This is a genomic window from Endobacterium cereale, from assembly GCF_009617585.1.
In the GTDB taxonomy this organism is placed as follows: domain Bacteria; phylum Pseudomonadota; class Alphaproteobacteria; order Rhizobiales; family Rhizobiaceae; genus Neorhizobium; species Neorhizobium cereale.
Genome location: NZ_WIXI01000046.1, coordinates 1 through 57,310, shown reverse-complemented (window position 1 = coordinate 57,310; position 57,310 = coordinate 1). Strand labels below are relative to the sequence as shown.

Below are 57,310 nucleotides of genomic sequence, written 5' to 3'. Positions count from 1 at the left end.
GCAGCCGATGGTGATGGTAGAGCGGCTGCGGCAGGTTCAGCAATGTCTGCAGGAGCCGATGCACGGATGTGGCGTGAAACAGGTCGAGACCGCGCACGACATGGGTGATGCCCTGCAGCGCATCATCGACCACTACCGACAGATGATAGCTTGACGGCGCATCCGAGCGCGACAGGATCACATCACCCCATGCGGCCGGATCGGCTGAAATGATGCCGCGCTCTCCGTCGCCGGTTTCCTGCCAATTCAACGGTTTCGCGACGAGGTGCAGGGCCTTGTTCATATCCAGCCGCCATGCGTGGCGAATGCCCTGTTGCATCAGTGATTGCCGCTCTTCGGCGGATCTCAGCCTGTCCCTGTCGGGATAAAGCGGAGAACCGTCGGGATCGCGAGGCCATGTTTTGCCTTTCGCCTCGTGTTCGGCAACGATCGCCTTCACTTCGCCGCGTGTCAGGAAAGCCGGATAGATCAGGCCCATGGCATCGAGCTGCGCCAGCGCTTCGACATAGGCATCAAAATGATGCGATTGTTTGCGAACCGGCGTTTCCCATGTCAGGCCGAGCCATGCGAGATCGTCGTAGATCGCCTGTTCGTATTGCGGCGTGCAGCGGGTGAGATCGATATCCTCGATCCGCAGCAGAAAACGGCCGCTGGTTTCCGTCGCCATATCTTGGTTGAGGATCGCGGATAAAGCATGCCCGAGATGCAAAAGACCATTGGGGCTTGGTGCGAAACGATAAACGGGTTTTGGGTGGACATTGGCAGGCATGCGCGATTTGCTGGTGTTTGGGGTTTAGGGTCAAGCCCCTGCGACAACCACCGGCGAAATTCGATGAAGGCAAATGACAATAATCCGAGACATGACCGATATAGACGCCGGCCTGCTGCAACTCGTTGAACTCGACCCGCGACTTGAAATCGTCGTTGCCGCATCTGGCACCGTGCCGCTGCGCCTGAGCCAACCCGGTTTTGCAAGCCTTGCCTCCATCATCGTTTCGCAGATGGTGTCGAAGGCCAGTGCCGCTGCGATCTGGAACCGCATTCTGGCGCAAGGCACGGTGACGCCTGCCGGTTATCTGGCAATTACGCCAGAAATTTCCGCGACGTTTGGTCTGTCGCGGACGAAGGCCAAAACACTCGCTGGTCTGGCGCAAGCCATCGTGGAAGACCGTGTCGATCTCGATGCCTTGCTGCGCCTGCCGCCGGATGAGGCGATCGCCACGCTGACGGCTCTGCCGGGCATCGGCCCATGGACGGCGGAAGTCTATCTGATGTTCTGCGGCGGCCACGCGGATGTTTTTCCGAGCGGTGACGTCGCCTTGCAGGCGGCGGTCGCGCATGCCTTCGCTCTGGAGGTGCGCCCGTCATCAAAGCAATTGCGACAGTTGGCCACAATTTGGTCGCCCTGGCGTTCGGTCGCAGCGCGGCTGTTCTGGGCTTATTATGCCACACATATGCGCCGGGATGCCCTGCCGACGCTCTGATTCGGCACAGGTTTTCAACATTGCCTGTGACTGATTCGCCTATCCGCCAAGCCCCTGCATTTCTTGGCTTCACATTCCTGTAACAACGGACCTAATATAGAGGAGATAGATGCCGAATCGGGTAGGAGCGTCATTTGACGATTGCAGTCTCCCCGCAGGCCTTGCCGGCGCTCGTCTTGAACGCTGACTATCGGCCGCTGAGTTATTATCCCTTGTCGTTATGGTCCTGGCAGGACGCGATCAAGGCGGTCTTCCTTGACCGTGTGAATATCATCGCCGAATACGATCACGCGGTGTCTTCTCCCAGTTTTTCCATGCGTCTGCCGAGTGTCGTCAGCCTGAAAACCTATGTGCAGCCGACCCGCAACCCGGCCTTCACACGCTTCAACGTGTTTCTGCGCGACAAGTTCGAATGCCAGTATTGCGGCGATCACCACGACCTGACCTTCGACCACGTCATTCCGCGCGCCCATGGCGGCGAGACGACCTGGCAGAATGTCGTTGCGGCCTGCTCGCCCTGCAATCTGAAAAAGGGCAGCAAGCTGCCAAAGCAGGCCGGCATGTTCCCGCACCAAAAACCTTATGCGCCGAGCGTGCAGGACCTGCACAACAATGGCCGGCTGTTTCCGCCCAACTATCTGCACGAAAGCTGGGTCGACTATCTCTACTGGGATACCGAACTGCAGCCGTGAGGCGGAAGCAAAGCTTTCTTTTCGTCCTGATGCAAAAGACCGCCGGCGATCAGCGCTTCGGCGGTCTTTCCATTCGCGCCGACCGAACGGGTCACGGCGCCTTGGATTGTTATGTCCTCAGGCCGATTTGCGGAAGGCGCCGACAAAAGCGATCGCTGCGAGGGCGGCGCTCGTCAGCACGTTCCAACCTGCCATAGAAAGGCCGAGGACGCGCAGGGCTGCGGCGTCGCAGGAAGGGCCGCGCACGGTGTTGAGATCATCCAGCAGGCTGGCGGCATTGGTGCTCACCGCGCCGGCCGGGTTGGTGCAACTGGAAGGGCCTGCCCAGAAGCCCCATTCGACGCCGGAGTGATAAACGGCGATGGCGCCACCCACCAGCATCATCAGGCCGATCAGCGCCATCAGAACGCGCCCTGTCCATGACGGCAGCTTGAAAGCGACCGTACCGATGGCAAGAATGCCGACCGGAATGCCGTAATAATAGGGGTCACGCTGGATCAGGCAGAGATGGCAGGGCATATATCCGCCGATATGCTGGAAGGCGAGCGCGCTCAGGATGACGGCTGCCATGCCGAATGTCAGGAGGAGAGGAAATGCGATCTGCGGGATGCCGCGGCTGTGATCGCTGGATGCTGCATGCGCCATGGAAGTCTCCTGCTGCCTGTCGTGCGCCATCGAACCCGTAGTGCACATGGATGTTGGATGTTGCTTTAGTCCGACGCGTTGCCGCTGTAAATCGACATGCCGTCGCGGATTGGCGAAGCGCATGGAACAGTTTCGTGAGGTATACTGGCGAGACTGATGAAAGGGATCGGAGTTTTTTTCGCCAGTGGTGCCAAGACATGGCGAACGCGTCTTGCCGCTTCTGTGCACTCATGCTAGAGGCCGATCACTCGCTTGCAATGCCCCGTTGGCGGAATTGGTAGACGCGCCTGACTCAAAATCAGGTTCCGAGAGGAGTGCTGGTTCGATTCCGGCACGGGGCACCACACCTTATTAAGGCGTGTTTCTGCAAGGTTTCCCCTGTATAGCTGCGATCAATTGCCGTCGTTTTCCTTGATTCGTGGATTGATCATGCACCGTATTGCCGTCGTTGCTCTCGTGTCGGCCAGCCTCTTTTCCGGGCCGATTGCGGCTGCGGAAGATGCGGTCAAGTCTCTGGCATCGGCCCTGTTCATCAACATGGCAGTGACGCATTATTGTCGCGCGCTTGATGGCGAGAAGGATTATCAGGCCGCCCGAACACTCACGAAAGACGTGCTGACGCCTCTGATCGGTGCCGATGATGTCGTTCAGCATATGGACGGTGTGGAGCGGGCGTTGAAGGAAGACCCTTCCAGCAATGGTGCAAGCGCTTCCGCCGCCATGTGCCAGCAGGAAAAGGCCGAGGCGATGAAACGCGTCGAGGAACGGCGGGCGAAAATCGCAAAACCGCAGTAATGATTTTCGACACGGCCCGGTGACGGAAATGCTGCGGCAATATTTGTGGTGCGTGACGATATGCGAACGGAAAGAGCCTCGTTTGGTGCGGAGGCTCCTCCTGGCTCGTTTTTATTGTCAGATGATGCCGCCGCTGCCGCCCACGACCGCCGGGCGCTCTTCCGCCACCTTCGCGCGGTAACCGCTGGCACGATAGGCGCCGATAGGATCGATCGCACCTCCCGCGCGGCGGCGGGCTTCGGCGAGGATCGGTTCCACGTCGGTGCGATAAGCGCGTTTCAGTGTGTCGGTTGCCATCAGCGCGTCATTGTCCTGCTGGTAGCCATCGAGCGCCGTGCGGTCGACGATCAGCGCCTGCGCATAGGCGCGGCGGATTTCGTTGGCGCTCGCAATCAGGCTTTCGATCGGATCGGTGACATTGTGCGACTGGTCGATCATGTGCGCCGGGTGAAAACCTTTGACCCCACGGTTTTCCGCATCCACCAATTCGTTGAAGACAAGGAAGAGGCGGTAGGGTTCGATCGAGCCGGCATCAAGATCGTCGTCGCCGTATTTCGAATCGTTGAAATGGAAACCGCCGAGTTTCTTGAACTGGATGAGGCGGGCGACGATCATCTCGATATTGGTGTTCGGTGCGTGGTGGCCGAGATCGACAAGGCAGAAGGCCTTTTCGCCGAGCGTCTGGGCGATCAGCAGGTTGCTGCCCCAGTCCTGCACGACGGTCGAATAAAAGGCCGGTTCGTACATCTTGTGTTCGGAAAACAGCCGCCAGTCATCCGGCAGCGCCTTATAGATATCCGCCATCGACGACAGGTAACGTTCGAACTGGCGGGTGAAATTGCTTTGGCCGGGAAAGTTTGAGCCGTCGCCGATCCACACCGTCAGCGCCTTGGAGCCGATGGCATTGCCGATTTCGATACATTCGATGTTGTGTTCGACTGCCTGCGCGCGGGTGGCGGCGTCCGTGTGGCTGAGTGAGCCGTATTTGTAGGAATGCGCCTGACCCGGCGCGTCGGAAAAGGTGTTGGAGTTCATGGCGTCGAAGCCGAGACCCAATTCCTCGCCCTTGGTGTTCAGGTCTTTCGGGTCGGTCTTGTCCCATGGAATGTGCAGCGACACGGTTGGCGTGGCGCGGGTCAGCTGGTTGATGACGGCGCAGTCGTCGAGCTTGTCAAAGATGCCGCGGGGCTCGCCCTTGCCGGGGAAACGGGCAAAACGTGTGCCGCCGGTGCCGACACCCCAGGAGGGGACGGCCACGAAAAACTCCGAGACTTTTTGGGTGATGGCTTCGATATCGATGCCGCGGCGGGACAGGTTGTCGCCGAGTGCAGCGTAGTCGAATTTCAGGGCGGCGAGGCGCGCTTCATTGTCCTTGTCGACGGTGTCGGCGGCGATGTTGAGTTTGGTCATGTCAAAAAATCCTCCCGAAATGCTGTGAACTGCGGCTGCCCCTCATCCGGCTACCGCCAACTTCTCCCCCGCAGGCGTCAAAGCCGTCGCGTATAAAGCAAGTCCCCCTCTGGCCTGCCGGCCATCTCCCCCACAAGGGGGGGAGAAAACCAGCCACAAACGCCTGCCTCGATTGTGTCACGGCGGATCGGCTGGATTAAGCCCTCCCCCTTGTGGGGAGGGTTGGGAGGAGTGTTTTCCCATATGCGATAGTGCGGCATCTGCGCAAAGAAGGTGTATGTCGTGCCAGTCCTTACCGCGTAAAACTCTGGGCATTACCGGCATCGACATTGATGATGTTGCCGGTGGATTTGGCCGAAAGATCAGATGCGAGGAAATAGATTGCCTCGGCAATGTCCTCCGGGAAGACGTTCAGCTTCAGCATCGAACGCTTGCGGTAATGTTCCTCCAGCTCGCTCACGTCGATCTTGGAGGAAGTGGCGCGTTGTTCACGCCACTCGCCGCTCCAGATTTTTGAGCCGCGCAGGACCGCATCCGGGTTGACCGTGTTGACGCGGATGCCGGCGTCTGCCCCTTCCAGCGCCAGGCAACGGGCAAGGTGGATTTCGGCGGCCTTGGCCGTGCAATAGGCCGAAGCGTTGGGCGAAGAGGCGAGGCCGTTCTTGGAGGCGACGAAAACCACGTTGCCGCCCAGTTTCTGGCGACGGAACAGGCGAAATGCCTCGCGTGAGACGAGGAAATAACCGGTGGCCAGAATGTCGATATTCTTGTTCCACATGGCCAATGTCGTCTCTTCCACCGGAGCGGAAGAGGCGATGCCGGCATTGGAGACGAGAATGTCGATGCCGCCGAATTCGACGGTCGCTTCTATGAACGCCTTTTCGACGGCGTTTTCCGACGTCACGTCCAGCTGTACGGCGCGCACCGCGTCAGCGCCGAAACGCTTGGCGAAATCGGTGTGCGCGTCATCGAGCGCCGTCTGGTCGATATCGGCCAGAACCACACAGGCGCCTTCGGCGATCAGACGAGCGGCGGTGGCGCGGCCGATGCCGCCAGCACCGCCGGTGACGAAGGCCACTTGGCCGGCAAGGCTTTTTGGCTTGGGCATGCGCTGAAGCTTTGCCTCTTCCAGCAGCCAGTATTCTATATCGAACGCTTCCTGTTCCGGCAGGCCTTGATATTCGGAGACGGTGGAGGCGCCGCGCATGACATTGATGGCGTTGACGTAGAACTCACCGGCAATGCGGGCCGTTGCCTTGTCCTTGGCAAAGGACAGCATTCCGACGCCCGGAACCAGAAAAATGACCGGGTTCGGATCGCGCATATTCGGCGAATTGTCGTGTTTGCAGGTCTCGTAATAACGCGCGTAATCGGCGCGGTAATCTTCCAGCGCCTTGTCGAGACCGGTGACCACGGCATCGGCATCCGGCTTCGATGGGTCGAAATCGACGATCAGCGGACGGATCTTTGTGCGCAAAAAGTGGTCGGGGCAGGAGGTGCCCAAGGCGCCGAGCGGTGCGAGGTTTTTCGAATTGACGAATTCCAGCACGGCGTCCTGATCGTCGAAATGACCGAGCTTGCGTTCCGCCTTGCCGATGCGGCCACGGATTTCCGGCATCAGTTTTGCGGCGATGGCGCGGCGTTCTTCAGTCCCGAGGCTTTTGGTGACGGCACCGCCGAAGATGGACTTGCCTTCGGTCTCCTTGGCAAACCACTCGATTGCCTTGTTGATGATCTCGAGCGTCAGCAGATAGCAATCCTTGGCATCATCGGCCCAGGTGAACAGGCCGTGGCTTTCCAGAACAACGCCCTTGGCGGTGGGGTTGGCCTTCACGAAGGCTTCGAGATCCAGCCCGAGCTGGAAACCGGGACGGCGCCAGGGCAGCCAGCCGATGTCGCTCCCGAAAATTTTATGGGTGAGTTCTTTCGAGTTTTTGGAGGCAGCAATGGCGATGATCGCATCCGGATGCATGTGATCGACATGCGTAAACGGCACAAAACCGTGCAGCGGCGTATCGATGGAGGCGGCGCGCGGGTTGAGGTTGAAGGTGCAATGCGGCAGGAAACCGACCATGCGGTCTTCGTCTTCCACGCCCTTGTAAATGCCCTTCAGGGCTTCGAGTTTGTCCATGTAGAGGGTGGAAAAACCGTCAAGCTTGATGGTGCCGACATCGCCGCCGGAGCCCTTGACCCACATGACCTTGACCTGTTGCCCGGTCAGCGGATCGGTTTCCATCACCTTTGCCGAGGTGTTGCCGCCACCGTAATTGGTGATGCGCTTGTCGCTGCCCAGAAGGTTGGAGCGATAGAGCAGCTTGCCGGGCTCATCGAGCTTTGCGGCGTAAGCATCATCCCAGCGGTTATCGAGTAGGCGGATCTGGCCCGACATGTCGTCCTCCCTGACGTTGTCTTAGGTAGCGACACTCATCCTCCGGCGCCGCTCGTGGGACAAGGATATCGCGCACTCGCTCGACGCTTGTCAATCGCAATCAATCAAAATCAATCATGTTGCGTCGCAACAGGAATATTCGTGATCGATGATGATTGACAAGTTTTAGAAACTGACAATAGTTGGCATCAGGAGGACCCCATGCACGAACGCGAACGCCATCGCATTATCTTAAGCGCGATCCAGGAAAAGCCTGTGATCACGGTGCAGGATATTGCCGATCTGACGGATGCGTCCGAGGCGACGATCCGCCGTGACATCGCCTCTCTGCATGTGCAGGGCAAGCTGCGCCGGGTGCGGGGTGGAGCGGAAGCGATGCATCCGCCGCAGATCGGTCAGCTGGCGGCGCGATCGTTCCGGGTGTCGGAATCGGTCAATATCGACAAAAAACGCTCAATCGCGCGTCAGGCTGTCGAACTGTGCGAGGAAGGCGACTCGATCATCATCAATGGTGGCACGACGACCTTTCAGATGGTGCATTACATGGCGCTGCGCCGCATGCAGGTGATGACCAATTCGTTTGCGATCGCCGAACATCTGGTCAAGCACTCCAAGAACAATGTCACGGTGCCGGGCGGTACGATCTATCGCGAGCAGAGCCTGATCCTGTCGCCGTTCGACAATGACGCGATCCGCAATTTTTACGCCCGCCGCATCTTTATCGGCGCGCAGGGCATCGGTCCGCTCGGCATTATGGAACCGGATGCACTGGTGATCCAGAGCGAACAGAAGCTGATGCAACAGGCGGAAGAGCTGATCGTGATGGTCGACTCGTCGAAGTTTCAGCGGCGGTCGAGCATGATCCTGTGTCCGCTGGAGCGTGTTACCGCGATCATCACGGATGACGGAATCAGCGAGGAATCGATGCGCATGGTGGAGGATGCCGGCGTGCGACTGATCATTGCGGGGGCGGGCAATGCCGCTCAGGCAAATGAGGAGGATACCACGTCGGTGGCATGACGCGCCGGCGGGGGGACGGACTTTAGTTCAATCTTTGGGAGGAGAATTGACATGAAACTTGCTAAAAAATTGGCGATTGGCGCGGCATTGGCCGTGGTGATGATGTCGTCTGCGGCTTCCGCTGCCGACATGAAGATCGCGCTCGTCGTAAAATCGCTCGGCAACGGCTTCTTCGAAGCCGCCAACAAGGGTGCGCAGGAGGCCGCCAAGGAGCTCGGCGGTGTCGAGATCATCTATACCGGCCCGACCTCGACCACGGCGGAAGGCCAGATAGAGGTGATCAATTCGCTGATCGCTCAAGGTGTCGATGCCATCGCCATTTCGGCGAACGACCCAGATGCCGTCGTGCCGGCTCTGAAGAAGGCGGCGCAGCGCGGTATCAAGGTGATTTCGTGGGATAGTGGTGTGGCACCGGAAGGCCGTATCCTGCAGCTCAACCCGTCGTCCAACGAGTTGATCGGCAAGATGTGCCTGCAGCTGGCAGCCAGCCACCTCGAAGGCGGCAAGGGTGATTTCGCCATTCTTTCGGCCACCACCACCTCGACCAACCAGAACATCTGGATCGGCGAGATGAAAAAGCAGCTGAAGGATTTTGCCGGCCTCAACCTCGCCACCACGGTTTATGGCGATGACCTTGCCGACAAGTCCTATCGCGAAGCGCAGGGTCTGTTGACCTCGCAGCCGAACGTCAAGGTTATCGTTGCGCCGACGACTGTCGGTGTTCTGGCCGCATCGCAGGCGGTGAAGGATGCCGGCAAGATCGGTCAGGTTTATGTCACCGGTCTCGGTCTTCCGTCGGAAATGGCGGGCGCCATCAAGTCGGGCGCTACCAAGGAATTCGCCATCTGGAACCCGATCGACCTTGGCTATTCCGCAACACAGATCGCCTATCACCTCGTGAAGGGTGATGCCGATGGCAAGCCGGGTTCGGAAATCGAGGCCGGCCGCATGGGCAAGATCAAGATCGACGACAAGGGCGAGGCCGCCATGGCCGATCCGTTCATCTACGACGCCAAGAATATCGACGAGTTCTCGAAGATTTTCTGATCCCTCCTGGGACTTAAAGGTCCGGCGTCCTTGATGACGCCGGACCGATCATGATTTTCAAATGGCAGATGTGATGATGACCGCAGTCGGAAAGACGAGCACGGAGACTTTTCCTGTTGGCGACACAGCGCCCGTCAGGCGAATGCCTGTCCTGGAAATGCGCAGCATTTCCCAGATCTTTCCGGGCGTAAAGGCACTGGATGGCGTCAGCATTGCGCTGCATGCCGGCGAAGTGACGGCGCTAATCGGTGAAAACGGTGCCGGTAAATCAACGCTGGTGAAGATTCTCACCGGTATCTATCGCCCCAGTGAAGGCGAGATTGTTATTGATGGACAACCGGTCTCCTTCACGAGCGCGCAGGATGCGATCGATGCTGGTGTCACTGCCATCCATCAGGAAACAGTGCTGTTCGATGAACTGACCGTCGCCGAAAACATCTTTCTCGGCCATGCGCCGCGCAGCCGGTTCGGTCTGATCGACTGGAAAACCATGAACGCCCGCGCCGGCGAGCTTTTGCATGCGCTGGAAAGCGAGATTGATCCGACCATTCGGCTGAAAGATCTGTCGATTGCGCAGCGGCATCTCGTGGCGATTGCCCGAGCTTTGTCGGTCGAGGCGCGTATCGTCATCATGGACGAACCGACGGCGGCGCTGTCGCGCAAGGAAATCGATGATCTCTTTCGCATCGTCGAGGGGCTGAAGAAGCAGGGCAAGGCGATCCTGTTCATCAGCCACAAGTTCGATGAGGTTTATGAAATCGCCGAAAATTTCGTGGTGTTCCGTGATGGCCGCGCTGTCGGTAACGGAAAGCTGGCGGAAACGCCGCAGGATACCATCGTGCGGATGATGGTGGGCCGTGATGTCGCCAACATCTTTCCCAAGGTCGAGGTGTCGATCGGCGCGACGGTGCTGTCGGTTGAGAATTATTGCCACCCGACCGAATATCGCGACATTTCCTTCGAGTTGAAGCGCGGTGAAATTCTTGGCGTTTATGGCCTGATCGGCGCCGGCCGGTCGGAACTTTGCCAGTCGCTTTTCGGTGTGTCGCAACCGTCATCCGGCCGGCTCCGTGTTGAAGGCCAGGATCTGAAGATCCGCTCGTCCCGTGATGCGATTGCGGCCGGTATCGTTTATGTGCCGGAAGAGCGCGGCCGGCATGGTCTGGCGCTGCCCATGCCGATCTTTCAGAACATGTCTTTGCCGTCGCTTGCCCGCACATCTCGTTCGGGTTTCCTGAAGGCCGCCAATGAACTGGCGCTGGCGCGCAAATATGCCGAGCGTCTGGATCTTCGCGCTGCCGCGCTGTCGGTGCCGGTCGGCACGCTGTCGGGCGGTAACCAGCAGAAGGTGGTGATCGGCAAGTGGCTCGCCACTCAGCCGAAGGTGATCATTCTCGATGAACCGACAAAGGGCATCGATATCGGCTCGAAGGCGGCAGTGCACGGGTTCATCAGCGAACTCGCCTCGGAAGGCCTGTCGATCATCATGGTTTCGTCCGAACTGCCGGAAATTCTCGGCATGTCCGATCGGGTTCTGGTCATGCGCGAGGGCCTGATGGCCGGCATGTTTGATCGGTCTGAACTGAGCGCCGAGACTTTGGTGCGTGCCGCAACCGGCAATGCGTGAGGAAGCGCTGATGAAAAAACTTCTGAAACACCGCGAACTGCTTCTGGTCGGCATCATTGCCATCATGGTGGCCGGTTTTGCCACCCGCGCGCCGGGCTTTGCCACGCCCGGCAATCTCGCCAACATCTTCAACGATACCTCGATCCTGATCATTCTGGCGCTTGGCCAGATGACGGTGATCCTGACGAAATCGATCGATCTGTCGGTCGCGGCCAACCTTGCCTTTACCGGCATGGCTGTGGCGATGCTGGATGCCGCCTATCCCGGCCTTCCGCTAGCGCTGCTGGTGGTTCTGGCGATCGGCATCGGTGCGGTGCTCGGCGCTATCAACGGTTATCTCGTCTGGGCGCTACAGATCCCGCCGATCGTCGTGACACTCGGCACACTCACGATCTATCGCGGCATGGCCTTTGTTCTGTCCGGCGGCGCCTGGGTGAATTCGCACCAGATGACGCCCGGTTTTCTCAATTTTCCGCGTGTTTCGGTGCTCGGCATGCCGCTCCTCTCGTGGATCGCCATCGTTATCGTATTGCTGATGTGGGGGCTTTTGACCCGTACCGCCTTTGGTCGTGCGGCCTATGCCTCCGGCGGCAATCCGACGGCTGCCGTTTATGCCGGCATCGATATCGGCAAGACGCGGTTTTTTGCCTTCGTGTTGTCGGGCGCGCTGTCGGGGCTTGCCGGTTATCTCTGGGTGTCGCGATATGCCGTTGCCTATGTCGATGTCGCGGCCGGTTTCGAGCTGGATACGGTGGCGGCCAGCGTCATCGGCGGCATTTCCATTGCCGGCGGTATCGGTTCGGTGGGCGGTGCCGTACTTGGCGCACTGTTCCTCGGCGTCATCAAGAATGCCCTTCCTGTCATCGGTATCTCGCCGTTTGCGCAAATGGCCATTTCGGGCATCGTCATCGTGCTGGCCGTCGTCTTCAATGCCCGTGCCGAACGCCGGGCCGGGCGCATCATCCTGCGTGATCGCGGCGCCAAGGAGGTTTCCGCATGAGCGAGATAGCCGAAACCAGAACCCGGCAGGCCATTCCCGATCGTCTCGGCACACCGGTCAGCCGCTTGCTCGGCAGTTGGGAAGTGCTGTTGTTCGGTGTGGCGGTGGTAATTTTTGTCGCCAACTCGTTTGCCTCGCCATACTTCCTTAATGCCTGGAACCTCTCGGACGCCACGTTCAACTTCACCGAAAAGGCGATGATCGCCTTTGCCATGGCGATGTTGGTCATTGCCGGTGAAATCGACCTGTCGGTCGCCGCCATCATCGCGCTGGCCTCCACCGCCATGGGGGCGGCGGCGCAGATGGGTATCGGCACGCCCGGTCTGGTGGCGATCGGTATCGGTGTCGGGCTTGCCTGCGGTGCCATCAACGGCACGCTCGTCTCGGTACTGAAACTGCCGTCCATCGTCGTCACCATCGGCACGATGAGCCTGTTTCGCGGCATTTCCTATATCGTGCTGGGTGATCAGGCCTATGGCAAATATCCGGCCGATTTTGCCTTCTTCGGGCAGGGGTATGTCTTCTGGGTGTTTTCGTTCGAATTCGTGCTCTTCGCCGTGCTCGCCGTCATCTTCGGCATCGTTCTGCACGCCACCAATTTCGGCCGCCAGATCTTTGTCATCGGCAACAATGAGTTTGCCGCGCGCTTTTCCGGCATCCCGGTGGAGCGCATCAAGTTCAAGCTCTTTCTGCTGACCGGATTGATGTCCGGCATCGCTGCCGTTTGTCTTACATCACGGCTGGGATCGACCAGACCGTCTATTGCTCAAGGCTGGGAGCTGGAGGTTGTCACCATGGTCGTTCTCGGCGGTGTTTCCATTCTTGGCGGCGCAGGCACTATTGCCGGTGTCGTGATCGCCGCCTTCGTCATGGGCCTCGTGACGTTTGGCCTCGGCCTTTTGAACGTGCCCGGCATCGTCATGTCGATCTTTGTCGGCCTTCTTTTGATCATCACCATCGCGCTGCCCATCGTGGCCCGGCGCATCAGGCATATGAGAACCAAATGATTTTGGAAAAACACGCATTCAAGATGAAGCTTCATCCGGGCATGGAGGACGAATATCGCAAGCGTCATGACGAGATCTGGCCCGAACTAAGCGCGCTTCTGCGCGAGGCGGGCGTGCGTGATTATTCCATCCATCTCGACCGTGAAACCAACATTCTCTTTGGCGTGCTTTCCCGCCCGGTCGATCATTCCATGGCAAGCCTGCCCGACCATCCGGTGATGAAACGCTGGTGGGCGCATATGGCCGATATCATGGAAAGCAATCCCGACAATTCGCCGGTGGAGAGCGATCTTGTGACAGTCTTCCATCTGCCATGAGCGACTTAGGACAGAGTGATTTTCGGCGCATCGCCGTTCTTGATATCGGCAAGACCAATGCCAAGGTCGTGGTGGTGGATGCCATCTCCGGTGGCGAGGTTGCGGCTGTGAAAATGGCGAATGCCGTGCTGCAGGGACCGCCATATCCTCATTACGACATTGATCGTATCTGGTCATTCGCCCTTGATGCGCTGGCGCGCTTTGCGGTTGAGCCGGGTTACGATGCGATCTCGATCACCACGCATGGCGCATGTGCGGCCCTTCTGGATGCCGATGGCGAACTGGCAATGCCGGTGCTGGATTATGAGCACAGTTACCCGCAGCACATTCGTGATGCCTATGCGGACCTGCGCCCGTCCTTTACCGAAACGGCTTCGCCTCAGCTGTCGGCCGGGCTCAATCTGGGTGCGCAGCTGCATTACCTGAAAGAGAGCTTTCCGGCTGAGTTTTCGCGTGTCGCCACCATTCTGACCTATCCGCAATACTGGGCTTGCCGCCTGACCGGAACTGCCACCAACGAGGTGACCTCCCTTGGTTGCCACACGGATCTCTGGCAGCCAGGCAGGGGAGAGTATTCGCGCCTTGTCGACACGCTCGGCATCCGCCCGTTGATGGCGCCGGTTCAATCCGCCTTCGACAGGTTAGGGCATGTACTGCCTTCCGTTGCGGAGCGAATTGGGCTGGCTCAGCCGGTTCCTGTTTTTTGCGGCATTCACGATTCCAATGCGTCGTTGCTGCCGCATCTGCTTGCTCGCCGGAGTCCATTTTCCGTTGTTTCCACCGGAACCTGGGTCGTCAGCTTTGCTGTCGGCGGCAATCTTGCCGGTCTCGATGCTTCGCGCGACACACTCGCCAATGTCGATGCGCTAGGTCGTGCCGTTCCGTCTTCGCGATTCATGGGCGGGCGTGAATATGAGATGTTGACGTTGGGCTGGAAAAGGCCTGCGGATGACGAAATCCCGGCCAGTATCGAGGAAATACTTTTACAGGGGCGGATGTTGTTGCCCACGGTGGTTCACGGCTCGGGACCATTTCCGGGTCGCGTGCATGCTGCGGTGGGGGCTGAGGCGCGGGACGCGGCAGAAGCGCATGCTCTGGCTTCGATCTATGTCGCCCTGATGACCGATGTCTGCCTTTCTCTCGTTGGCGCGGCAGGTGAAACGATCGTGGAAGGGCCGCTCGCCGACAACATGCCCTATCTCCAATTGCTTGCCGCATTGACCGGACGGGATGTCCTTGCCGTGTCCGGCTCCACGGGAACCAGCGCAGGTGCGGCGCTGCTTACTGGTGTAGGCCTGCCTCCCCCAGTATTTCGCCGTATCGAGCCATGGCCGATGGCGGCGGTCTCGTACTATCAAAAGCAGTGGTTACAGAATATCGCTGCAACAGTGCCGGCATGAGCCATCCGTTTCTGACAGCCATTGGCTGATCCTCTCGCCGCAGTTAAATACCGTTATCCAGTTGTTGCTTGGGGTCGGCCGCAATAACTGTTGATGTGTCATCAAAGATCGAAAGCGGTGCATGGATACCATTTACATGGATGTTTTGTGCTGAAACGATACATTCCTGCTGGGTGCGTCGCACAAATTAATTCTTGCTTCGGTTGTTTTATGCAATGCTAATGTACTAACAACTAAAATGGTGCTCTATTATCCTCACAACCTCGCAGACGCTGAGGGTAATGAGAGGAGAATGACATGCGCAAGTCGAGTAAAGTTCTGGTTCTTTCTGTATGCCTTGCACTGCCGGTTGCTTCTGGCGTTTTTGCACAGTCTCTCGGTGGTCTCGGCGGTGGCGGTGGTAATCGTGGCGGTGGGATCGGGCTTGGCGGTCTCGGCGGCGTGGGTGTCGGCAGCAGCAATGGCGGCCTCGGTATCGGCGCATCGGTTGGCGGCATCAATGCAGGTGTCGGCGTCGGCGGCGGTGGCCTTGGTGTCGGCGCATCGGTTGGCGGCTCCAATGGCGTGAATGCCGGCGTTGGTGTCGGGACCAGCAATGGCGTCAGCGCAGGTGTCGGCGCATCTGTCGGCGGTAACGGCGGCTTGAACACGGGCGTCGGTGCCAGTGTCGGCAACGGTGTGAATGCCGGAGTGGGTCTGAATGCCGGCGGTACAGGTGGTCTGAGTGCCGGCGTCGGCGCAGCGCTTGGTCGCGACGGTATCGATGCCAGCACAACGGCATCTATCGGCGGCAGCAATGGTATAAATGCCGGTGTCGGAGCGTCGATCGGCGGTGGACGCGGCATCAATGCCAATGTGAACGCTTCGGTTGGCGGGACCAATGCGAATGTTGGCGTCGGTATTGGCGGTACAAACCCAGGCGGCACAAACCCGGGTGGCACCACACCCGGCGGCACTACGCCCGGTGGCGTTACACCTGGCGGAACCCGACCCGGCATGAGCGCGACACCGGGAACAAGAACACCGTCGGCGGCGCTGCAGGCCTATAATCGTATGTCATCGACCGAGAAAAAGAAACTGCTGATCACTTGCCGGGGTGTTCTGCGCGGCGGTGGCTACGACGCATCGCTCGTCTCGCTCTGCAAGCTCCTGAACGCGACAGCCAAGCGCTGAGCCTTGTCCTCCCGGAAAAGCCCATGTTTCGACCATGGGCTTTTTCCGTTTTGGAGATCGATCCAGAATTTCGAAAACCACCTTGAATGCCTCAGCCGTGGCGGCCGGCCATGGCCATGATCTTCTGTCGCAGCATGCGGGCAACGTTTCGGGTATTGCGATAGAAATGCAGCTGGCTGGCGGCTTGGCGCATGTCGCGGTCGACGTTCGAGCGTAGGCCGATCAGAACCGTGCCCATCTCCTCGCGCTCTTCCCAGAAACGGCTCATGATCGGGTGATCCGGCACGGCGCAGCTGTCGGTGCGCATGATGTTGGCGTCGTCGAGATGCCAGTCGGTCAGCTTCATCATCAAAAGCTTGCCCGGCGAGAAGCGAGCATAACTTTCGTCATAGGCCGTCTTCCAGGTATATGCCTCGCCGGCCATCACGAAGACGACGAGGCTTGCGATTGCACGCCCCTCGAAATCGATCGTGTGGATACGCACCGCATCGGCTTCCGACAGGTTGCTGATCGCTTCGCGCGCAAAGGCGGCGCGGTAACGGTCGTTGATGAGGGCTGTGCGTTTTCGACCCTTCCAGCCCTTGGCCTCCAGTGACAAAAACTCTTCGGTGCGTTTGCGGATTTCGGCCGGCTGACGGGCGACGTTGTAGGAGAGGGCGCCTTCCTTGCCCAGCAGACGCCACTGCCGCCGCATCTCGCGCAGATGGCCTGATGTCATGGCGTTCTTGAGATAGGCATCGCCGTCGAGCAGGCTTTCCAGCATGGGGCGCTGGTACTGGCCGGTAATGCTGACCGGCAGTTCGCGGCTGATGGCGACGGCGCGCAGCAATTGTGCAAAACGGCCGTTGAGGCGCAGGTCCGGCAGGACCAGGATCGAAGGCAGTTTTGCCTGACGCGATCCGAGCGCCTCAAGCAGGTTGTCGATCGTTTCGGCGGCATCCTCCGCATCCACGAGCGGCGTGCCGAGCGGGCCAAAGGGGTTTGCCCAGACGCGGATGATTGGCGGCCCCATGGAGAAGCCCGGTTTTTCCACGGAATAGGGCATCAGCAGGCGCATGCGGCTGCGGCCGTCGCGGTCGTCGCGGATCAGGGCCAGACGGACGTCGCGATCCTCCACGCGCGGCATGGCAGGTGCGAGCAGCCGACCGGAAAAGAAGATGTTGGGTTCCATCACGCGGTTGGAGAGAAAATCCAGTTCTTCCTGCAGATCATAACCCAGAGCCGCCGGATAGATCGACATGTGGCGCCCGGACCGGCCGACATCCACGGTGACTTCCGCATCCGGTCGCTCGATACGGGCGAGTTCGCGTGCATCCGGAGCCTGCTGATAAACATCGTTGCTGATCGGTGGCAGGGTCATGATCTGGCTTTCGCGATTTTATGGGCTGGGCGCGGATCGGCAAAGGCAAACAGTACGATGCCGAGGACGCGGCGCACGGCTATATGCAGAAGCACGGCTTCCACCACCATAGCGCCTGCTGTTGCCGATGCTGCGCCCGCCAGCCCGAAATGCGGGATGAGGGTCAGGTTGAGGCCGATATTGGCGGCCAGCGTCACGCCATAAAGCGCGACGCAAAGCTTCTGTTTCCCCGCCATGGTGAGCAGGATCTCACCGGGCCCAACCGAAGCCTTTGACAAGATGCCGGCAAACAGGATCACCATCAGGATGTAGCCTGATGTGAAGGCAGAGCCGAAGAGAGAAAGAAGGAATTCTCCCAGCGCCAGCACACAAAGGCCGACGCCGAGTGCCGGCCAGAAGGCCCAGCGTGCAGCCTGTCCGGCAAAGGCGGCGAGTGCGTCATCGTCTTTTGCCGCCATGATGGCTGAAAAGCGTGGTGCGGCGGCCGCCTTCACGGAAAAATAGACGAACTGAACAAGCGCAATGGTCTTGGCGGCGGCGTAATAAACACCGACCTGATCCGGCGGCATGTAAAGGCCGACCACCACGACGTCGGAATTGGTGAGCAGGAAACCGATGCCATCGACGAGGAAGATCGGCAGCGAGAACTTCATCCATGGCAGGATGCTAAAGCGCAATGCGCCGCGACCGTAATTCTTGCGCAGCCGCCAGGTGATGCGGATGAACTGGAACAGGGTGGTCACATAGGTGGCGGCCAGCGCTGCCGTCATCGCGGTCACCGCCGTGCGCGGTTCACCGATCCAGACGGCCAACAGCATGAAGGTGAGGATGAGAACCGGGCGGATGATATAGGTCGGAGAAAGGGCGGTGACCGTCCAGCCATGGGCGCGCGCCGTACCGTCCAGCACATCGCCAAGCGCGATCATTGGCAGCGTGAACAGGGCCATGAACAGCGGCACCATCCAGTATTCGGCAATCTTTTCGCCGGCGAAATGCAAAAGGACGAAGCCGATGGCGGCAAGGATGCTGGCCGAAACCATGGCGAAGACTCGCACGGTCCATGTCAGGCCCCGGACCAGGCCGTGGTCATTCTCTGAATGATGGATCGGCAGGAAGCGGATGACGGCGGTATGCATGCCGAGGCATGAAAGATTGCCGAACACCACGACCAGAACCCAGACGAAGGCAAAGATGCCGTATTCGAATTCGCCCATCAGGCGGGCCTGAATGATCTGGGAGAGGAAGGCGATGCCGGCGCTGACCACGCGGATCACGAAGGCGATCAGGGCCATGCGTTGCGAGCGCGCAGTATCTGTCTGCGCAGTCAGCACGGATTGCAGCCGGAGCAGGACCGGTGTGGCCCGCCGACGCAAGACATGCGGGAGCTGACGCTCCGCAAACTGGATGACCGTCACCAGGGACACGCAATACTCGCAATGACGCAGATATACAGTCGCACAGGGTGTCAGAACAGCGTTAAGAAATTGTTTCCATTAGGAAAGACTGATGAATGTTCGAGTGGAATTCCACAGATCATCACCAACGAAAAATGCCGCCCGGAGGCGGCATTTTAATTGCTGTTTCAGATTGCTCAGGCGTTTTCGAAGGCGCCGTGGCAATGCTTGTATTTCTTGCCCGAACCGCAGGGGCAGTTTTCGTTACGGCCGACCTTGCCCCAGGTAGACGGATCTTCCGGGCGGCGGTCCTGCGGGGCGGCGACAAAGTCCTGACCGTCGCGGTTGGACACTTCGTCCCAGCCGGTCGAGGCGTCGATATGGTGTTCGCCAAACACTTCCGGCGGCTGAGGCGGTTCCGGGTTCTGGACCAGTTCAACGCGCATCATCTGTGCAGTCACGGCTTCGCGCAGGTTGGCGAGCAGTGCCTGGAACAGTTCGAAGGCCTCGGCCTTGTATTCCTGCAGCGGGTCACGCTGCGCATAACCACGGAAACCGACGACGGAGCGCAGGTGATCGAGGTTGACGATGTGCTCGCGCCACAAATGGTCGAGCGTCTGCAGCGTGACCGAACGCTGGACGTAGGTCATGATCTCGGCGCCAAAACGCTCGGTGCGTTCGGCATTGGCCTTTTCGGCCGCTTCGGTGATGCGTTCACGCAGGTCTTCTTCACCGATGCCCTCTTCCTGTGCCCATTCGACGATCGGCAGTTCGAGGTTGAGCAGGCGGGCCACTTCGGCCTGAAGACCGGCGGCATCCCACTGTTCGGCGTAAGCGCGCTCAGGGATATGCTTGCCGACGAGAGCATCGATGACGTCCTGTCGCATGTCGTCGACGATCTCGGTCAGGTCCTCGGCGTCCATGACTTCGAGGCGCTGTTCGAAGATGACCTTGCGCTGGTCGTTGGTAACGTCGTCGTATTTCAGAAGGTTTTTACGGATGTCGAAGTTGCGGGCTTCGACCTTCTTCTGGGCGCGTTCCAGAGCCTTGTTGATCCACGGATGGACGATTGCTTCGCCTTCCTTGAGGCCCAGCTTCTGCAGCATGCCGTCCATACGGTCGGAGCCGAAAATGCGCATCAGGTCGTCCTGAAGGGACAGGTAGAACTTTGAGCGGCCCGGGTCACCCTGACGGCCTGAGCGGCCACGCAGCTGGTTGTCGATACGGCGGCTTTCGTGGCGTTCCGATGCGATGACATAAAGACCGCCGGCTTCGAGAGCCTTGGCCTTCAGTTCCTTGATCTCGGCACGGATGGAAACTTCCAGCGCCTTGCGTTCGGCTTCGTCCTCGATGCCTTCAAGCTCGCGCTCGAGACGCATGTCGACATTGCCGCCGAGCTGGATGTCGGTACCGCGACCGGCCATGTTGGTGGCGATCGTGACGGCACCCGGAACACCGGCCTGTGAAACGATATAGGCTTCCTGCTCGTGGTAACGGGCGTTCAGGACCTGGAAGTTTTCAAAGCCGTCATTGCGCAGCATGGTGGCCAGCAATTCGGACTTTTCGATCGAGGTCGTGCCAACGAGAACCGGCTGGTTGCGCTTGTGCGCTTCCTGGATCTCCTTGATGATCGCCGTGAACTTTTCCTCGCCGGTGCGATAGACTTCGTCGTCTTCATCGATACGCTGGATCGGCAGGTTGGTCGGAACTTCGACAACTTCGAGGCTGTAGATGTTGCCGAATTCTTCCGCTTCCGTCGATGCCGTACCGGTCATGCCGGCCAGTTTGGAATACATGCGGAAATAGTTCTGGAAGGTGATCGAGGAGAGCGTCTGGTTCTCCGGCTGGATCTGCACCTTTTCCTTGGCTTCGAGCGCCTGATGCTGGCCTTCGGAGAAGCGGCGGCCCGGCATCATGCGGCCGGTGAATTCGTCGATGATGACGATTTCGCCGTTGCGGACGATGTAGTCCTTGTCGCGGTTGAAAAGCTTGTGGGCCTTCAGCGCGTTGTTGATGTGGTGAACGATGGCGACGTTTTCGACGTCGTAAAGCGATTCGCCCTTCAACAGGCCTGCCTGGCGCAGCAGGTTCTCCAGCTTTTCGGTGCCGTCTTCGGAGAAGTTGGCCGAACGCTGCTTTTCGTCGATCTCGTAATCTTCCGCCGACAGCATCGGGATGAAGGCATCGATCGTATTGTACAGATCGGAGCGGTCGTCCAGCGGGCCGGAGATGATCAGCGGCGTGCGGGCTTCGTCAACCAGGATCGAGTCGACTTCGTCGACGATCGCATAATTGTGGCCGCGCTGAACCATCTGGCCGCGCTCGTATTTCATGTTGTCGCGCAGATAATCGAAGCCCAGTTCGTTATTGGTCGCGTAGGTGATGTCGCAGGCATAGGCCTCGCGGCGCTGCTCGTCGTCCAAACCATGGATGATGACACCGGTGGACAGGCCGAGGAAGCTGTAGAGACGCGCCATGGTGGCGGCGTCACGGCTCGCGAGGTAGTCGTTGACGGTAACGACGTGCACACCCTTGCCGGACAGCGCGTTGAGGTACACGGGCAGCGTACCGACGAGGGTTTTACCTTCACCGGTCTTCATTTCGGCGATGTCGCCATCATGAAGAATCATGCCGCCGGTCAGCTGCACATCGAACGGCCGCATGCCGAGAACACGCAGCGAGGCTTCGCGAAGCACCGCAAAGGCCGGCGCGAGGATGTCGTCCAGCGTCTTGCCGTCGGCCAGCATCTGGCGGAATTCGACGGTCTTGGCAGACAACTGCTCGTCGGTCAGAGCCTTGGTCTTTTCCTCGAGGGCGGCGATGGCCTGAATGCGGGAGCTGTAGGAGCGGACGCGGCGATCATTAGCCGAGCCGAACAGTTTGCGGGCGATGCCGCCGAAGCTGACCATTCAAATGGTCCTTTCTCAATCATGTCCCATGGTTGCGGACCGTTTGATTGCAAGGTCTTCAAACCAAACAAAATGCTCCGCTGCGCCTGAAACTCTTCTGGACGCGAAGTTGCGTGACAGATAAGAGGGGGGCCGAATGTTGTCAACGGTTCCGGCCGATACAGAATGGCCACAATCCGGTGTTTTTGAAGGATTCCGGCCGGAATCAAGACATGCAGATACCGGTGCCTAACCTGAAAGGTTTCTATATGTTGCGCCATAAGCTTCTTGCAGCGACTGCCCTGATTGCTGCGATCTCCTTCTCTTCCGCATCGTTTGCGCAGGAAGATTCCGTCGTCGCCAAGGTTGACGGTGTCGAGATCCACAAGTCCGATCTGGACATGGCTGCCTCCAGCCTAGGCCCACAATACCAGCAGCTTCCCGACGACCAGAAGCAGGCGGCCGCTCTCTCGCAGGTCATCGACGTCAAGCTGCTGGCCAAGAACGCCGCGGCTCTGGGCCTCGACAAGACCGACGACTTCAAGAAGCGTCTGGCCTTCCTGCAGGAACGCGAGCTGCACAACGCATACCTGCGCAAGGAAGTCTTTGACGCAGTCAAGGACGAAGAGGTGAAGGCCCGCTACGAAAAGGAAATCGCTTCGCTTCCCAAGGAAGAAGAAGTGCATGCCCGTCACATCCTCGTAAAGACCGAGGAAGAGGCCAAGGACATCATCAAGCAGCTCGACGAAGGCAAGGATTTTATCGAACTGGCGAAGGCCAAGTCGGAAGATTCGAGCAAGTCTGACGGTGGTGACCTCGGTTACTTCACCAAGGGCCGCATGGTTCCGGAATTCGAAGAAGCCGCCTTCACGCTGGAAAAGGGCACCTACACCAAGACCCCGGTAAAGTCGCAGTTCGGCTTCCATGTCATCAAGGTCGAAGACAAGCGCGAAGCCGCTCCGCCGGCATTCGAGCAGGTCGAGCCGCAGGTTCGCCAGCTGGTGATGCAGGAAAAGTATTCGGCACTTCTGGAAAAGGCCAAGGCAGAGCAGAAGGTGGAAGTCACCGACGAAGCACTGAAAAAGGCTTACGAAGACGCCACCAAGGAACAGCAGGAACAGCCGCAGCCGCAGCAGTAATCTGCTTTTTTAAAAAGGCCCGCTTACGCGGGCCTTTCTTTGTCCGGTATTTCAAGATCCAGGGTTTTGACCATGTCCGCCACCATCTCTCCGCTCGCCCCGAAATCCTATCCGGACATGCCTTCATTGCGCGGTGTCCGCATGGCAACTGCTGCCGCCGGCATAAAGTACAAGAGCCGTACAGATGTGCTGATGATGGTGTTCGATGAGCCGGCTGCCGTGGCAGGCGTCTTTACCAAATCAAAGTGCCCGTCGGCCCCGGTGGATTTCTGCCGCTCCAACCTTTCGCATGGTGTTGCCCGCACGGTAGTGGTCAATTCCGGTAATGCCAATGCCTTTACCGGTGTGAAGGGTAGGGCTGCGACCGAACTCACTGCCAAGTCCGCTTCCGAGGCTGTCGGCTGCGGCGAAAACGAGGTTTATCTGGCCTCGACCGGCGTGATCGGCGAGCCGCTCGACGCCACCAAATTTGCGGGCGTTCTGGGCGATATGCACAAGACCGCGACCGGCGATTTCTGGTTGGAAGCTGCCAAGGCGATCATGACGACCGACACCTATCCGAAGGTCGCGACCCGTACCGCCGAAATCGGTGGTGTGACGGTAACGATCAACGGCATCGCCAAGGGTGCCGGCATGATCGCCCCTGACATGGCAACCATGTTGTCCTTCGTCGTGACCGACGCGGATATTTCGGCGCCGGTTCTGCAGAACCTGCTGTCGGCCGGCGTCGAGCCGAGCTTCAATTCGATGACGGTCGATAGCGACACGTCCACCTCCGACACGTTGATGTTGTTTGCCACCGGGGCTGCCGCCAAGGATGGTCAGGCGCAGATCGTCGATGCCAAGGATCCGGCGCTTGCCTCCTTCCGTGATGCGCTGAATGCGCTCCTGAAGGATCTGGCGATCCAGGTTGCTCGCGATGGCGAAGGCGCCACCAAGATGCTGGAAATCACCGTGACCGGTGCCGAAACCGATGCGGCGGCGAAAACGATCGCGCTGTCGATCGCCAATTCGCCGCTGGTGAAGACTGCCGCCGCCGGCGAGGACGCCAACTGGGGTCGTATCGTCATGGCTGTCGGCAAGGCCGGTGAAGCCGCCGATCGCGACAAGCTGGCCATCTGGTTCGGTGACGTGCGCGTTGCCGTCAACGGCGAACGTGATGCCGGTTATTCGGAAGAAGCGGCGTCGAACGTGATGAAGGGGCAGGACATTCCGATCCGCGTCGATCTGGGTCTCGGATCGGGCAAGGCAACGGTCTGGACCTGCGACCTCACCAAGGAATATGTCGCCATCAATGGCGATTACCGGAGCTGATAGTTTGATGCTGGCGAATTCTCCCCATGGCGACCTGCCGATGGTGCGGCGTCTGGAAGCGGTCGGCTTCCGGGCGTGGCCGGCGGCCTCCGTGGTTTATGACGGCAGCTGGCAGGTGCGGCTCACCGGCGGTCATCCGTCGAAGCGCCTGAACTGTGTAGTGCCGCTCGATCCTTCAGATTACCACGATGCCGATATCCGGCTGGAAAAGGCGCGCAAGAAGTTTGCCCATTACGGTCGACAGCTCGTCATCCGAGAGACACCATTGTCGCCACGGCCGTTGATCGATCGTTTGGACGAAGCGGGCTGGGTCTGTATCGAGACCGTCTCGGTGATGACGGCGGATCTCGCCGCCATCGATTTTTCCGAAACGCTGGCGCATCTGCCGACCCACGATATCGGCCGCTTCATCGATGCCAGCCTTGCGGTGCACGGTGCCGACCCCGCCATCAAACCGGCGATGGCGGAGATCGTCAGTGCGATCAAGCCGACCACCGGTCTTTTCCTGATGGAGAACCCGGGCGAAGGTCCGGCTGCGGTAACGATTTGCGTGCAGGACAACGATCTTGCCGGCATTCAGGATCTGGCTGTTGCCGAAGAGCGTCGCGGGCAGGGGCTTGGTACCGAGATCCTGGCCGCGGCCCTGCGCTGGGCACGCATTAGCGGCGCGCGGGTGGCGTGGCTGCAGGTGGGTGAGACCAACAAGGCGGCGATCGCGCTTTACCAGCGTTTCGGTTTTCGCGAAGCCTATCAATATCACTACTGGCGCAAGGACGAGACGGCGTGAGCAACACCGAACGCAAAATCCTGCTGGTCGCCGCCTGTGCACTGATCGATACCGACGGGCGAATTCTTCTGGCGCAACGCCCGGAAGGCAAATCGCTGGCCGGTCTGTGGGAGTTCCCCGGCGGCAAGGTGGAGCCGGGCGAGACGCCGGAAGAGACGCTCGTGCGTGAACTGGAGGAAGAGCTTGGCATTGCCACCAAGGTAGCGTGCCTTGCACCGTTGACCTTTGCCAGCCACACATACGAGACGTTTCATCTTCTGATGCCGCTTTATGTCTGCCGTCGCTACGAGGGCATTCCTGTGGGCAAAGAAGGGCAGGCCATCAAGTGGGTTCGTCCGCAGGCGCTGCGTGATTACCCGATGCCGCCGGCCGATGAGCCGCTGATCCCTTTCCTGCAAGACCTTCTCTGACTGTCCACAGATCATTTGCGCTCGTCGCAGTTATGACAACGGCATTAACAGATCCTTTAACCGATCATGCGAAGTTTAGGCTTCGGCGGGCAAGTAACTGCGTGTGTGAGGCTTAAGGTGATGGACGACGAAATCTGGAAGACTGCGCGGACGCGACAGCGGCCGGCATTCCGGTCGAGCCGGACTGGCGCTCTCAATGTTGCACTTCTTTTCGGTACCGCTGCGATCGCTTTGTCGTTGATCGTGACGCCCATGCTTGCCAAACGCGGCGATCAGGACCGCATGGCGCATGTGCAGCAAGATTTCGATATGATCTCAACTGGTTCAATTAAGAGCGATACTGCTAACACAAAAGAAAAGAATAAGCATTATACCATTCGCCGAAGTGTCCTGCAGGAGACGCCGGGTTCGGTATGTGTTTTGCAGGGCTACAGTTCCGAAACCGGTTGCTGAGGCCTGCAAATGCGATTGATCCGCTCTTTCCTGTGTAACGAAAGTGGTGCGACAGCCATTGAGTACGGCCTTATTGCGGCATTGATCGGCACCGCCATCATCGGCGGTGTGGGTGCCTATGGCACGGAACTGGGCAACATGTTCAACGGCGTTTCGTCGAAGATCGACAACGCCGTTTCCAAAGCGCCTTAAGGCGCTTTTCCCTTCAGCGCATCTGCCAGCCTGACCGTGGCCGACCCCGGCTTCAGCGGTTTCGGCTGGTTTTCGTGTGGGGCCCATCCAGATACGTAAATCATCGCGAAGGTAGCGCGGATACGGCCGTCCGCATCGCTGTAGCGTTCGGCATAGATCTGCGCTGCGCGCATCAGGAATTGTCGGCTGAGAGGCTTGCGGCTGCGGCCGGAAAGCGGGTTCGTCATGCCCATGGCGCGCAGGTCCCGGATCAGATCGAACAGCGAATCGTACCGGACCGTGTAGGTTTCGGCATCGGCAACCGGCAAGGCAAAACCGGCGCGCTGGAGAAGTGCTCCGATATCACGCACGTCCGGGAACGGGATGACACGGGGGCTGGCGCCGCCTGTAATTTCCGCTTCCGTCGCCAGCAAAACATCGCGCAATTCGGCAAGCGTGCCGGTGCCGGGGATCGCGGCGAGGAAAAGACCATCGGGTTTCAATGCACGGCGAATGCGGATCAGCACACCAGGCGTGTCATTGGTGAGATGCAGGGCCAGCGGCGACAGCACGAGATTGGTCGATTGCGGTTCGAGCGGCACGTCTTCGAGTGGTGCGCTCACAAATCTATGCTCGCCTGCGCCCGAAAAGACGGCATCGGTTTCGATACGGGTGAGATTTGTGATCTTGCCGGTCTCAAGGCTTAAGCGCGCGGCCGTGCCGGTTCCGCCATGCAGTTCGACCGCTTCCTCAAAAACCCTCTCCACGACTTCCAGTCGCTCGGCCAGTTCGCGGCCTGCCAGATCAAGGAGGAAATCTGTACCCGGCAAGGGATGGCTGGCAGCGCGTTCACGGCGGGCGGCGACCAGATCAAGGTCGAAAAGGATATCCATAAAACACTCCGGATGCGGTATCGGCCCCATATGGTGCCCCTCGTGCCATCCCCCAAGAATTCCGGATCGCAAAGGCGCCGATGAGCGATTAATGTCAAGGCCGAATGGTTTTGCTGGTGGTGATGTTCGGCTTGTTATCGCGGGGGATGGCATGGGGAGCGAGATCGATGACATTACCGACCGGCCGGCTCGTCCGTCCGTTGGCAAGGCAATTTTCTCAGGTGCGTCCGGCCTGTTTCGGTGTGCCGTGGATTTTGTCTATCCGCCGGTCTGTGCCGGTTGCGGCGTGATGATCGGTCGCCACGGCGCACTGTGTCCTACCTGCTGGCAATCCGTCCATTTCATCGAACGTCCCTTCTGTGATGTTCTGGGTATTCCCTTTGCATTCGATCATGAGGCGGGCGAGGGTGGGCGGCTGGTTTCAGCCAAGGCCATTGCTGATCCGCCGCGTTACGACCGGTTGCGAGCGGTGGCGATCCACGACGGCGTTGCCCGCAGGCTGGTGCATGGGCTGAAATATCGCGACCGCACAGAACTGGCGATCATGATGGCAGCGTGGATGCAGCGGTCAGGGGCCGAGCATCTCGTGCAATGCGACGGTATCTTGCCTGTGCCTTTGCACTGGACGCGGTTTGCCCGTCGGAAATTCAACCAGTCGGCGGAGCTGACGCGGCATTTGGCAAAGCTTTCCGGCAAACCACTTCTGCCCTCGACGCTGAAGCGCGTGAAACGCACCAGCCGGCAGGTGGGGCTAACGGCCAAGGGGCGACAGGACAATGTCCGTGCTGCCTTTGCCATCGTGCCGGGCCACGAGTCGGATGTGTTTGGTAAACGGCTGGTGCTTGTCGATGATGTGCACACGACGGGGGCGACCGTATCGTCGGCCGCGGCCGCGCTCAAGCGGGCTGGTGCCGCAGAGGTGACCGTTTTGACCTTTGCACTGGCGATTTCCGGGCCTATATGACAAGACGAAATACGAGATGGCCCAAAAGCCCTCATGGTGCCAATGGGAGCATCTGATCCCTAAGGAATTCATGAAGGGTATTTGCGAGCCCTATGGAGACCTTATGGCAGAGATCATCATCTATACCCGTGACGGCTGCGGTTACTGCGCGCGTGCCAAATCCCTTCTGGAATCGAAGGGCGCGGATTATGTCGAGCATAATGCGACGCAACGCCCGGAAACGCGCGCGGAAATGATCGCCATATCGAACGGTGGTACGACCTTCCCGCAGATTTTCATCAACGGTCAGCATGTCGGCGGCTGCGACGACCTTCATGCGCTGGAACGCGCCGGCAAGCTCGACCCGCTGCTTGCGGCCTGATCACGATAATCACGACCTCATAAAAGCAGGACGAAGACCATGGCTTTCAAGGCTGCCGCCATCCAGATGTGCTCCGGCGTCGATCCGGTGAAAAACGCCGCCGACATGGCGCGGCTGGTGCGTGATGCGGCGGCCAAGGGTGCCATCTACGTGCAGACGCCGGAAATGACAGGTGCCGTTCAGAAAGACCGCGCCGGTCTGCGTGCCGTGCTGAAGGACGAGGATGGTGACATCATCGTGGCGACTGCTGCGGATCTCGCCAAGGAACTCGGCATCCATGTGCATGTCGGCTCGACGGCCATCGCTCTCGAGGACGGCAAGATCGCCAATCGCGGTTTCCTGTTTGGACCTGATGGTTCGCGGGTCTGCACCTATGACAAGATCCACATGTTCGATGTCGATCTCGACAATGGCGAGAGCTGGCGCGAAAGCGCTGTCTATCGGCCGGGCGAGGAGGCGCGGGTTGCCGAACTGCCATTTGCCAAACTCGGTTTTGCGATTTGTTATGACGTGCGTTTCCCGCAACTCTTCCGTACCGAAGCACTCGCCGGTGCCGAGGTTTTGACCGTTCCGGCCGCGTTTACCCGCCAGACAGGTGAGGCGCATTGGGAAATCCTTCTTCGCGCGCGCGCCATCGAAAACGGCGCTTTCCTGATCGCCGCGGCACAGGCCGGTGTGCATGAAGATGGCCGTGAGACCTTTGGTCATTCAATGATTATCGACCCATGGGGCCGCGTGCTGGCGTCTGCCGGCGGCAGCGGGGAGGCGGTGGTGATCGCTGAGATCGATGTTGCCGATGTTCCCGCTGCGCGTGGAAAAATTCCCAACCTGAAAAATGCCCGCGATTTCACGCTTGATACAGTCGCGCCGGCAAGGTCCGGCGAGGTTGCGGCTTGATCAAATATTCGCTCACCTGCGACAGCGCGCATGCATTCGAAGGCTGGTTTTCGGAAAGTGGCGATTTCGATCGCCAGCTTCAAAGCGGCTTTCTGACCTGTCCCGTCTGCGGTTCGGCTGCCATTTCCAAGAGCCTGATGGCGCCGTCCGTGTCGACGGCTCGGGCCAGGGAAAAGCGGCAGGCGGTGGCGATGGATATGGCAAAGGCCGAAGCCATGGCCAAGCTGAAAGCGGCTGTCGCCGAGATCAAGGCCAGTTCCGAGGATGTCGGCGAGCGGTTTCCGGAAGAAGCGCGAAAAATCCACTATGGCGAGGCGGATGCACGCGGCATCATCGGTCAGGCAAGCCTGACAGATGTGCGCGACCTGTTGGATGAGGGCATCGAGATCGCGCCGATCCCGGCCATTCCGGACGACGCCAACTGAGATAGCTGGCACGACGAAAAGACTGGCTATCTACAATTTCGGTCTTTTCGTTAGTCCTTATGACACTTCCGAGGTCGAGGGTTTCCGCGCTTCATCCAGTGAAGCGGGTTTACGACCGCACCCTCCAGCCTGTCGCTGTTGACGGATCACCGGCCGAACGGGCAATCCCAACTCCGACCATCATAGCAGACTTCGCACCCGTCGGGATCATCCCTTTTCAGGGGCCGTTCAACCCGGCCGTCTGGCCAGCAGCATGTAGTTCACATCCATGTCTGAGGATAGGTTCCAGCTGTCAGCGAGCAGGTTGTAGAACACGCCCGTGCGATGGATGATTTCAAGCCCTTCGGTCGTCAACGGCTTTTCGATCTCTTCCGGGCGCACCAGTTTTTCATATTGATGTGTTCCGCGCGGCAGCCAGCGCAGCACGTTTTCGGCCGCAAAAATGGCGAGCGCGCGGGCCTTCAAAGTGCGGTTGATGGTGGCGACGAACATCAGGCCGCCGGGCTTGACCATCGAGGCGCAGGTGCGCAGGAAAAATTCGACATCGGCGACGTGTTCGACCACTTCCATGTTGAGCACGACGTCGAAATGCTCTCCCGCTTCGGCCAGATGTTCGGCGGTGACGGCGCGGTAATCGACCTCGACGCCGGTCTGCTCTGCATGGGTGGAGGCGATGCCAATATTCTTTTCCGACGGATCGGCGCCGATAACGATCGCTCCCATGCGGGCGATCGGTTCCGACAGCAGGCCGCCGCCGCAGCCGATATCGAGAATGCGCAGGCCTTCGAGCGGCTTGTGGGCGCGCGGGTCGCGGCCGAAATGGGCGCAGATCTGATCGCGAATGTAGGAGATGCGCACGGGATTGAACTTGTGCAGAGGCCGGAATTTTCCGGTCGGGCTCCACCATTCGGCGGCCATTTTGGAAAACCATTCGACCTGGCTTGGATCGACGGTGGTCTTGTTGGCTTCGCTCATGGTGTCATTCCTTTTCCATCGGCCCTTTTTCATCGGCGGGTTTTCAAGGCCGTCTCTTTGGCGACTGAAGTCGGATGATCGGCAAACGAAGTCAAGTGCGCATGGACGCCGATTTTGCTGCGGTCTCTCAGGTGTTTGTGAGACAGGCGGACGAATTTTGATGTGATTTTTGTTTGAGGTGCCGGGTTCTGGACGAAATAGGCGACTAAACATCAGCTAAACGCCGCATTCATGCCCGGTTCACAGGCAAATTGGAACTATCGGGACGTCTTCGGCATTGTCTGCCGCATGTTGGCAGGCCTGCCGACCCCTGGTCCGGACGACCGAGGTATCAGGCTATGTTCTTCAAGGAGGAACACGTGAAGAAATTTATTTTGGCTGCGGCCGCGACCAGTGCGCTGATGGTAGCGCCGACGCTCGCAGAAGCTGCCGTGCGTGGTTATGCGACCGCGAACGTCAACATGCGCTCAGGCCCGAGCACCGGGTACCCGGCGGTAACCGTCGTGCCGGTCGGAGCGCCGATCACCATTCATGGCTGCATGAGCAACGTCAACTGGTGCGACGTGCAGTTTGCCGGTGGACGCGGCTGGGTTTCCGGCAGCTATATCAGCACGACTTATCGCCAGAACCGTGTTTATGTCGCTCCGGACTATTATCGTCCGCTTGGCATTCCGACGGTCACCTTCGAGGTCGACAATTATTGGGGCCGTTATTACCGCGACCGCGATTTCTACCGGGATCGCGACCGCTGGGACCGTCGCCCGCCACCACCGCCGCCGCGCTGGACACGTGACGACCGTCGTCCGCCACCGCCGCCGCCGGGCTGGGATCGTGACGATCGCCGCGGCCCGCCGCCAGGTTGGGATCGCGGTGATCGCCGTGACGACAATCGTGGTGGTCCGCCTCCGGGTTGGGATCGCGGTGATCGCCGTGACGACAATCGTGGTGGTCCGCCTCCGGGCTGGGATCGCGGTGATCGCCGTGATGACAATCGCGGTGGTCCACGGGCAGGTGACGATCGTCGTAACCCGCCTCCCCGTGACGATGGCGATAGTCCACTGCTCCCGCCTTCCGGCGCAGACAATCCGCCCAATCGGGACAGCGTGCGGCCGTCCGAGGGCTGGCGCAACAGGCTTTTGCCGCCGCCAGGCCAATAAACCGCGGCGCGCAGACGGGGCATATGGTCAGCAATTGCAAGCAGGATGGTGCCGCCGGCACACCCAGTCCGATCCCTGGACTGTTCCGAAAAGGGGGGCTGCCTATTCCGGCAGCTCCCTTTTCGCGTGAAAGGGAGCTGCGATTCGTAACCAATTCATGACAAAACCGTACCGCTTTGGCCTGATGCGACCATTGCGCCAATCCCCGCTTTTCGCTAAGAGACCCGGCAACTTCGGGCTTTTCAAACAAAAGTCCGTTCGACAGGAGACGCGTCCGCCGGCATCCTTAGCCGATGCCATATGGGGCGCGAACGGGTGGTATTGGTCTTAAAATGGCGCGCATTGTCATGAAATTCGGCGGCACGTCCGTCGCCAACCTCGAACGCATCCATAATGTTGCCCGCCATGTAAAACGTGAAGTCGATGCCGGCCATGAGGTCGCGGTCGTCGTTTCCGCCATGTCCGGCAAGACCAACGAACTGGTCGGCTGGGTTCAGGACATGCCGAAAGTGGCTGGTGCAACCTCGCCTTTCTACGATGCGCGTGAATACGACGCGATCGTCGCTTCCGGCGAACAGGTCACCTCCGGTATTCTGGCGATTGCGCTGCAGTCGATGGGCATCAATGCCCGTTCCTGGCAGGGCTGGCAGATCCCGATCCGCACCGACAGCGCTCATGGCGCTGCCCGCATCGAAGAGATCGACGGCGCCGACATCATCAAGCGCATGGGCGAGGGCCAGGTGGCCGTGGTTGCCGGTTTCCAGGGCCTTGGCCCGGATAACCGCATTGCCACGCTCGGCCGCGGCGGTTCGGATACCTCGGCCGTGGCGATTGCCGCTGCCGTCAAGGCCGATCGTTGCGACATCTATACCGACGTCGATGGCGTCTACACGACCGATCCGCGCATCGTGCCGGCCGCGCGCCGCATGAAGAAGGTGTCCTTCGAGGAAATGCTCGAAATGGCATCGCTCGGTTCGAAGGTCCTGCAGGTCCGTTCGGTCGAACTCGCCATGGTCCACAAGGTCCGCACCTTCGTTCGCTCCAGTTTCGAAGATCCCGATGCACCGGGCATGGGTGACCTTCTCAATCCGCCCGGTACGTTGATTTGCGCAGAGGAAGAAATCGTGGAACAGGAAGTCGTTACCGGCATCGCCTATGCCAAGGATGAGGCACAGATCTCGCTGCGTCGGCTTGCCGACCGTCCGGGCGTTTCGGCGGCGATCTTTGGCCCGCTGGCCGAAGCCCATATCAATGTCGACATGATCGTGCAGAACATTTCCGAAGACGGTTCGCGCACCGACATGACCTTCACCGTTCCTTCGGGCGACGTCGACAAGGCCATGCAGGTTCTGAACGAAAACAAGGAAGCGATCGGCTTCGACGTGGTGCAGACCGAATCAGGCCTGTCCAAGGTTTCGGTCATCGGCATCGGCATGCGCAGCCATGCTGGCGTTGCGGCGACAGCTTTCAAGGCACTTGCCGCAAAAAGCATCAACATCAAGGCTATTACGACGTCAGAAATCAAGATTTCCATCCTGATCGACGGTGCATATTCCGAACTTGCAGTTCGCACTTTGCATTCCGCCTACGGTCTCGATAAGAATTGATCGTGAACCGGTTCGCCGCGCCTGACATTTGAGGGCGCGGCCGCTTCCGGGGGGTAGGGTACCTGTTTTCGGGAGCAAGCATGCCGACGCGAGATCTATCGGCAGGTCCGCGGGTTCTGTTGAAGCGCCTGCGTGAGTTGATGGCGGAACCGCTCGAGCCACAGGATCGGCTCGATCGTATCGTTCGCCAGATTGCCAGCAATGTTGTGGCGGAGGTCTGCTCCGTTTATGTCCTGCGCTCTGATGGCGTGCTGGAGCTTTATGCCACGGAGGGCCTGAACAAGGACGCCGTGCACCTTGCCCAGCTGAAAATGGGTCAGGGTCTGGTCGGCACGATTGCCGCCTCCGCACAACCTCTCAATCTCTCCGATGCCCAGTCGCACCCGGCTTTCCGTTATTTGCCGGAAACCGGTGAGGAGATCTACCATTCCTTCCTCGGCGTTCCTATCTTGCGGGCCGGCCGTACTTTGGGCGTTCTCGTCGTCCAGAACAAGGCACAGCGCAATTACCGTGAAGACGAAACGGAAGCGCTCGAGACGACTGCAATGGTAATCGCAGAGATGATCGCGACCGGAGAACTGAAAAAGATTACGGCCCCCGGTCTCGAACTCGATCTGACCCGTGCGGTGTCGATCGATGGCGACGGTTATAATGAGGGCATCGGTCTTGGCCACGTGGTTCTGCACGAGCCGCGCATCGTCGTGACCAATCTCCTGAACGAGGATGCCGACAAGGAAATCGAACGCCTTGTGCACGCGCTCGGTTCGCTGCGTATTTCCATCGACGACATGCTTCAGCGCCGTGATGTGAGCCAGGAAGGCGAACATCGCGAGGTGCTGGAAGCGTTTCGCATGTTCGCCCATGATCAGGGCTGGGTGCGGCGCATGGAGGAGGCGATCCGCAACGGCCTGACGGCTGAGGCGGCGGTCGAAAAGGTGCAGAGTGACACCAAGGCGCGGATGATGCGCCTGACCGACCCGTATCTGCGCGAGCGCATGCATGATTTCGACGATCTCGCCAACCGGCTGCTGCGCCAGCTGACGGGATTTGCGGGACGCGATTTCGAAAACGGTTTTCCGAACGATGCGATCGTTCTGGCGCGTGCCATGGGCGCTGCCGAACTTCTGGACTATCCGCGCCAGAGCCTGCGTGGTCTGGTGCTCGAAGATGGCGCCGTCACCAGCCATGTGGTGATTGTTGCGCGCGCAATGGGCATACCCGTCGTCGGTCAGGCGGCGGGGATCGTGGCGCTGGCTGAAAACGGCGACGCCGTGATCATTGACGGTGATGATGGCCAGGTGCATCTGCGCCCGATGGTCGACATGCAGAACGCCTATGCGGAAAAGGTGAAACTGCGCGCCAAGCGGCAGGAACAGTTCCGCGCTTTGCGCGATGTCGAACCGGTGACCCGCGATGGCCAGCGCATCGGCCTGCAGATGAATGCCGGCCTGATGGTGGACCTGCCGCAGCTTTCCGAATCCGGCGCCGAGGGCATTGGCCTGTTCCGCACCGAGCTGCAGTTCATGATCGCCTCCAACATGCCGAAACTTGAGGAGCAGGAAGCGTTTTACCGCGCCGTGCTGAAACAGGCGGTGGGCCGTCCCGTGACGTTCCGCACGCTCGATATCGGCGGCGACAAGGTGGTGCCGTATTTCCGCGCCCATGAGGAAGAAAACCCGGCGTTGGGCTGGCGGGCGATCCGCCTCTCGCTCGACCGGCCGGGCCTTTTGCGCACGCAGCTCAGGGCATTGCTGCGCGCTTCCGCAGGGTCGGAACTGAAGATGATGGTACCGATGGTGACGGAAGTGTCCGAGATCCATGCGGTGCGCGAACTTCTGCTCAAGGAAGTGCAGCATCTTTCCAAACACGGCCATGCGCTGCCGAAAAAGCTGCAGTTCGGGGCGATGCTGGAAGTGCCGTCACTGATGTGGCAGATCGACGAACTGATGGCGGCGGTCGATTTCATCTCCGTCGGTTCGAACGACCTGTTCCAGTACACGATGGCGGTGGATCGCGGAAACACGCGGGTGTCCGACCGATTCGACAATCTGGGCAAACCGTTCCTGCGGGTTCTTCGCGATATCGTGCGGGCAGGCGAGCGCAACAATACGCCGGTGACGCTGTGCGGCGAGATGGCCGGCCGGCCGTTGTCTGCCATGGCGCTGATCGGGCTTGGTTTCCGCTCCGTCTCCATGTCGCCGACCGCGATCGGTCCGGTGAAGGCGATGCTTTTGGGGCTGGATGCCGGCAAGCTGGCGGCTGCGCTGAATGCGGCACTTGACGACCGTTCCCTGTCGGGCGAAACGACGCGCGAGATCCTGCTGCGGTTTGCGGCGGAACACAACATTCCCGTCTGATCCCGTTTCGGGAACGGGATTTACTTCTGGAGTTCTGACGCTTGGCAAAATTGCCCGTCGAAAAGATGCGCGAACTGGAACGCCGGTTCGCCGAGATCGAGGCACGCATGTCGGAAGGCCCTGCGGCCGACGTCTATGTGAAGCTGGCATCCGAATATTCCGAACTGCAGCCGGTGGTGCGCAAGATCCGCGAATACGAGAAGGCGATCTCTGAAGAGGCGGACCTGCGCGCGCTGCTTTCCGACAAGGCCACCGATCGCGAGATGCGCGAACTGGCGGAAATGGAGCTGCCGGAAGCGGAAGAGCGGGTCGAGGCTTTGGAAAAGGAGATGCAGATCCTGCTTCTTCCCAAAGACGCCGCCGACGAACGCAGTGCCATCCTCGAAATCCGCGCCGGCACCGGTGGCAATGAGGCCGCCCTTTTTGCCGGTGACCTTTTTCGCATGTATGACCGGTATGCCTCAACGCATGGCTGGAAAGTGGAAGTGCTGTCAGCAAGCGAAGGCGAAGCCGGCGGTTACAAGGAAATCATTGCCAACGTCACCGGACGCGGGGTGTTTTCCAAGCTGAAGTTCGAATCGGGTGTGCACCGCGTGCAGCGCGTGCCGGATACCGAAACGCAGGGGCGCATTCATACCTCCGCCGCGACCGTTGCGGTGATGCCGGAAGCCGAAGAGATCGATATCGAGATCCGGCCCGAAGACATCCGTATCGATACGATGCGCGCCTCCGGCGCCGGTGGCCAGCACGTCAACACCACGGACTCGGCTGTGCGCATCAGCCATTTGCCGAGCGGCATCATCGTCGTCAGCGCCGAAAAATCGCAGCACCAGAACCGCGCCAAGGCGATGCAGGTTCTGCGCACCCGGCTTTACGACATGGAGCGCCAGAAGGCGGACAATGAACGCTCCGCCGACCGCAAGAGCCAGGTGGGATCGGGCGATCGGTCCGAGCGTATCCGCACCTACAATTTCCCGCAGGGGCGGGTGACGGATCACCGCATCAACCTGACGCTCTACAAGCTCGACCGCATGATCGAAGGCGAGATCGACGAAATGGTCGACGCGCTGATTTCCGATTATCAGGCCGGGCAGCTGGCGCAGCTGGGCGAGAAACAGGGATGAAGACCCTTGCCGAAGCGGTGATGACCGCCAAGCGGCGGCTTGCCGAGGCTGGTCTTGCCGATGCGGCCTTCGAGGCACGCTATCTGATCGGTGGGTTGCTGGGACTTTCGAATACGGAGGTTTTTACCGGTGGCGAAAGGCTTTTGACGCTGGCCGAGACGGCAAAAATTTTCGACGCGATCGAAAGGCGGGTGCGGCACGAGCCGGTCCATCGCATAATCGGTGCCCGTGATTTTCACGGGCTGACGCTGAAGCTTTCGAAGGAAACGCTGGAGCCGCGACCGGATACGGAAACGCTGGTGGAAGCGCTGTTGCCGCATGCGCAAAAAATCGCGGCGCAAAAGGGCGCGGTACGTCTGCTCGATATGGGCACCGGAACCGGTGCGATCGCACTTGCCCTGGCAAAGGCCCTGCCGCAATTGACGGCTGTCGGCAGCGATATTTCGCGCAATGCCCTTGATACGGCCACCGCCAATGCCCACCTGAATGGTATAGCGGACCGGTTCTCGACAAGGGAAAGCCGCTGGTTCGACACGATTGAGGGATGTTTCGACATAATCGTGTCAAATCCTCCCTATATACGATCAGATGTGATTCCCGAGCTTCAACCGGATGTCCGAGATTTCGACCCGCTTGTTGCATTGGATGGTGGCCCGGATGGGCTCGACGCTTATCGTGACATAGCAGCCGGTGCCCGCGCGTTTCTTGAACCGGGTGGGTTGATCGGTCTGGAAATCGGCTACGACCAGAAGGAAACGGTCGCGGCAATTTTTGAACAACAGGGTTTTACACTGGTCGATGCCGTGCGTGACTACGGCGGGAACGATCGTGTTCTGTTGTTGCGTGACGTTGCGCAAGACCAGTCACAAGCAAAAGCATGACAGCCGAATAACAAAGCTTGTGCGAGACTTAGCGTGTTTTGCACAAGCGAAAGAAAAGGCTTGGAATTCCGCGGGAAGCGGGCTAGGTTCAAATTACGCACTGGGTAGCTGGGGATGAACGAGTTATCGTTCGGGTTCAGAATCGACCGGAGTTCGGCTTTTTTCGAAGAGCTTCGAGGGTTGGTTCAATCCTGGTGCGTGATCAGACAAACCGACCTTCACGAGCAGCAGAGCGACGATGACGTCTGCATGCAGCCAGTGAAGCCTTGGTCCGGCGCGTGGCCGGCACGGCCAGCGTGGCCCTTTTATCAGCAAAACTAGAGAATTCAGGTGAAAGATCGATGAGGCCAGGACAACAGCAGAATAAGCGTGGTCGAGGGCGTGGTAATAACAACAATAGCGGCGGCGGTGGCGGCGGCGGTAACAATTTTAACCGCAAGGGCCAGAACCCGCTGACGCGGACTTATGACAGCTCAGGTCCGGATGTGAAAATCCGTGGTACCGCGCAGCATATTGCCGAAAAATACTCGACACTCGGCCGTGACGCCATGAGCTCCGGCGACCGCGTCATTGCAGAAAACTACCTTCAGCACGCCGAACATTACAACCGCATCATTGCTGCCGCACAGGCGCAGATGCAGGAACGTTTCCAGAATCAGGATCGCCAGGACTATAACGGCCAGGACGATCGTGACGGCGATGATATCGACGGCAACGATTACGACGAAACCACTGGCGCACAGCCGATCATGGATCAGCAGCCGCGTGAAAATCGTGAGCAGAACCAGAACCGTGACCGCAATCGCGACAACCGTGGTGACCGCCAGGAACGCGGTAACCGCGACGACCGCGGCAACCGTGAAAACCGCGGCGAGCGTCAGGACCGTGGCAATCGCCAGGAGCGCAACAACGATGTTGCGGCGGAAGCCAAGGCTGACGCTGCTGCCGAAGCTGTTGCACCGGAAGCCGCTGTCGAGGCTGATGACCAGCCGCGCGTCGAGACCCGCGAGCGCCGTCCGCGCCGCGAGCCGCGTCAGCCACGCGAGCAGGCCCCTGCCGCAGCTGAAGTAAACGACGGCACCGGTCCGCAGCCGGTGATCGAAGGTGTTCCGGCCGAAGTGGCAGCCGAAGAGGCCGAAGCAACGGCTGCTCCGCGTCGCCGCGCCGCGGCCGCCCGCCCACGCCGCCAGCCGCGCAAGTCGGCAGAAGGCGCCGAGGGTGCTGAAGGCGACGCCAAGCCGGAGATGGCAGACGTTGCCGGCGAATAAGGCTTTGCCTGATCGAGATGAAGAGGGCCGTCCCGGTTGGGGCGGCTTTTTTCGTTTTTGGGGGAGGGCTTTGTGTTGGGAGCGTTCACAGTGGCGCAAAGCGGTAATGACTTTGGGGCGAGTTGAAAGGCGGCAGGATTTGAACCTGCGCGAGCCCGGAGGCCCGGAGCGGGTCCCGTAGGACGGCCGCCCGCGATAAACCACTCCGCCACGCCTTTCCCGACTGTAGTCGAATGAAGCGTGCGTTGGAACCGAGATTTATGCCGCCGGATGGGCAGCTTTGCGCCAAATTGCCCTCATAAGACCTCGCTCGAGATGAGCTTCCAGCGAGGTCTTTGAGTGGAGGATGATCTATAGGAGCTTGAACCCTTGGCCTTCGACGGTGAGCCGGAGGTTTTCACGTCCGTCCATGTAAATCAGATCATTCGCAGAAAAGCCTACGGCCTCAACAAAAGTCTTCTCCTTCATGCCAAGCTCCTCACGGAAATGCTTGAAAGGTTCCTCGTAAGCCGCAATTTTGACTGCCCGATCCGCTTCATAACGGTTTCGATGCAAGACGACCTCCTGAGATGGACGTGGCCGAAGCCGCCCCTGGGCTTCAGTTGCGGGATAACCAACCACCATGCCAAACGCGACGTAAGCGTAATCAGGCAGACCGAGCAGATCGGCGACTTCCTTCGACTTGTTGCGCATCCCACCGATATAAACAGTGCCCAATCCGAGTGATTCCGCCGCGAGGGCTGCGTTCTGGGCTGCAAGTGCGGTGTCTATGGTTGCCATCACGAATGCGTCGAGATGATCGTGCACAATGGCGCTTCCGCCATTCGCCTTCGAAATCGCGTTGTTTCTCGACTGGTCCGCGACCCATAGCAGGAATACCGGGGCGACTTCGATGAATGGATTGCCGTGACCGGATGTCCGGTACAGCTCCGATTTTATCCCTGGGTCCGTCACCGCAATCACGCTCCACATATGGAGGTTGGATGAGGTCGAGGCCGATTGTGCTGCGGCCACCATCGTTTCCAACGCACCCTCTGGCAGAGGATCGGCACGATATGTTCGAATCGAGCGATGGTTCATCATGTGCTCGACCTGTTCATTCCAGATGATGCCCTTCGGCTCATACCCGAGGCCATAACGTTCTTCCAGCATCTGCGCCCGGCGGGCGGCTTTGTCTGACATTCGCAACTCCTGTCATTTGTCGTGGACAGGATTTACGTTGCGATGGACAAGAGATTTAGGGCCTCACGGTGGAATGACTTTCCACGCCGATGGACAATAGAAGAGTGAAGAGAGCCATGGATCAGTTCAGCGCCATCCGCGCCTTCATGAGGATCGTAGAGACAGGGTCATTATCCAAGGCGGCGATGAGCCTCGAAATGCCGAAATCAACGGTCAGTAAGCTCTTGGCCGACCTCGAGAGCTATCTGGGAGCGAAACTGCTGCAGCGCTCCACGCGCAGTGTGGCCCTGACCGTCGAGGGAGCGACCTATTATGAACATGTCGGCCAGGTCATGCTCAGCCTGCAGGATGCCGATCTGTCGGTGCGTGAAAGCAGTGCGACCCCGAGGGGGCGTGTCCGTATCGACGTGCCTTCGTCGCTTGCCAACACTCTGGTCATCCCCGCGCTGACGGAATTTCGTGCACTTTATCCGGACATCCAGTTGGTCATAGGGATCAGCGACAGACCGGTTGCGCTCATAGAAGAAGCCGTGGACTGTGTGCTGAGAGTTGGCCATCTGCCGGATACGTCATTGATCGCGAAGACGATCTATGAGGATCGTCTGGTCACCTGTGCCAGTCCCGCCTATTTGGCGTCGCGGGGCCTGCCTGTGACGCCAGAAGAGCTTCGCCAAGGCCATGAGATCATCGGGTATTTTTCTGCTCTGACAGGAGAAGCCCGACCCCTTCTGTTCAAGAACGGTAACAAGATCGTCGAAATCAGTGACGCCAACCTGCTTTCAAACGATAGCACGGGTCAGCGCTCCATGATCCTTTCAGGCCTGGGTATCGGGCAGCAGTTTCGCTCGACCGTGATTAGCCATCTGAAAACTGGAGCGCTTGTCAGTGTCCTCGATGATTGGACGGACTACACCGCTCCGATCTCCATACTTTATCCTTCATCGAAGAAACTGACGCTCCGGGTTCGTGTCTTCATCGACTGGCTGACGGATCGTCTCCGTCGTTCATATAACGATGATCAGATATGATCCGCTTGCACCTCTGAATGTCCGCTTCGGGCCGGTAGGCGGCCTTCCGGTACGCGCTAGTAGAGACATTCCTCGAAGCGCCCATGAAGGATGGCTCCTGCACTCCACGAACGCTGCGGTTCGGGTCGAAAAATTTTAATAGCGGTCTTTCCCGCCGAGCTAGCCATTGTGGCCGAGCGACCTAAATTCATCTCGCCAGCGGGGCACGTAAAATAGGAGTGCGACAGGAGATGCAGGAGTTGGCGGCGGTGAAACTTGCGTTTGATCTTGAACTCTCCGCACCGGTAAAATTGGAGGCTCGTCCTCTGGACGGCTGGTGCTTCGGACGTCCGCCCAGCATCAGCACTGCGCACTGGCCGATCAGCCCGATTTACGGGACTCCTCTGCGGCACGCATTTACGCTGAGGCTGCCGGAGCTCTACCGGACGCAAGGCGAGGAATTCGTGGCTATTAGTTTGTTCGTGGATGAGATGTTTGAGGAGAGCGAGCTGAAGCCCGCGCCGACATCGGCCTCGTCGTTCTCTCCTATGGACGCAAACAATCTGAAGCGCTTTGATATGGAGCGCTGGGGCTTTCACTTGACCCTTTTCTGGCTGACTAAGGAAGAGTTCGAGGGACCGCTAGGAATGCCCCCGGTGATCGACGGAAAAAGCAGTACGCCAGGCTGGTTGCGAAAGTCTCCGTTGGACTACTTTGGTCGAGACAACCTGCCATCGAGCGCCCTTCATAGACCGCGCCAGGGCGGGAATGCACCGGGCGCGTTTGCGCTCCAGCAGTTGATGGCCTCCGAGCAGTCTCCCTCCGGATGGGCGACGCTGTCGGCCATCGATGCGATGAACCACGGCTTCCCGATCCGCGTCAGCATCCGCGAAGGTGACCCGAATGTCGGACGGAAGCCAAGTGATGATTCAGACGAGAATGCCCAGAGCGGATATATCCCGATCTATTCCGACGCTGAGGGAGCCGCCGATCTGGAACGGTTCGCCGAGTTCGATGCGCATTTGGGCGGGACGATGCTTCCTATGCAAGCCTATCCAGACATGTCGCCGTTCTATCTCGAATTCCAAGACACGTTTGGCGCGTTCGCGTTCGGTGGCGGCACTGCGCAACTGGACTTGAAGAATATGCGCATCGAATGGGCGAACTGATATGTTACGGGTTGCCGCATCTGACCAAAGGACGCATTAGCAGCCTGTGACAATCGGCCAATCAGAAGTCCGCTTCCGGTGCTCCTGGCCTCGAGAGAGACTGCCCTTTCCTACCCGACCTCACACGTTCAGCCCCATCCCGCAATGTCTGCCAAGGGCCGTCTGCAGACATAGCACGTAGCGCCAGCGGCGTATTCGCGACGAACAGCTGATGCAACTGCTGGAGGGGCGCCTGCGCACCACGGGAGGCTTGGCCCGTCCGGCGTGATGCGTGTCGTCAGCAGCTTTTTGCAGGATCGACCGTCGGCCATCCGTGATCTGCTGTTCTTGCAGTCTTTATGCGAGGCTGGATCTAAAGCCCGTATTCGTCCATCCCAAACGCAGATAGCCGGGCGACGTCATGCTGTCCGATGCACCGGTCTGCAAATGCGGTTCTTTGGCTCCTTCCTCAAAATCCGGCTCTCTCCCATTTCCGTCATATTGCAGTGCGCTATGTCATTTACCGAATGATGATCGATATTTACCGCAGTGCGCAAAATCATTACGCTTGCGCACAATCCAACCCAATCAGGAGGCGCTGCCGATGACGACGTTCGAAACCTTTCTTCAGGGCCAGAAACAGGCGGGCTTGAGCGATGACCTGATCGCGGTGATCCGCGAAGTTGCCGAAGCCACAAGAAAGATTTCGGACACGCTGAAGACGTCTTCGCTGGAAGGCCTGACCGGTGCGACCGAAGAGACCAATGTTCAGGGTGAAACGCAAAAGCCGCTCGACATTCTTTCCAACGATATTCTGCTGGATGCGTGTCGCACCCTGCCTTCGGTTTCCTTTGCGGTATCGGAGGAACTGGATGCGGAAGTGGCGATCCATGCCGATGGCAAATACGCCATTATCTTCGATCCACTCGATGGTTCTTCCAATCTCGATGTGAATGTCACGGTCGGCACGATCTTTTCGGTGATCGAAGCGAAAGAGGCGGCAGATATTCTCAAAAGCGGCCGTCATCAGCTGGTCGCCGGTTATGCGGCCTATGGCCCGCAGACGACATTGGTGCTGACCACCGGCAAAGGCGTACAGATTTTCACACTCAACGCTCAGGGCATTTACGTGATGACCACGGAGGATGCGAAGATCGTACCGGAGGCGAAGGAATTCGCCATCAACGCCGCACGGCGCGCCTCTTGGGATGATGTTGTGGCCGCCTATATCGAGGAGGCGATCGACGCTGGCCACAACATGCGCTGGGTGGGGTCGATGGTGGCCGATACGCATCGTATCTTCAATCGCGGCGGTGTGTTTCTCTATCCGGCCGACCGCAACAAGCCGACTTCGGGCGGCCGCCTGCGCCTGCTCTACGAAGCCAACCCGATCGGCATGCTGGTTGAAGCTGCCGGCGGCGAGGCGATCATCGGCGAAACAAAAATCCTCGACATCCAGCCGACAGGTCTGCATCAGCGCGTGCCGGTGATCTTTGGGTCGAGGACAGAGGTCGACAAGCTGGCGGCTGCTTATGCTGCGCGCAAGCTGGAAGCGGCTGCGGAATAGGATTTTTAGAAAAGGGAAGGCGGCGATGGCAGCCTTTCAAGCGACTTCAATGCCCGGGCGGACGACATCCCGTCCGGGCGAGTTTGTTCAGAACAGCGTCCGATGGCTTTCGCATTCGTCGCGCGCTTCGTCGAATTCATCGACATGGGCCTGCGCGAAAGCCTGAAATTCCGGATCGCTGATATGCTCGACGCCTTGCGGCAGGCCGTGATCGGCGATCATGGTCTTGAAGATGTCGATGAGCTGGGTGGATTTGTCTTCCGACATGGTGGTTACCTTCTTTCAAATGACGTGAAGCGCACCCCCGAGAAAGCTTCACATTTGTCATTTGGGTACGCGATTGCTGCGACAAAATGGCATTCAGCGATTTGTGATCGTCGGATCACGGCGGCGTGACGGCGGTGGTCGCTTTACTTTGCCTCTCCGGGTTCCAGATAGGCGGGTGACGCGAAGATTGCGGAAGGCGGGCATGAGCAGGATCGAAGATGCCGTGGCGGGCGTGCGCTACGAGAAAGACCCTTATTATCCCTATCGTTATGACCAGGAGACGGTCGATGAGATAGAGGCCATGCTCGGTCGGCCGCTTCCCGATGATCTGCGCTGGTATCTCCTGAATATCGGCCGGCTTGGTCTTGAATACGATCACAGTTCCCTGCTGGTTCGACGTGGCGAGGCGCTGCTGAACCTTCGGTTCAAGGGTATTGGCGACCAGGTGTTTGCCAAAAGCCGCTACGAGCACTTTCTGGAGCGCAAGGAGGGAGGCCTGCTGTCCGGTGACATGGCGCATTATTATCCGCTATGCGATATCGAAGGGGAAACCTACCCCAGCGTATCATTGCGGCTGCTGATCGACTTGAACGATGGTGCCTCATACGGCTCTATCTGGGGCGTGCGGCCAATTGGCTATGTTGACGACCAGACGCCGTCCGAGCCCATTCGCATTGCCGGTGATCTTTCGGAATTTCTCGGACAGATCGGTTCGGAGAGGTCGCTGCGCGACAAGGCGGAGAAACATAACGAGGCCTTGTTCACGCGGCTGTTCAGTGCCTATCTCGCTGCCCCTGCAATCTCTCCCACCAATGACGCCGATGGTGAAAGCCTGCTGCAGCATTTCTTCGCGCATCGCGACGCGACCTATTTTGACGGTTTGCGCAATATAGAGCTTGATCATTATGTCGGTGGGCGGCGGTTCGAGACGGCGGAAGAAATTGCCAAAAGTGTAGAGACGCTGACGACCTCTTTGCCGACCAATCCTTTTCATGGATCGACCGGTGTTCATCGCCAGAATATCAAATTCGGCAAGCCGGAAGCCTATTACGCCAATTTCGGCAGCGACCGGCTGACACCGGGTTTTACCAGCCTGACGGTGACGAGCACGATCGGCGAGGGGCTGAAATTTTCCGAGACCTATCTTCTATTCGAAGACCGCAAGGCTGGGGCCTGGACCATCGTGCGGCGGCTCAATGGGGTGATCGCCAATGTGAAGATCAAGGATGTCGGCACGTTCTGTTTCGATTCCACCTATAAATGGCACCTGAAAAAGAAGGTCACACCGACGTGGGCCGAGTTCAAGGTGGAGTTGGCGGTTGATGGCGAGGAGGCGGCGCTTACACCGCAGGTGATCGACTTCATCCGGGAGATCGTCGGTAAGTCAGAGTTTCGCTCCGTGTTCGAGGATCACGTCTTCCGGCTCTACAAGGACCGTTATTATCCGGATTTCGAGGCCATGGATGCCGAGGAAAAGACGGAATGGGCAAAGAATTTTCCGGATATCACAAAACCTTCCGAGATCTGGCCGCTGTTCGGCAAAAAGGCATCGATGCGTGTCCATGGTGATAACGCGTTCACGCTGCGGGTGGATACCGGCTTCGATCCTGAACATGGTCTGGACATGCGCGTCGAGGACTGGCGGATCGTCGGCTGAGGGGAGACGTGCCGATGGATGATTTCGTGATGGAATACGATCTGTTGGGCCTGCCGGAAAATACCAAGCTCGATCAATTTCCTGATCCGTGACGAGGATCCGGCGGAGTGCCGGCTCGACCGGATCCGGGCGGTGTACGAACAGAGCTAGGGTCGTTCACCGCTCTATGCGGGTGGTTCTGCCGGACATGTTTCCACCAAGCCGACGATCGCGTCGATATAGGCGGCGCGGGCATGGGAGTGCTGGAACGTGTGAGACGTGCCCGTCACGGTTCTAGGCGTGATCGTCGGATAGCGGTTCTTGCCGCGCCCGAAAAAATGCGCGTGTTCTTCCAACCCGATGTCGTCAGGGCTGTAGAGGATGGTGACTGGCACATTCCGGCGCTGCAGATCGGCAAAAGCGGCATAGACTGCGCGTTCGCGATTGCTAATCCCGCCGACCGCCTTGGAAAGCGGGCGCATGGCGTGCTGTTTCAGGCGCAATCCAATGGCTCTGCCCTTGCGCGCGAGATTGATCTCGCCACGCAGCGCCTTTTTCAGCGTTTTGAGGTCCAGAAACCGGCTGCCGTAATGTTTCAAGGTCTGTGTCTGCTCGGTCAGGGCCGAGACGATCGGGCGGTTTTCCGGCCAGAGGAACATCTCCGGATTGATGCCGACCATGCCTTTCAGACGCGGATCGCGCAGGCAGGACTGGAAGGCAAGATAAGCGCCGGTGCAGCGACCGGCGGCGACGATGGAGGTGGCGCCACGATTTTCCAGAAAATCCACGGCTTCCCACACGTCCGTCACCTGAATGTCGGTGTAGATGACATGGCCTTCGTGACCTTCTACGGCGGGGCTGTCTGCGACATTGGAGCAATCGAAGCGCAGGGTGGAAACACCCCGGCGGGCAAGGTCACGGGCGAGGCGAGCGGAATAACTGCCCCATCCGGCTTGTCTTTCATATCCGGCCGCGAGCAGAAGGACCTGCGCCTTTGTGGCATCTGGACCCTGTGCCGGATCGCAGGTGATGCCGAGCAGGCGGTTATTGCGCCCAAAACGCAGCGGGGTTTCGCGGTAACCGTCGCCGGTGTGGCTGATGCAGGCAGAAGGGACCTGCGGCGTGTCGCGTCGGATGTCCGGCAAAATGGTGGTGAGGGCAGCGATCCAGTCGGTAACCTGCCGAACAATCGCTTGCGGCACTTCTGCAAGAAGCGGGTTGGCGGTTAGCCGGTCATAACCTTCGAAGGGTTTCGTGGTCACCTCGGCGCCAAGCATTTGCAGGTGTTCCGCCAGTTGCGTATCGGCTGCGCGCTCCTGCCGAGCAAGGACGAGGATTTTTTCGGCAGGTGGTGCTTCGAGCTTCAGGAGGTTTATGCTTATGAGGCCGGTGGCGACACCGGGTGGGAGCGTGACCTGCGCGATGGCGTCTGCTTCGCTGTCGGGTCGAAGCGAGAGCTTTTCGACGCTGATCGACAGAAATGCGGAGAGCTCTCGGACGTGGGTGCGGCCAGAGGTCACCGGAGCGAGCAGAACCATGGCAGCGAGGCTGGGGATGTTTGATGCGATGGCGACTGGCGCGCCGATGCCCTGCGCGACGATGACGATCCTTTCGCATCCGGATTGTTGCCTCAGCTGGCTTGCAGCGAGATGAAGACTGCCGGTCCAGCTTTCGAAATCGGCTGCGGAAGTGTTGTCGGTCAGTGCATCGCCGGTGCCGGGATAATCGAAACGCAGGCTCGCGATACCCCGGTCACCGAGACTTTCGGCGATGAGGCGGATGAAGCGGCGGCTGCACAGGTCCTCGACACCGAAGGAGGTGGCAATCAGGACGGCGATATCGCGCGGTGTGCCTTTCGCCGGTTCGAACAGGCCGATGCTGCCGGCAAATAGCAGTGGTTCTGCAGCGGGCCGCGTTGCCTGCGCCGCGTACTGGCCTTGATGGCCGATGAATGTATGCATGACCGGACCGCGCCCCCACAATGCCCAATCCCTGCATTTATGCAATTTTCAGTTGCGATTTGATTAAGGATGGGTGGTGAAGGCTAGGCCGCGTGACAGCATTAACAAGGACATGCGAAATGCTGGAAAATACTCCTTTAAATCCGCAAAAGCCGCTCCCATATTTTTGTCGAGGCCGCTGAGCCGGCTTTGGGCTTGCCGCAATCGGGAGCCCGGTTCCAATCGTCGTTTCGTGCCTTTCGGGCGAGGCGATTTCAGGAGGTAAGACATGAACATCGAAAAGTATTCCGAACGGGTGCGCGGTTTCCTGCAGTCCGCCCAGACCCAGGCGCTGTCCGATGGCCACCAGCAGTTCGCTCCCGAACATGTGCTGAAAGTGCTGCTTGATGACGACCAGGGCATGGCTTCGGCGCTGATCGAACGCGCCGGCGGCAACGCCAAGGAAGCAAAGATCGCCAATGATGCGGCGCTGGCCAAGCTGCCGAAAGTGTCCGGCGGCGACGGGCAGATCTATCTGTCACAACCGCTCGCGCGGGTGTTTTCGACTGCCGAAGATGCCGCCAAGAAGGCCGGTGACAGCTTCGTCACAGTCGAACGCCTGCTGCTGGCGCTTCTCATCGAAAATTCCGCCTCTACCGCTGCCAGCCTGAAAAAGGCCGGCCTGACGGCGCAGGGCCTCAATCAGGTGATCAACGACTTGCGAAAAGGCCGCACCGCCGACAGCGCCAATGCCGAACAGGGTTTTGACGCACTGAAGAAATATGCCCGCGACCTGACGGCTGACGCGCGCGACGGCAAACTCGACCCGGTGATCGGCCGCGACGATGAAATCCGTCGCACGATCCAGGTGCTTTCGCGCCGGACCAAGAACAATCCGGTCCTGATCGGTGAACCCGGCGTCGGCAAGACGGCGATCGCCGAAGGTTTGGCGCTGCGTATCGTCAATGGCGACGTGCCGGAAAGTCTCAAAGACAAGCAGTTGATGGCGCTCGACATGGGTGCCCTGATTGCCGGCGCCAAATATCGCGGCGAGTTCGAGGAGCGGCTGAAAGCTGTCTTGAACGAAGTGCAGTCGGAAAACGGCAATATCATCCTGTTCATCGACGAGATGCACACTCTGGTGGGTGCTGGCAAATCCGATGGCGCGATGGATGCGTCCAACCTGCTCAAACCCGCTCTTGCGCGTGGCGAGCTGCATTGCGTTGGTGCGACCACGCTCGACGAATACCGCAAGCATGTGGAAAAGGATCCAGCACTTGCCCGTCGTTTCCAGCCGGTCGTCGTCGATGAGCCGACGGTCGAGGACACGATCTCGATCCTGCGCGGCCTGAAGGAAAAGTACGAGCAGCATCACAAGGTGCGCATCTCGGACTCGGCGCTGGTTGCTGCCGCGACGCTTTCGAACAGATACATCACGGACCGGTTTTTGCCGGACAAGGCGATCGACCTGATGGACGAAGCCGCTTCGCGTCTGCGTATGCAGGTGGATTCGAAGCCCGAAGAGCTGGACGAACTCGACCGCCGCATCATGCAGCTGAAGATCGAGCGCGAGGCCCTCAAGAAGGAAACCGACAGCGCTTCCGCTGATAGGCTGACCCGGCTTGAGACCGAAGTGACGTCTCTGGAAGAGCAGGCGGATGCACTGACAGCTCGCTGGCAGGCGGAAAAGCAGAAGCTCGGCCTTGCCGCCGACCTGAAGAAGGAACTGGACGACGCTCGCAACGAGTTGGCGATTGCCCAGCGCAAGGGTGAGTTCCAGCGCGCCGGTGAACTGACCTATGGCGTCATTCCCGAACTGGAAAAGCGCCTTGTCGAAGCCGAAGCGCAGGATACCTCTGCCAATGCCATGGTGCAGGAAGTCGTTGATCCGGACGCGATCGCCCATGTCGTGTCGCGCTGGACCGGCATTCCGGTCGACAAGATGCTGGAAGGCCAGCGCGAAAAGCTGCTGCGGATGGAGGACGAACTGGCATTGTCGGTCGTCGGTCAGGGTGACGCGGTTCAGGCCGTGTCGCGAGCCGTTCGCCGTTCGCGTGCGGGATTGCAGGATCCGAACCGGCCGATCGGCTCGTTCATCTTCCTCGGCCCGACCGGCGTCGGCAAGACCGAGTTGACCAAGTCGCTGGCGCGTTTCCTGTTCGACGACGAGACCGCGATGGTGCGCCTCGACATGTCGGAATATATGGAAAAGCACTCCGTCTCGCGGCTGATCGGCGCCCCTCCGGGTTATGTCGGTTATGACGAAGGCGGCGCCTTAACCGAAGCGATCCGGCGCAAGCCCTATCAGGTCGTGCTGTTCGACGAGATCGAGAAGGCGCATCCGGATGTGTTCAACGTTCTTCTGCAGGTGCTCGACGACGGTCGGCTGACGGACGGGCAGGGCCGCACGGTGGACTTCAAGAACACCATCATCATCATGACCTCGAACCTCGGTTCCGAGTTCCTGACGCAGATGAAGGATGGCGACGACAGCGACAGCGTGCGCGAACTGGTGATGGGGCAGGTGCGCAGCCATTTCCGGCCGGAGTTCCTGAACCGCGTCGATGATATCATCCTGTTCCATCGCCTGAAACGCGATGACATGGGCGCGATCGTCGATATCCAGCTGCAGCGTCTGTTGCAGCTTCTGGCCGATCGCAAGATCGAACTGGAACTGGATGACGATGCCCGCATCTGGCTGGCCGACAAGGGTTACGACCCGGTTTACGGTGCACGTCCGTTGAAGCGGGTGATCCAGAAGTTCGTTCAGGACCCGCTGGCCGAAGATATTCTCGGCGGCAAGATCCCGGATGGGGCGACCGTCAAGGTGACGTCGGGGTCGGATCGGCTGCTGTTTCGCGTCAGGGGCAGCATGAGTGAAGCGGCGTAAGGTTGCTGCGAAGTTCGAGTGAATAGAGAAAACCGCGCCGGGTGACTGGCGCGGTTTTTGTTTTCCTATCGGCGATCGAATTGCGTCCAGTCCCGACGATCCGGTGGATGATCGATATTCACGTCATCCAGGAGACAAGGCGGAATTTCGGGTCTGCGCCATGTGCGTCGATGAAGCCGACCGAGGCACCATTGCCAGAATGCATCAAGAAGCCTCATAATTCTGCTCCGTCTCAACAATGCCTCTGCCCTATTTTGTCGAGGGAGGAAAGCGGATGGAAACGAAGTCTGGTCATCCCGATCATGATGAAAATCGATGGATGCGGCGTGGTCTGCCGCCGTGGCCGGTGTTGATATCCTTCATCGGCGTGGTGGAAAGCGGCAATGTCACCAAAACGGCCTTGAGGCTCAATCTCACCCAGAGCGCGGTCAGTCATCACATTGCGCAGCTGGAGCGTTTTATTGGCGACCGGTTGTTCGAGCGATCCGGCAAGATGCTGAAACCGACGGCAAAAGCGAAAGTGTTGGCCGCCGAATTGCGGGTTGGGCTGCGGGCTCTGTCCGACAGGGTCGAGGAAGCACGTCCGTCACCCGGTCGTCCGGATCTGCATGTCGTGGTGGCGCCCGAGCTTTATCGTCATTGGCTGGAACCGCGGCTGAACGTTTTTTTGATATCGCATCCGCATGTCCGGTTGCGGATCAGCCAGGATTATCGGCGTGATGCGCTTGTCGAGGACGATGCCGATCTTCACCTCCGGCTCGGCCGCCCGATGGCAGGGGAGGTGGGAACCCCGCTCTGCGCCGATTCCGAATTCGTCGTCTGTTCACCGGGGCTGGCCAAAAGCCTGCCGCCGAAACAGGCCTTCGCTGTCGCGCCGTTTCTGACACATGCCGATGCCTATCACACCAGCCTCGACTGGCGGCGCTGGCTTTCGGAGCTGTTTGGCGTGAATGGCGAACGTTGGCTGCAGGACCATCTTGCAAAGACGGTGGTGCTTGAAAATTTCGAGGAGATGCTGGCCGCCTGCCGGAAAGGGGAGGGGTTTGCGCTTGTCCGCACCATTCTCGTTGCCGATGAAATCGCCTCGGGGCGGTTGGTGAGGGCGGTAACGGAAACGCTGGCGGCCGATGTCAATTACAGCCTCGTCCATAGATCGGGCATCGGTTTGAGTTCTGCGGCCCAATCGTTCATCGGCTGGCTTGATGCAGAAGCCGCGCGGCTGGAGCCATAGTATCGGGTTTTAGGAATATTGCCCCGCGCCTACAATCCGCGACGCCCGAAGGCCGGTTTGGCATGCATCTGCGGCTGCCGGGCCGCGCGAACAGGGGCGAGTTCCGGTGACGCATATTGCGCAACGGCCGGTGGCGACGGAATGGCAATGTCATCCCACGGGGTTCTGGCAACTCGATCACCGCCCGGCATGTTGTCGAAAGACGGTGGCGGACCATTGCGTGGAAACGTGTCGCCCGGCATGAACAGGAGGAGAAGTCCGTTCAGGATCTGCGAGACGATGGACAGGCCTGACAGGAACAGTGCCATTGCCACGTTGGCTGAAGCCATGATCGTCAGATGGAGCACACCATAAAAGGCTATCAGTCCGCCGATAACGAAGAGCGGGCTGAGGCCGATGTCGCGAATTCTTGCCGCCTGCATGCTGAGCGACATCCAGAGAAAAGGCAGGAGGAGCAGGATCACCAGGGCAAAACCGCCGATGCCGGCCCCCGTCGCCGCCATCGCGGCAAAAAGAATGCCGCCAATGAGGCCGGCAACCAGACTGATGACAATGGTCGTGACGAAATACTGAAGTCTGTTCAGGCGTCCGCCGAACATGAATAAAGTTTCAAACATCCTCAACCCCTTGAGCGAATTGAGGTGGATGACATCATGAAATCCATTAGGGTCTTTAAACCGGATTTCTCGCATTTGAAGAAATGGCGTTTTATACTTTGCTCCGGGTCGATATTGACCGTCGCATGTGACTGACAGGATGGATTTATCCGGTTCTCAACCTCTCTATTTCGCATTCCGGTTCGGCAATCCGCCGATCCTCTGCACCGAGCGCCTTTTCCACGGACGGGGCCTAACCAGCCTGCGCAGCTTTCGAGCTATTCCGAGTTGTCGCTGATCATGGCTTAGATCGTAGGCCGTGCAAAACCGTCCACTCCGTCAATCATCGTCATCCGCGTTTTCCTCGTCATCGGGCGGATAGATGTTGAAGAGATCCAGTGCTTTTTCGTCCTTGGTCATGATGCCGCGCAACAGCCTGTCCTTCATGACGGCAAAGCTCGGTTGCTCGTAGACGAGTTCGTACAAGCCGTCATGGTTCCAGACGTAACAGCGACCGTAACGTTCGCCCGGTTCCGTGTGCAGGAGAAGCAGGTTGCTGGCGCCGGCCGGCTCGGCAATCGGAATGAGGTGGTCGACCGACACGCCATGGTCTTCGCGAAAAGCCTCGGCTGCATCCTCATCTCCCATGCGGTTGACGAAGCGCAGAAAATCCGCGCGCATGTCGATCTGCTGTGCGGGGCCGGCAAATTTCAATACCGTATCTTCGTCCGGCATGCGCACAAACAGGGTGCTTTCACCCCGCTTCATGAGAAACTGCCGATAATCTTCAGGGTAACGGAAGCCCATTTTTCGCTCAGCCTCGGCGATCGATGCCTCATCCGCCGGCGCCGACGTACCGCTCCAGCGCCATGTTGCCCGCCGGGCGGCCGTGTCTGCGGCACGGTATCGGGCATAGGCCTGATAGGATGGGCGTGCGGTAAGGCCGGCCAGGGATTTCAGGCCGGCACTGCGATAGATCAGGTCGTAGGCATCGCTTTCCTGTTCTGGAAAATAGTTGCAGATGATCGTGGCGTGGACCCTCAGGCGGTAGCGGCTCCAATCCGCTGCCTTGGCGGTGATGATGGCATCAAGCGCCGCTTTGGGGTCGAAACCGGCGCCATCGGACAGATAGGCCAGCGCCAGCAATTCGAATACCTCGCCCTTGAAATGGTTTTCATGGATCGACCAGAGATAACGCGAGCTCGATCCCGCATCGGATTTCATCCAGCGGCCACTTGCTGCTTCCGCCAGTTTCAGGGTTTCCGGTGAGCTGATGGCATTGGCGTGATAGGCGCGCAACCATGCCAGGACAGGTTCGGTTTCCGCCGGCGTGTCCTTCAATGCGCGAAGACGATCGGCCTGAGCATCGGGCTCATTCGCCAGGGCCGACATGATCGCCTCGTCAATGGCCTTCTGCCAGTCCGGTTTCGGCGTGAAGTCGCCGTTCAGCTTGCGCAGCGTGTATTGGGTGTGGTGTGTCTCGATATAACCCGCATCCAGAAGCTTTTCGGCTTCACGCCGAAAGGCGGCAATCGACTCGGCTGTATTGGCGAATTCCTCGCGCAGAAACTCCTTCGGCATGGCGTTCCGGATCTTGTCTTGAAGGCTCCAGTCGAGAGCCGGAGTGTCGGGCTCGCGCAGGTAGATGCCCATGAGGATGTCGGTGTCGTAGGCCAGAAGAAGGAGGCGGTCATCGTCGCCCGGATGTTTGTGAAAGAATTTTGCGAGATACATTTCGCTCCGCTTGTGCATTGTCGGCCGGTGCCGGTGAAATCGGTCAATTGCGATCGGTGATCTAGCGGATGAGGGAGCGATAACAACGCGTTGGCGCGAGGCCGAAGTAAGATAGGGTATATTCCGAAGCCGTTTAGCGGATTCTAGCGTGCCACCAAACGTGCCACTTCCCGCTCCAGTTCGGCAATCCGCCGATCTTTTGCCGATATCGCCGCTTCCACGGCAGAAGCCTCGAACATCTGCGGGATATGTTGCGGACAGTTGACGTCCCACGCCGAGACGGAGATGACGATCGCCTGTTCGATCCGTGCGGCATAATCCGGCGGCGTCAGGCGCGCGATCAGATCCGCATCGTCCTCGACCACTTGGGCCGTACCCCAGATTTTAATGCGGCGGCGATGGGCATAATCCATCAGGAACAGTTGCACTCTCGGGTTTTCGGTCAGGTTGCCTTGTGTCACATATTGCCGGTTGCCCGCGAAATCGGCGAAGCCGAGTGTCCGCTCATCCAGAACATGCAAAAATCCGGGCGGTCCGCCGCGATGCTGGATATAGGGCTGGCCATCGGCACTGGCGGTGGCCAGATAGAAGCTGATGCGGCTTTCGATGAACAGTTTCAGATTTTCCGGGATGTCTGTCTGCCAGGAGCCGCCTTCTTCCATGTGCGCATAGGCGCGCCGCGATCCCTTTCGGCTCTGGATGGCTTTCACCGCCGGGGTAAAGGCGACATCGCTGGAAAACACGGTTTCGGCATCGCTCATAGCAGATCTCCGACGGCAAAATTGCCGGCGGCCGGATTATGCGAAACTGTCTGATGTTTGCAAAGTGGGATTGATGGGCCGGATTACCGGCTTGCCACCTGATCGCCTGGCTGTCCGTTCGGCCCGAGCAGCGTGTCGACACGCTTGCGCTCCTGTTCGAAGCGGGCGAGCGCCTTGCCGCCAAGCGATTTTCCGCCGGGCAGGCGCACCTTCAGCGGGTCCACCTTGGCGCCATTGACGATCAGCTCGTAATGCAGATGCGCGCCGGTCGACTGGCCGGTCGTGCCGACATACCCGATCACTTGGCCCTGCGTTACCCTTGCGCCTTCGCGCACGCCCTTGGCGATGGCGCTCTGGTGATTGTAGGAGGACACATAGCCATTGCCGTGGCGGATCATCGTCTGGTTGCCGTATGTGCCGGCCCAGCCTGCCTTTTCCACCACACCGTTGCCGGATGCGATGATCGGCGTGCCGCGCGGGGCGGCCCAGTCCGAGCCGGTATGCATGATCGACCGGCCTAGGATCGGGTGACGGCGCATGCCGAAACCGGAGGTGAAACGCCCATTCGGAACCGGGTTGCGCAACAGGAACTGTCGGACGCTCTTGCCGTCCTGATCGTAATAATCGACCGAATTGTCGTCGGTGTTGAGGAAACGATAAAACCGCGTGTTGCTGTCGCCGAATTTGGCGTTGACATAAAGCAGCTCGGAACTGGCTGTCGCCTGTCCGCTCTGGTCGGCCACCGAGAAAAACGCCTCGATCGTGTCGGTCGGCTTCAGCTGTGCCTGCAGGTCGACATTGCTGGCCAGAAGCTTGACGAGCAGCGCCGTCATGTCCGAGGTCATTCCGTAGGAAAGGGCGGCGCGGTAAATGCCGTCATATACGCGGGGCAATTCGCGGCCGGCAATCATCGGCGGAGCACTGTCGTCGAAGGCGGTATCGACGGCATCGAGCTTCATCGGCTCCTGGCCTTCGATGAAGCGGCCGCGATCGTCGAGCGCGATCGTCATCTGGTGCTGGCCGCGCTTGTAGATACTGGCGCGCACGATCTGCACCATATCGCCTTCCTGAATGAGGCCGATACGCAAAACCTCGCCCTGCGACAGGTTGTCCGATCCGAGATATTCCGAAAGACTGCCGGCAAGCTCGGTTGCCTGCGCCTTGGGATAACCGACGGTGGTCATCGCTGCGACGATCGTCTGGTCCTGACGCACCGGGATGACGTCATCGGCATAATCCCGGGTTTTTGGCGTGACCGGTTCCGGTTCCGACACGGTCATGTTTTCCTCGACGACACGAGCCGACAGAAGATTGGAGGTGTCGAGATGATCGTCGTCATTGTCGAAGCGGCGCGGATCGACATAGGCAAGGCCCGAGACCTGGCTGTTGCCGGCGGTGAGCAGTGAACCGTTGGTGCGAACGTTTTCCTCGACCTCGTCAAGCGACATGCCGGGCGCATAGGTATAGGAGCCGCGGGTGGACGGGAAAGGAACGGTTTGCAGGCTGACATCGCTGTCGACCTGAGAGCCATAGATCAGGCCGGTACGATTGACCGGCGCATCATCGTCACCGCTCTTCTCTCCGGTGGAAAAAATCGTCAGCGGGTTGAAGGACGGATATTCCTCAGCGGCAACGTGGTTGGCGGCCAACTGCATCTTCACATGCGAAAACGGCTGGCGGCGGATGATTTCCTTGGCGCCCTCATGCACGACGGTCGCCACGTCCATAACCTTCCGGTCGGTCGGCATGGCAACGATGTTGGCGCCGATAAGGCGTTTGCCGCGGGTTGCGCCGTCATTGTCATGCGCCTCGGGCACGGAGGCATAGGCTTCAGCCGGAATGGCCAACTGCTGGCGACCGTCCAGGGCCGCAAACAGTGCGACGCCCATAAGGATGGAGGAGGTAATGCCGGTCAGAAACGTGCCGGACAGCCAGCGCAATGAAATCTCGCGACGGTCGGGCGCGCGCCGGCCATCCGCAAGGATGGGGGCTTCGTTGCCGAGCGATCGGATCATGTTGCGGGGTGTCATCATGCCACGTCTAAACCAATTTCCCGTCGAAAACGGGCCCGTCCTGTTTTTACGCCATTCTATATGAGGCTGCTTGGCTGCAAGATGTGCCCTTTTCAGGGCTTTGAGTCAAACAACTGCCGGCCTTTGCCGGTCAACCTGATAGAGGGTTCCTGTATAATGGGTATTTCTCCCTCTCTATAGTGCGTGAGGATTGAGCGAAGCATGCCGAGTGGTTTGCGCGCGCTCGAGTCCATCACGCCAACAGCCAGACCATCAGATTGTGATTTTGTCGGGGCAGGACGGTGGCAAGGCACAGTTTCTTAATGAGTGGATGACGGTAGCGCACAAACTAGGCTGTATGCCGCTTGATATTAGCAGTGATTTAAGCGCTAAAATGCTGATTTACAGATTATATCGTTTAAATTCAAACACTTGTTTGATTTTTGCATTTTTATGAAATTGTGGCATTGACGTTTTCGGGTGTGTGGGACTATAACCCGGTCACTGA

The 57,310-nt window shown here is 59.2% G+C and carries 49 protein-coding genes and 2 tRNA genes (1 of these 51 cut by a window edge); 34 read left to right on the top strand and 17 right to left on the bottom strand.

Translation table 11 applies throughout. The features are described from left to right. On the bottom strand, positions 1-769 hold the 5' portion of the coding sequence (gene gluQRS, locus GAO09_RS17355; RefSeq protein ID WP_153355282.1) for a tRNA glutamyl-Q(34) synthetase GluQRS. It extends 113 nt beyond the left edge of the window; only the first 769 of its 882 coding nucleotides appear in the window; it begins with the start codon at positions 767-769; its stop codon lies beyond the left edge, outside the window. Positions 770-842: 73 nt separating this feature from the next. Here gluQRS and GAO09_RS17350 point away from each other — a divergent pair, with 73 nt between their 5' ends. Beyond that, positions 843-1,484: a DNA-3-methyladenine glycosylase family protein gene (locus tag GAO09_RS17350; protein ID WP_153355281.1), complete on the top strand. Its 642-nt coding sequence runs from the start codon at positions 843-845 to the stop codon at positions 1,482-1,484. 134 nt (positions 1,485-1,618) lie between these two features. Next, positions 1,619-2,176, top strand: a complete 558-nt coding sequence (locus GAO09_RS17345) for an HNH endonuclease (RefSeq protein ID WP_153355280.1) — start codon at positions 1,619-1,621, stop codon at positions 2,174-2,176. A 117-nt stretch (positions 2,177-2,293) separates the two neighbouring features. Here the strand turns inward: GAO09_RS17345 and GAO09_RS17340 are convergent, their stop codons facing one another. Further along, entirely contained in the window at positions 2,294-2,821 is a 528-nt protein-coding gene (locus GAO09_RS17340) for a disulfide bond formation protein B (protein WP_153355279.1), read from the bottom strand. A 259-nt stretch (positions 2,822-3,080) separates the two neighbouring features. Between GAO09_RS17340 and GAO09_RS17335 the strand changes: the two genes are divergently transcribed. Together GAO09_RS17335 and GAO09_RS17330 are read left to right on the top strand one after the other, a co-directional pair. After that, positions 3,081-3,165, top strand: a tRNA-Leu gene (locus GAO09_RS17335). 85 nt (positions 3,166-3,250) lie between these two features. Further along, positions 3,251-3,616 (top strand): hypothetical protein, encoded by a 366-nt coding sequence (locus tag GAO09_RS17330; RefSeq protein WP_153355278.1) that lies wholly within the window; start codon positions 3,251-3,253, stop codon positions 3,614-3,616. Between the two features lie 117 nt (positions 3,617-3,733). Here GAO09_RS17330 and rhaI read toward each other — a convergent pair whose 3' ends face one another. Both rhaI and GAO09_RS17320 read right to left on the bottom strand, forming a co-directional pair. Further along, a complete protein-coding gene (gene rhaI, locus GAO09_RS17325; protein WP_153355277.1) occupies positions 3,734-5,026 on the bottom strand; it encodes an L-rhamnose catabolism isomerase in 1,293 nt (430 codons plus the stop codon). 292 nt (positions 5,027-5,318) lie between these two features. Further along, complete coding sequence (locus tag GAO09_RS17320) at positions 5,319-7,415, bottom strand: bifunctional rhamnulose-1-phosphate aldolase/short-chain dehydrogenase (protein WP_153355276.1); 2,097 nt, start codon at positions 7,413-7,415, stop codon at positions 5,319-5,321. Positions 7,416-7,616: 201 nt separating this feature from the next. Between GAO09_RS17320 and GAO09_RS17315 the strand changes: the two genes are divergently transcribed. From GAO09_RS17315 to GAO09_RS17280, 8 genes are all read left to right on the top strand, one after another. Then, entirely contained in the window at positions 7,617-8,435 is an 819-nt protein-coding gene (locus tag GAO09_RS17315) for a DeoR/GlpR family DNA-binding transcription regulator (protein WP_153355275.1), read from the top strand. 51 nt (positions 8,436-8,486) lie between these two features. Continuing rightward, positions 8,487-9,482: a rhamnose ABC transporter substrate-binding protein gene (rhaS, locus tag GAO09_RS17310; protein WP_112729141.1), complete on the top strand. Its 996-nt coding sequence runs from the start codon at positions 8,487-8,489 to the stop codon at positions 9,480-9,482. 73 nt (positions 9,483-9,555) lie between these two features. Next, positions 9,556-11,109, top strand: a complete 1,554-nt coding sequence (locus GAO09_RS17305; protein WP_153355756.1) for a sugar ABC transporter ATP-binding protein — start codon at positions 9,556-9,558, stop codon at positions 11,107-11,109. Between the two features lie 10 nt (positions 11,110-11,119). Then, positions 11,120-12,109 (top strand): ABC transporter permease, encoded by a 990-nt coding sequence (locus GAO09_RS17300; protein WP_153355274.1) that lies wholly within the window; start codon positions 11,120-11,122, stop codon positions 12,107-12,109. Next, positions 12,106-13,116: an ABC transporter permease gene (locus GAO09_RS17295; RefSeq protein ID WP_153355273.1), complete on the top strand. Its 1,011-nt coding sequence runs from the start codon at positions 12,106-12,108 to the stop codon at positions 13,114-13,116. Before GAO09_RS17300 ends, GAO09_RS17295 begins: the two co-directional genes overlap by 4 nt. Then, positions 13,113-13,433, top strand: coding sequence for an L-rhamnose mutarotase (rhaM, locus tag GAO09_RS17290; RefSeq protein ID WP_153355272.1), 321 nt, complete (start codon positions 13,113-13,115; stop codon positions 13,431-13,433). The genes GAO09_RS17295 and rhaM overlap by 4 nt, the downstream gene beginning before the upstream one ends. Next, positions 13,430-14,833, top strand: a complete 1,404-nt coding sequence (locus GAO09_RS17285) for an FGGY-family carbohydrate kinase (RefSeq protein ID WP_153355271.1) — start codon at positions 13,430-13,432, stop codon at positions 14,831-14,833. The genes rhaM and GAO09_RS17285 overlap by 4 nt, the downstream gene beginning before the upstream one ends. 297 nt (positions 14,834-15,130) lie before the next feature. Then, positions 15,131-16,006 carry a hypothetical protein gene (locus GAO09_RS17280; RefSeq protein ID WP_153355270.1) on the top strand — a complete coding sequence of 292 codons (876 nt, stop codon included), beginning with the start codon at positions 15,131-15,133 and terminating at the stop codon, positions 16,004-16,006. 91 nt (positions 16,007-16,097) lie between these two features. Here GAO09_RS17280 and GAO09_RS17275 read toward each other — a convergent pair whose 3' ends face one another. The 3 genes from GAO09_RS17275 to secA all read right to left on the bottom strand — a co-directional run bounded on the left by GAO09_RS17275 (position 16,098) and on the right by secA (position 21,669). Then, complete coding sequence (locus GAO09_RS17275; protein ID WP_410769191.1) at positions 16,098-17,369, bottom strand: GNAT family N-acetyltransferase; 1,272 nt, start codon at positions 17,367-17,369, stop codon at positions 16,098-16,100. Continuing rightward, positions 17,363-18,781, bottom strand: coding sequence for a lipopolysaccharide biosynthesis protein (locus GAO09_RS17270; protein ID WP_410769193.1), 1,419 nt, complete (start codon positions 18,779-18,781; stop codon positions 17,363-17,365). The genes GAO09_RS17275 and GAO09_RS17270 overlap by 7 nt, the downstream gene beginning before the upstream one ends. Positions 18,782-18,957: 176 nt before the next feature. After that, complete coding sequence (gene secA, locus GAO09_RS17265; RefSeq protein ID WP_153355268.1) at positions 18,958-21,669, bottom strand: preprotein translocase subunit SecA; 2,712 nt, start codon at positions 21,667-21,669, stop codon at positions 18,958-18,960. Between the two features lie 248 nt (positions 21,670-21,917). On the opposite strand from secA, the gene GAO09_RS17260 reads away from it, so the two are divergent. From GAO09_RS17260 to GAO09_RS17235, 6 genes are all read left to right on the top strand, one after another. Further along, entirely contained in the window at positions 21,918-22,787 is an 870-nt protein-coding gene (locus GAO09_RS17260) for a peptidylprolyl isomerase (RefSeq protein WP_153355752.1), read from the top strand. A gap of 72 nt (positions 22,788-22,859) precedes the next feature. Further along, positions 22,860-24,101, top strand: a complete 1,242-nt coding sequence (gene argJ / locus GAO09_RS17255; protein ID WP_153355267.1) for a bifunctional glutamate N-acetyltransferase/amino-acid acetyltransferase ArgJ — start codon at positions 22,860-22,862, stop codon at positions 24,099-24,101. Further along, a complete protein-coding gene (locus tag GAO09_RS17250) occupies positions 24,082-24,888 on the top strand; it encodes a GNAT family N-acetyltransferase (protein ID WP_153355266.1) in 807 nt (268 codons plus the stop codon). The genes argJ and GAO09_RS17250 overlap by 20 nt, the downstream gene beginning before the upstream one ends. Further along, the gene (gene mutT / locus GAO09_RS17245) at positions 24,885-25,298 is read left to right on the top strand and encodes an 8-oxo-dGTP diphosphatase MutT (protein WP_324185510.1); all 414 of its coding nucleotides are present in this window, start codon (positions 24,885-24,887) and stop codon (positions 25,296-25,298) included. Before GAO09_RS17250 ends, mutT begins: the two co-directional genes overlap by 4 nt. Positions 25,299-25,418: 120 nt before the next feature. After that, complete coding sequence (locus GAO09_RS17240; RefSeq protein WP_153355264.1) at positions 25,419-25,751, top strand: hypothetical protein; 333 nt, start codon at positions 25,419-25,421, stop codon at positions 25,749-25,751. Positions 25,752-25,760: 9 nt separating this feature from the next. Continuing rightward, on the top strand, positions 25,761-25,943 hold the full coding sequence (locus GAO09_RS17235) for a Flp family type IVb pilin (RefSeq protein WP_153355263.1): 183 nt from the start codon (positions 25,761-25,763) through the stop codon (positions 25,941-25,943). On the opposite strand, the gene GAO09_RS17230 is transcribed toward GAO09_RS17235, so the two are convergent. Further along, a complete protein-coding gene (locus GAO09_RS17230; RefSeq protein ID WP_153355262.1) occupies positions 25,940-26,815 on the bottom strand; it encodes a methyltransferase domain-containing protein in 876 nt (291 codons plus the stop codon). The genes GAO09_RS17235 and GAO09_RS17230 overlap by 4 nt on opposite strands. Before the next feature lie 151 nt (positions 26,816-26,966). Here GAO09_RS17230 and GAO09_RS17225 point away from each other — a divergent pair, with 151 nt between their 5' ends. The 4 genes from GAO09_RS17225 to GAO09_RS17210 all read left to right on the top strand — a co-directional run bounded on the left by GAO09_RS17225 (position 26,967) and on the right by GAO09_RS17210 (position 29,462). Beyond that, positions 26,967-27,779: a ComF family protein gene (locus GAO09_RS17225; RefSeq protein WP_153355261.1), complete on the top strand. Its 813-nt coding sequence runs from the start codon at positions 26,967-26,969 to the stop codon at positions 27,777-27,779. Between the two features lie 103 nt (positions 27,780-27,882). After that, positions 27,883-28,140 carry a glutaredoxin 3 gene (gene grxC / locus GAO09_RS17220; protein ID WP_153355260.1) on the top strand — a complete coding sequence of 86 codons (258 nt, stop codon included), beginning with the start codon at positions 27,883-27,885 and terminating at the stop codon, positions 28,138-28,140. Between the two features lie 39 nt (positions 28,141-28,179). After that, positions 28,180-29,037 carry a carbon-nitrogen hydrolase family protein gene (locus tag GAO09_RS17215; protein ID WP_153355259.1) on the top strand — a complete coding sequence of 286 codons (858 nt, stop codon included), beginning with the start codon at positions 28,180-28,182 and terminating at the stop codon, positions 29,035-29,037. Then, a complete protein-coding gene (locus tag GAO09_RS17210; RefSeq protein ID WP_153355258.1) occupies positions 29,034-29,462 on the top strand; it encodes a DUF1178 family protein in 429 nt (142 codons plus the stop codon). Before GAO09_RS17215 ends, GAO09_RS17210 begins: the two co-directional genes overlap by 4 nt. Positions 29,463-29,690: 228 nt before the next feature. Here GAO09_RS17210 and ubiG read toward each other — a convergent pair whose 3' ends face one another. After that, a complete protein-coding gene (gene ubiG, locus GAO09_RS17205; protein ID WP_153355257.1) occupies positions 29,691-30,437 on the bottom strand; it encodes a bifunctional 2-polyprenyl-6-hydroxyphenol methylase/3-demethylubiquinol 3-O-methyltransferase UbiG in 747 nt (248 codons plus the stop codon). Between the two features lie 359 nt (positions 30,438-30,796). Here ubiG and GAO09_RS17200 point away from each other — a divergent pair, with 359 nt between their 5' ends. The 6 genes from GAO09_RS17200 (at position 30,797) to GAO09_RS17175 (ending at position 38,831) form a co-directional block, all read left to right on the top strand. Continuing rightward, a complete protein-coding gene (locus GAO09_RS17200; RefSeq protein WP_338015082.1) occupies positions 30,797-31,594 on the top strand; it encodes an SH3 domain-containing protein in 798 nt (265 codons plus the stop codon). A 332-nt stretch (positions 31,595-31,926) separates the two neighbouring features. Continuing rightward, positions 31,927-33,201 carry an aspartate kinase gene (locus tag GAO09_RS17195; protein WP_112729121.1) on the top strand — a complete coding sequence of 425 codons (1,275 nt, stop codon included), beginning with the start codon at positions 31,927-31,929 and terminating at the stop codon, positions 33,199-33,201. A gap of 80 nt (positions 33,202-33,281) precedes the next feature. Beyond that, entirely contained in the window at positions 33,282-35,558 is a 2,277-nt protein-coding gene (ptsP, locus tag GAO09_RS17190) for a phosphoenolpyruvate--protein phosphotransferase (protein WP_153355255.1), read from the top strand. A gap of 41 nt (positions 35,559-35,599) precedes the next feature. Beyond that, entirely contained in the window at positions 35,600-36,682 is a 1,083-nt protein-coding gene (gene prfA, locus GAO09_RS17185; RefSeq protein WP_153355254.1) for a peptide chain release factor 1, read from the top strand. Beyond that, on the top strand, positions 36,679-37,563 hold the full coding sequence (gene prmC, locus GAO09_RS17180; RefSeq protein ID WP_153355253.1) for a peptide chain release factor N(5)-glutamine methyltransferase: 885 nt from the start codon (positions 36,679-36,681) through the stop codon (positions 37,561-37,563). Before prfA ends, prmC begins: the two co-directional genes overlap by 4 nt. Positions 37,564-37,904: 341 nt before the next feature. Next, a complete protein-coding gene (locus GAO09_RS17175) occupies positions 37,905-38,831 on the top strand; it encodes a DUF4167 domain-containing protein (protein WP_153355252.1) in 927 nt (308 codons plus the stop codon). 124 nt (positions 38,832-38,955) lie between these two features. On the opposite strand, the gene GAO09_RS17170 is transcribed toward GAO09_RS17175, so the two are convergent. Together GAO09_RS17170 and GAO09_RS17165 are read right to left on the bottom strand one after the other, a co-directional pair. Continuing rightward, positions 38,956-39,049 (bottom strand) — tRNA-OTHER (locus tag GAO09_RS17170). 133 nt (positions 39,050-39,182) lie between these two features. Continuing rightward, positions 39,183-40,013 (bottom strand): nitroreductase family protein, encoded by an 831-nt coding sequence (locus GAO09_RS17165; RefSeq protein WP_153355251.1) that lies wholly within the window; start codon positions 40,011-40,013, stop codon positions 39,183-39,185. Between the two features lie 116 nt (positions 40,014-40,129). On the opposite strand from GAO09_RS17165, the gene GAO09_RS17160 reads away from it, so the two are divergent. The 3 genes from GAO09_RS17160 to GAO09_RS17150 all read left to right on the top strand — a co-directional run bounded on the left by GAO09_RS17160 (position 40,130) and on the right by GAO09_RS17150 (position 43,735). After that, on the top strand, positions 40,130-41,041 hold the full coding sequence (locus GAO09_RS17160) for a LysR family transcriptional regulator (protein WP_153355250.1): 912 nt from the start codon (positions 40,130-40,132) through the stop codon (positions 41,039-41,041). A gap of 230 nt (positions 41,042-41,271) precedes the next feature. Further along, entirely contained in the window at positions 41,272-42,189 is a 918-nt protein-coding gene (locus GAO09_RS17155; protein ID WP_153355249.1) for a hypothetical protein, read from the top strand. A gap of 583 nt (positions 42,190-42,772) precedes the next feature. Continuing rightward, positions 42,773-43,735, top strand: a complete 963-nt coding sequence (locus GAO09_RS17150) for a class 1 fructose-bisphosphatase (RefSeq protein ID WP_153355248.1) — start codon at positions 42,773-42,775, stop codon at positions 43,733-43,735. 87 nt (positions 43,736-43,822) lie between these two features. Here the strand turns inward: GAO09_RS17150 and GAO09_RS17145 are convergent, their stop codons facing one another. Beyond that, complete coding sequence (locus GAO09_RS17145) at positions 43,823-44,002, bottom strand: hypothetical protein (RefSeq protein WP_153355247.1); 180 nt, start codon at positions 44,000-44,002, stop codon at positions 43,823-43,825. A 202-nt stretch (positions 44,003-44,204) separates the two neighbouring features. Here GAO09_RS17145 and GAO09_RS17140 point away from each other — a divergent pair, with 202 nt between their 5' ends. Beyond that, positions 44,205-45,659 (top strand): SMI1/KNR4 family protein, encoded by a 1,455-nt coding sequence (locus GAO09_RS17140; RefSeq protein ID WP_153355246.1) that lies wholly within the window; start codon positions 44,205-44,207, stop codon positions 45,657-45,659. Positions 45,660-45,823: 164 nt separating this feature from the next. On the opposite strand, the gene GAO09_RS17135 is transcribed toward GAO09_RS17140, so the two are convergent. Continuing rightward, the gene (locus GAO09_RS17135; RefSeq protein ID WP_153355245.1) at positions 45,824-47,599 is read right to left on the bottom strand and encodes a serine aminopeptidase domain-containing protein; all 1,776 of its coding nucleotides are present in this window, start codon (positions 47,597-47,599) and stop codon (positions 45,824-45,826) included. Positions 47,600-47,867: 268 nt separating this feature from the next. Here GAO09_RS17135 and clpB point away from each other — a divergent pair, with 268 nt between their 5' ends. Then, a complete protein-coding gene (gene clpB, locus GAO09_RS17130; protein ID WP_153355244.1) occupies positions 47,868-50,468 on the top strand; it encodes an ATP-dependent chaperone ClpB in 2,601 nt (866 codons plus the stop codon). A gap of 274 nt (positions 50,469-50,742) precedes the next feature. Further along, complete coding sequence (locus GAO09_RS17125) at positions 50,743-51,699, top strand: LysR family transcriptional regulator (protein ID WP_209018749.1); 957 nt, start codon at positions 50,743-50,745, stop codon at positions 51,697-51,699. Between the two features lie 29 nt (positions 51,700-51,728). On the opposite strand, the gene GAO09_RS17120 is transcribed toward GAO09_RS17125, so the two are convergent. The 4 genes from GAO09_RS17120 to GAO09_RS17105 form a co-directional block, all read right to left on the bottom strand. After that, the gene (locus GAO09_RS17120; protein ID WP_209018748.1) at positions 51,729-52,316 is read right to left on the bottom strand and encodes a DUF805 domain-containing protein; all 588 of its coding nucleotides are present in this window, start codon (positions 52,314-52,316) and stop codon (positions 51,729-51,731) included. A 318-nt stretch (positions 52,317-52,634) separates the two neighbouring features. Continuing rightward, complete coding sequence (locus tag GAO09_RS17115) at positions 52,635-54,029, bottom strand: SMI1/KNR4 family protein (RefSeq protein ID WP_209018747.1); 1,395 nt, start codon at positions 54,027-54,029, stop codon at positions 52,635-52,637. Positions 54,030-54,172: 143 nt separating this feature from the next. After that, the gene (locus GAO09_RS17110; RefSeq protein WP_153355240.1) at positions 54,173-54,790 is read right to left on the bottom strand and encodes a pyridoxamine 5'-phosphate oxidase family protein; all 618 of its coding nucleotides are present in this window, start codon (positions 54,788-54,790) and stop codon (positions 54,173-54,175) included. Between the two features lie 83 nt (positions 54,791-54,873). Then, positions 54,874-56,823, bottom strand: coding sequence for a M23 family metallopeptidase (locus GAO09_RS17105; protein WP_153355239.1), 1,950 nt, complete (start codon positions 56,821-56,823; stop codon positions 54,874-54,876). Between the last annotated feature and the right edge of the window lie 487 nt (positions 56,824-57,310).

Bases quoted from the DNA above. Each gene is read 5' to 3' on its own strand.
- GAO09_RS17350 (WP_153355281.1), top strand. From the start codon at position 843: ATGACAATAATCCGAGACATGACCGATATAGACGCCGGCCTGCTGCAA.
- GAO09_RS17340 (WP_153355279.1), bottom strand. From the start codon at position 2,821: ATGGCGCATGCAGCATCCAGCGATCACAGCCGCGGCATCCCGCAGATC.
- GAO09_RS17330 (WP_153355278.1), top strand. From the start codon at position 3,251: ATGCACCGTATTGCCGTCGTTGCTCTCGTGTCGGCCAGCCTCTTTTCC.
- rhaI (WP_153355277.1), bottom strand. From the start codon at position 5,026: ATGACCAAACTCAACATCGCCGCCGACACCGTCGACAAGGACAATGAA.
- GAO09_RS17320 (WP_153355276.1), bottom strand. From the start codon at position 7,415: ATGTCGGGCCAGATCCGCCTACTCGATAACCGCTGGGATGATGCTTAC.
- GAO09_RS17315 (WP_153355275.1), top strand. From the start codon at position 7,617: ATGCACGAACGCGAACGCCATCGCATTATCTTAAGCGCGATCCAGGAA.
- rhaS (WP_112729141.1), top strand. From the start codon at position 8,487: ATGAAACTTGCTAAAAAATTGGCGATTGGCGCGGCATTGGCCGTGGTG.
- GAO09_RS17305 (WP_153355756.1), top strand. From the start codon at position 9,556: ATGATGACCGCAGTCGGAAAGACGAGCACGGAGACTTTTCCTGTTGGC.
- GAO09_RS17300 (WP_153355274.1), top strand. From the start codon at position 11,120: ATGAAAAAACTTCTGAAACACCGCGAACTGCTTCTGGTCGGCATCATT.
- GAO09_RS17295 (WP_153355273.1), top strand. From the start codon at position 12,106: ATGAGCGAGATAGCCGAAACCAGAACCCGGCAGGCCATTCCCGATCGT.
- rhaM (WP_153355272.1), top strand. From the start codon at position 13,113: ATGATTTTGGAAAAACACGCATTCAAGATGAAGCTTCATCCGGGCATG.
- GAO09_RS17285 (WP_153355271.1), top strand. From the start codon at position 13,430: ATGAGCGACTTAGGACAGAGTGATTTTCGGCGCATCGCCGTTCTTGAT.
- GAO09_RS17280 (WP_153355270.1), top strand. From the start codon at position 15,131: ATGCGCAAGTCGAGTAAAGTTCTGGTTCTTTCTGTATGCCTTGCACTG.
- secA (WP_153355268.1), bottom strand. From the start codon at position 21,669: ATGGTCAGCTTCGGCGGCATCGCCCGCAAACTGTTCGGCTCGGCTAAT.
- GAO09_RS17260 (WP_153355752.1), top strand. From the start codon at position 21,918: ATGTTGCGCCATAAGCTTCTTGCAGCGACTGCCCTGATTGCTGCGATC.
- argJ (WP_153355267.1), top strand. From the start codon at position 22,860: ATGTCCGCCACCATCTCTCCGCTCGCCCCGAAATCCTATCCGGACATG.
- GAO09_RS17250 (WP_153355266.1), top strand. From the start codon at position 24,082: ATGGCGATTACCGGAGCTGATAGTTTGATGCTGGCGAATTCTCCCCAT.
- GAO09_RS17240 (WP_153355264.1), top strand. From the start codon at position 25,419: ATGGACGACGAAATCTGGAAGACTGCGCGGACGCGACAGCGGCCGGCA.
- GAO09_RS17235 (WP_153355263.1), top strand. From the start codon at position 25,761: ATGCGATTGATCCGCTCTTTCCTGTGTAACGAAAGTGGTGCGACAGCC.
- GAO09_RS17230 (WP_153355262.1), bottom strand. From the start codon at position 26,815: ATGGATATCCTTTTCGACCTTGATCTGGTCGCCGCCCGCCGTGAACGC.
- GAO09_RS17225 (WP_153355261.1), top strand. From the start codon at position 26,967: ATGGGGAGCGAGATCGATGACATTACCGACCGGCCGGCTCGTCCGTCC.
- grxC (WP_153355260.1), top strand. From the start codon at position 27,883: ATGGCAGAGATCATCATCTATACCCGTGACGGCTGCGGTTACTGCGCG.
- GAO09_RS17215 (WP_153355259.1), top strand. From the start codon at position 28,180: ATGGCTTTCAAGGCTGCCGCCATCCAGATGTGCTCCGGCGTCGATCCG.
- ubiG (WP_153355257.1), bottom strand. From the start codon at position 30,437: ATGAGCGAAGCCAACAAGACCACCGTCGATCCAAGCCAGGTCGAATGG.
- GAO09_RS17195 (WP_112729121.1), top strand. From the start codon at position 31,927: ATGGCGCGCATTGTCATGAAATTCGGCGGCACGTCCGTCGCCAACCTC.
- ptsP (WP_153355255.1), top strand. From the start codon at position 33,282: ATGCCGACGCGAGATCTATCGGCAGGTCCGCGGGTTCTGTTGAAGCGC.
- prmC (WP_153355253.1), top strand. From the start codon at position 36,679: ATGAAGACCCTTGCCGAAGCGGTGATGACCGCCAAGCGGCGGCTTGCC.
- GAO09_RS17175 (WP_153355252.1), top strand. From the start codon at position 37,905: ATGAGGCCAGGACAACAGCAGAATAAGCGTGGTCGAGGGCGTGGTAAT.
- GAO09_RS17165 (WP_153355251.1), bottom strand. From the start codon at position 40,013: ATGTCAGACAAAGCCGCCCGCCGGGCGCAGATGCTGGAAGAACGTTAT.
- GAO09_RS17160 (WP_153355250.1), top strand. From the start codon at position 40,130: ATGGATCAGTTCAGCGCCATCCGCGCCTTCATGAGGATCGTAGAGACA.
- GAO09_RS17155 (WP_153355249.1), top strand. From the start codon at position 41,272: ATGCAGGAGTTGGCGGCGGTGAAACTTGCGTTTGATCTTGAACTCTCC.
- GAO09_RS17150 (WP_153355248.1), top strand. From the start codon at position 42,773: ATGACGACGTTCGAAACCTTTCTTCAGGGCCAGAAACAGGCGGGCTTG.
- GAO09_RS17145 (WP_153355247.1), bottom strand. From the start codon at position 44,002: ATGTCGGAAGACAAATCCACCCAGCTCATCGACATCTTCAAGACCATG.
- GAO09_RS17140 (WP_153355246.1), top strand. From the start codon at position 44,205: ATGAGCAGGATCGAAGATGCCGTGGCGGGCGTGCGCTACGAGAAAGAC.
- GAO09_RS17135 (WP_153355245.1), bottom strand. From the start codon at position 47,599: ATGCATACATTCATCGGCCATCAAGGCCAGTACGCGGCGCAGGCAACG.
- clpB (WP_153355244.1), top strand. From the start codon at position 47,868: ATGAACATCGAAAAGTATTCCGAACGGGTGCGCGGTTTCCTGCAGTCC.
- GAO09_RS17125 (WP_209018749.1), top strand. From the start codon at position 50,743: ATGGAAACGAAGTCTGGTCATCCCGATCATGATGAAAATCGATGGATG.
- GAO09_RS17120 (WP_209018748.1), bottom strand. From the start codon at position 52,316: ATGTTTGAAACTTTATTCATGTTCGGCGGACGCCTGAACAGACTTCAG.
- GAO09_RS17115 (WP_209018747.1), bottom strand. From the start codon at position 54,029: ATGTATCTCGCAAAATTCTTTCACAAACATCCGGGCGACGATGACCGC.
- GAO09_RS17110 (WP_153355240.1), bottom strand. From the start codon at position 54,790: ATGAGCGATGCCGAAACCGTGTTTTCCAGCGATGTCGCCTTTACCCCG.
- GAO09_RS17105 (WP_153355239.1), bottom strand. From the start codon at position 56,823: ATGATGACACCCCGCAACATGATCCGATCGCTCGGCAACGAAGCCCCC.